The sequence below is a fragment of the Methylomonas sp. genome, assembly GCF_023228165.1.
Taxonomy (GTDB): Bacteria; Pseudomonadota; Gammaproteobacteria; order Methylococcales; family Methylomonadaceae; genus Methylomonas.
Genome location: NZ_JALOBS010000019.1, coordinates 56,508 through 110,007, shown reverse-complemented (window position 1 = coordinate 110,007; position 53,500 = coordinate 56,508). Strand labels below are relative to the sequence as shown.

The 53,500-nt window shown below is 50.7% G+C and carries 51 protein-coding genes and 1 CRISPR repeat array (1 of these 52 running past the window's edge); of the genes, 25 read left to right on the top strand and 26 right to left on the bottom strand.

Annotation, left to right across the window (positions count from 1 at the left end; genetic code table 11):
* Positions 1-136 precede the first annotated feature (136 nt).
* The 12 genes from csm2 (at position 137) to cas2 (M0R33_RS15155) (ending at position 12,018) form a co-directional block, all read left to right on the top strand.
* Positions 137-466, top strand: a complete 330-nt coding sequence (gene csm2 / locus M0R33_RS15210; protein ID WP_292570999.1) for a type III-A CRISPR-associated protein Csm2 — start codon at positions 137-139, stop codon at positions 464-466.
* A gap of 14 nt (positions 467-480) precedes the next feature.
* Entirely contained in the window at positions 481-1,200 is a 720-nt protein-coding gene (csm3, locus tag M0R33_RS15205) for a type III-A CRISPR-associated RAMP protein Csm3 (protein WP_292570989.1), read from the top strand.
* A 14-nt stretch (positions 1,201-1,214) separates the two neighbouring features.
* Complete coding sequence (locus tag M0R33_RS15200; protein ID WP_292570986.1) at positions 1,215-2,222, top strand: CRISPR-associated protein Csm7; 1,008 nt, start codon at positions 1,215-1,217, stop codon at positions 2,220-2,222.
* Between the two features lie 46 nt (positions 2,223-2,268).
* Positions 2,269-3,915 (top strand): RAMP superfamily CRISPR-associated protein, encoded by a 1,647-nt coding sequence (locus M0R33_RS15195; RefSeq protein ID WP_292570982.1) that lies wholly within the window; start codon positions 2,269-2,271, stop codon positions 3,913-3,915.
* Positions 3,916-3,917: 2 nt separating this feature from the next.
* Positions 3,918-5,189 (top strand): TIGR02710 family CRISPR-associated CARF protein, encoded by a 1,272-nt coding sequence (locus M0R33_RS15190; protein WP_292570979.1) that lies wholly within the window; start codon positions 3,918-3,920, stop codon positions 5,187-5,189.
* Entirely contained in the window at positions 5,186-5,758 is a 573-nt protein-coding gene (locus M0R33_RS15185; RefSeq protein ID WP_292570976.1) for a transposase, read from the top strand. The genes M0R33_RS15190 and M0R33_RS15185 overlap by 4 nt, the downstream gene beginning before the upstream one ends.
* A gap of 94 nt (positions 5,759-5,852) precedes the next feature.
* A complete protein-coding gene (locus tag M0R33_RS15180) occupies positions 5,853-6,578 on the top strand; it encodes a hypothetical protein (protein ID WP_292570973.1) in 726 nt (241 codons plus the stop codon).
* Positions 6,569-7,705, top strand: a complete 1,137-nt coding sequence (locus tag M0R33_RS15175; protein ID WP_292570970.1) for a DUF1887 family CARF protein — start codon at positions 6,569-6,571, stop codon at positions 7,703-7,705. The genes M0R33_RS15180 and M0R33_RS15175 overlap by 10 nt, the downstream gene beginning before the upstream one ends.
* Positions 7,706-7,778: 73 nt before the next feature.
* A CRISPR array of direct repeats spans positions 7,779-9,511; the repeat unit is 37 nt; unit sequence ATTTAAATTAAAGACCTTATAAAGAAGGGATTAAGAC.
* A gap of 208 nt (positions 9,512-9,719) precedes the next feature.
* Entirely contained in the window at positions 9,720-10,004 is a 285-nt protein-coding gene (gene cas2 / locus M0R33_RS15170; protein ID WP_292570968.1) for a CRISPR-associated endonuclease Cas2, read from the top strand.
* Between the two features lie 3 nt (positions 10,005-10,007).
* Entirely contained in the window at positions 10,008-10,964 is a 957-nt protein-coding gene (cas1, locus tag M0R33_RS15165; RefSeq protein ID WP_292570966.1) for a CRISPR-associated endonuclease Cas1, read from the top strand.
* Positions 10,964-11,707 (top strand): CRISPR-associated endonuclease Cas1, encoded by a 744-nt coding sequence (locus tag M0R33_RS15160; protein WP_292570963.1) that lies wholly within the window; start codon positions 10,964-10,966, stop codon positions 11,705-11,707. Before cas1 ends, M0R33_RS15160 begins: the two co-directional genes overlap by 1 nt.
* A complete protein-coding gene (gene cas2, locus M0R33_RS15155; RefSeq protein WP_292570960.1) occupies positions 11,707-12,018 on the top strand; it encodes a CRISPR-associated endonuclease Cas2 in 312 nt (103 codons plus the stop codon). Before M0R33_RS15160 ends, cas2 (M0R33_RS15155) begins: the two co-directional genes overlap by 1 nt.
* A gap of 391 nt (positions 12,019-12,409) precedes the next feature.
* Here the strand turns inward: cas2 (M0R33_RS15155) and M0R33_RS15150 are convergent, their stop codons facing one another.
* Positions 12,410-13,012, bottom strand: coding sequence for a peroxiredoxin C (locus M0R33_RS15150; protein WP_292570957.1), 603 nt, complete (start codon positions 13,010-13,012; stop codon positions 12,410-12,412).
* Positions 13,013-13,252: 240 nt separating this feature from the next.
* Between M0R33_RS15150 and M0R33_RS15145 the strand changes: the two genes are divergently transcribed.
* Positions 13,253-13,765, top strand: coding sequence for a hypothetical protein (locus tag M0R33_RS15145; protein ID WP_292570954.1), 513 nt, complete (start codon positions 13,253-13,255; stop codon positions 13,763-13,765).
* A gap of 64 nt (positions 13,766-13,829) precedes the next feature.
* Here M0R33_RS15145 and nadC read toward each other — a convergent pair whose 3' ends face one another.
* Positions 13,830-14,669 carry a carboxylating nicotinate-nucleotide diphosphorylase gene (nadC, locus tag M0R33_RS15140; RefSeq protein ID WP_292570951.1) on the bottom strand — a complete coding sequence of 280 codons (840 nt, stop codon included), beginning with the start codon at positions 14,667-14,669 and terminating at the stop codon, positions 13,830-13,832.
* Positions 14,670-14,786: 117 nt separating this feature from the next.
* On the opposite strand from nadC, the gene ampD reads away from it, so the two are divergent.
* Positions 14,787-15,359 carry a 1,6-anhydro-N-acetylmuramyl-L-alanine amidase AmpD gene (gene ampD / locus M0R33_RS15135; RefSeq protein ID WP_292570948.1) on the top strand — a complete coding sequence of 191 codons (573 nt, stop codon included), beginning with the start codon at positions 14,787-14,789 and terminating at the stop codon, positions 15,357-15,359.
* Here ampD and nudE read toward each other — a convergent pair.
* Positions 15,321-15,881 (bottom strand): ADP compounds hydrolase NudE, encoded by a 561-nt coding sequence (nudE, locus tag M0R33_RS15130; RefSeq protein ID WP_292570945.1) that lies wholly within the window; start codon positions 15,879-15,881, stop codon positions 15,321-15,323. The two genes, ampD and nudE, sit on opposite strands and share 39 nt — an antisense overlap.
* Positions 15,882-15,987: 106 nt before the next feature.
* Here nudE and yrfG point away from each other — a divergent pair, with 106 nt between their 5' ends.
* Positions 15,988-16,656 carry a GMP/IMP nucleotidase gene (gene yrfG, locus M0R33_RS15125; protein WP_292570942.1) on the top strand — a complete coding sequence of 223 codons (669 nt, stop codon included), beginning with the start codon at positions 15,988-15,990 and terminating at the stop codon, positions 16,654-16,656.
* Here yrfG and rhlB read toward each other — a convergent pair.
* The gene (rhlB, locus tag M0R33_RS15120) at positions 16,592-17,923 is read right to left on the bottom strand and encodes an ATP-dependent RNA helicase RhlB (RefSeq protein WP_292570938.1); all 1,332 of its coding nucleotides are present in this window, start codon (positions 17,921-17,923) and stop codon (positions 16,592-16,594) included. The genes yrfG and rhlB overlap by 65 nt on opposite strands.
* Before the next feature lie 101 nt (positions 17,924-18,024).
* Between rhlB and trxA the strand changes: the two genes are divergently transcribed.
* The 5 genes from trxA to M0R33_RS15095 all read left to right on the top strand — a co-directional run bounded on the left by trxA (position 18,025) and on the right by M0R33_RS15095 (position 23,424).
* A complete protein-coding gene (trxA, locus tag M0R33_RS15115) occupies positions 18,025-18,351 on the top strand; it encodes a thioredoxin TrxA (RefSeq protein WP_013820898.1) in 327 nt (108 codons plus the stop codon).
* Positions 18,352-18,528: 177 nt separating this feature from the next.
* Entirely contained in the window at positions 18,529-19,785 is a 1,257-nt protein-coding gene (rho, locus tag M0R33_RS15110; RefSeq protein ID WP_292570936.1) for a transcription termination factor Rho, read from the top strand.
* Positions 19,786-19,961: 176 nt separating this feature from the next.
* On the top strand, positions 19,962-21,662 hold the full coding sequence (locus M0R33_RS15105; RefSeq protein WP_292570933.1) for an ABC transporter ATP-binding protein/permease: 1,701 nt from the start codon (positions 19,962-19,964) through the stop codon (positions 21,660-21,662).
* A gap of 7 nt (positions 21,663-21,669) precedes the next feature.
* Positions 21,670-22,788 carry a glycoside hydrolase family 5 protein gene (locus tag M0R33_RS15100; protein WP_292570930.1) on the top strand — a complete coding sequence of 373 codons (1,119 nt, stop codon included), beginning with the start codon at positions 21,670-21,672 and terminating at the stop codon, positions 22,786-22,788.
* A 108-nt stretch (positions 22,789-22,896) separates the two neighbouring features.
* A complete protein-coding gene (locus tag M0R33_RS15095) occupies positions 22,897-23,424 on the top strand; it encodes an SLATT domain-containing protein (RefSeq protein ID WP_292570927.1) in 528 nt (175 codons plus the stop codon).
* 132 nt (positions 23,425-23,556) lie between these two features.
* On the opposite strand, the gene M0R33_RS15090 is transcribed toward M0R33_RS15095, so the two are convergent.
* The gene (locus M0R33_RS15090) at positions 23,557-24,201 is read right to left on the bottom strand and encodes a response regulator transcription factor (RefSeq protein ID WP_292570924.1); all 645 of its coding nucleotides are present in this window, start codon (positions 24,199-24,201) and stop codon (positions 23,557-23,559) included.
* 824 nt (positions 24,202-25,025) lie between these two features.
* On the opposite strand from M0R33_RS15090, the gene M0R33_RS15085 reads away from it, so the two are divergent.
* Together M0R33_RS15085 and M0R33_RS15080 are read left to right on the top strand one after the other, a co-directional pair.
* Positions 25,026-28,265 carry a response regulator gene (locus M0R33_RS15085; protein WP_292570920.1) on the top strand — a complete coding sequence of 1,080 codons (3,240 nt, stop codon included), beginning with the start codon at positions 25,026-25,028 and terminating at the stop codon, positions 28,263-28,265.
* A gap of 2 nt (positions 28,266-28,267) precedes the next feature.
* A complete protein-coding gene (locus M0R33_RS15080) occupies positions 28,268-29,308 on the top strand; it encodes an HD domain-containing phosphohydrolase (RefSeq protein WP_292570917.1) in 1,041 nt (346 codons plus the stop codon).
* A gap of 35 nt (positions 29,309-29,343) precedes the next feature.
* Here the strand turns inward: M0R33_RS15080 and M0R33_RS15075 are convergent, their stop codons facing one another.
* Positions 29,344-29,586, bottom strand: a complete 243-nt coding sequence (locus M0R33_RS15075) for a hypothetical protein (RefSeq protein ID WP_292570914.1) — start codon at positions 29,584-29,586, stop codon at positions 29,344-29,346.
* A gap of 452 nt (positions 29,587-30,038) precedes the next feature.
* On the opposite strand from M0R33_RS15075, the gene M0R33_RS15070 reads away from it, so the two are divergent.
* Positions 30,039-30,224: a hypothetical protein gene (locus tag M0R33_RS15070; protein ID WP_292570911.1), complete on the top strand. Its 186-nt coding sequence runs from the start codon at positions 30,039-30,041 to the stop codon at positions 30,222-30,224.
* 713 nt (positions 30,225-30,937) lie between these two features.
* Here M0R33_RS15070 and M0R33_RS15065 read toward each other — a convergent pair.
* Entirely contained in the window at positions 30,938-31,234 is a 297-nt protein-coding gene (locus tag M0R33_RS15065; protein WP_292570908.1) for a hypothetical protein, read from the bottom strand.
* Between the two features lie 395 nt (positions 31,235-31,629).
* Positions 31,630-32,109 (bottom strand): CYTH domain-containing protein, encoded by a 480-nt coding sequence (locus M0R33_RS15060; RefSeq protein ID WP_292570905.1) that lies wholly within the window; start codon positions 32,107-32,109, stop codon positions 31,630-31,632.
* A gap of 120 nt (positions 32,110-32,229) precedes the next feature.
* On the opposite strand from M0R33_RS15060, the gene sodB reads away from it, so the two are divergent.
* Positions 32,230-32,811 carry a superoxide dismutase [Fe] gene (gene sodB / locus M0R33_RS15055; RefSeq protein ID WP_292570902.1) on the top strand — a complete coding sequence of 194 codons (582 nt, stop codon included), beginning with the start codon at positions 32,230-32,232 and terminating at the stop codon, positions 32,809-32,811.
* 166 nt (positions 32,812-32,977) lie between these two features.
* Here sodB and M0R33_RS15050 read toward each other — a convergent pair whose 3' ends face one another.
* The 6 genes from M0R33_RS15050 to M0R33_RS15025 all read right to left on the bottom strand — a co-directional run bounded on the left by M0R33_RS15050 (position 32,978) and on the right by M0R33_RS15025 (position 39,801).
* On the bottom strand, positions 32,978-34,153 hold the full coding sequence (locus M0R33_RS15050; RefSeq protein WP_292570899.1) for a GGDEF domain-containing protein: 1,176 nt from the start codon (positions 34,151-34,153) through the stop codon (positions 32,978-32,980).
* A 605-nt stretch (positions 34,154-34,758) separates the two neighbouring features.
* Complete coding sequence (locus M0R33_RS15045; RefSeq protein WP_292570896.1) at positions 34,759-35,268, bottom strand: hydrogenase maturation protease; 510 nt, start codon at positions 35,266-35,268, stop codon at positions 34,759-34,761.
* Between the two features lie 7 nt (positions 35,269-35,275).
* A complete protein-coding gene (locus M0R33_RS15040; protein WP_292570893.1) occupies positions 35,276-36,766 on the bottom strand; it encodes a Ni/Fe hydrogenase subunit alpha in 1,491 nt (496 codons plus the stop codon).
* 12 nt (positions 36,767-36,778) lie between these two features.
* Positions 36,779-37,318 carry an NADP oxidoreductase gene (locus tag M0R33_RS15035; RefSeq protein ID WP_085983704.1) on the bottom strand — a complete coding sequence of 180 codons (540 nt, stop codon included), beginning with the start codon at positions 37,316-37,318 and terminating at the stop codon, positions 36,779-36,781.
* Complete coding sequence (locus M0R33_RS15030) at positions 37,302-38,021, bottom strand: 2Fe-2S iron-sulfur cluster-binding protein (protein WP_292570890.1); 720 nt, start codon at positions 38,019-38,021, stop codon at positions 37,302-37,304. Before M0R33_RS15030 ends, M0R33_RS15035 begins: the two co-directional genes overlap by 17 nt.
* A 1-nt stretch (position 38,022) precedes the next feature.
* Positions 38,023-39,801 carry an NAD(P)H-dependent oxidoreductase subunit E gene (locus tag M0R33_RS15025; protein WP_292570887.1) on the bottom strand — a complete coding sequence of 593 codons (1,779 nt, stop codon included), beginning with the start codon at positions 39,799-39,801 and terminating at the stop codon, positions 38,023-38,025.
* A gap of 37 nt (positions 39,802-39,838) precedes the next feature.
* Here M0R33_RS15025 and M0R33_RS15020 point away from each other — a divergent pair, with 37 nt between their 5' ends.
* The gene (locus M0R33_RS15020; protein WP_292570884.1) at positions 39,839-40,303 is read left to right on the top strand and encodes a DciA family protein; all 465 of its coding nucleotides are present in this window, start codon (positions 39,839-39,841) and stop codon (positions 40,301-40,303) included.
* 46 nt (positions 40,304-40,349) lie between these two features.
* Here the strand turns inward: M0R33_RS15020 and lpxC are convergent, their stop codons facing one another.
* The 12 genes from lpxC to murF form a co-directional block, all read right to left on the bottom strand.
* Complete coding sequence (gene lpxC, locus M0R33_RS15015; RefSeq protein WP_292570881.1) at positions 40,350-41,276, bottom strand: UDP-3-O-acyl-N-acetylglucosamine deacetylase; 927 nt, start codon at positions 41,274-41,276, stop codon at positions 40,350-40,352.
* Positions 41,277-41,359: 83 nt separating this feature from the next.
* Positions 41,360-42,517, bottom strand: coding sequence for a cell division protein FtsZ (ftsZ, locus tag M0R33_RS15010; protein WP_292570878.1), 1,158 nt, complete (start codon positions 42,515-42,517; stop codon positions 41,360-41,362).
* Between the two features lie 24 nt (positions 42,518-42,541).
* Positions 42,542-43,768, bottom strand: coding sequence for a cell division protein FtsA (gene ftsA, locus M0R33_RS15005; protein ID WP_292570876.1), 1,227 nt, complete (start codon positions 43,766-43,768; stop codon positions 42,542-42,544).
* A gap of 51 nt (positions 43,769-43,819) precedes the next feature.
* Positions 43,820-44,578: a cell division protein FtsQ/DivIB gene (locus M0R33_RS15000; protein WP_292570873.1), complete on the bottom strand. Its 759-nt coding sequence runs from the start codon at positions 44,576-44,578 to the stop codon at positions 43,820-43,822.
* A 1-nt stretch (position 44,579) separates the two neighbouring features.
* Complete coding sequence (locus tag M0R33_RS14995; protein WP_292570870.1) at positions 44,580-45,515, bottom strand: D-alanine--D-alanine ligase; 936 nt, start codon at positions 45,513-45,515, stop codon at positions 44,580-44,582.
* Positions 45,512-46,402: a UDP-N-acetylmuramate dehydrogenase gene (gene murB, locus M0R33_RS14990; RefSeq protein WP_292570867.1), complete on the bottom strand. Its 891-nt coding sequence runs from the start codon at positions 46,400-46,402 to the stop codon at positions 45,512-45,514. The genes M0R33_RS14995 and murB overlap by 4 nt, the downstream gene beginning before the upstream one ends.
* Entirely contained in the window at positions 46,399-47,847 is a 1,449-nt protein-coding gene (gene murC / locus M0R33_RS14985; protein WP_292570864.1) for a UDP-N-acetylmuramate--L-alanine ligase, read from the bottom strand. Before murC ends, murB begins: the two co-directional genes overlap by 4 nt.
* Positions 47,844-48,926, bottom strand: coding sequence for an undecaprenyldiphospho-muramoylpentapeptide beta-N-acetylglucosaminyltransferase (murG, locus tag M0R33_RS14980; RefSeq protein WP_292570861.1), 1,083 nt, complete (start codon positions 48,924-48,926; stop codon positions 47,844-47,846). Before murG ends, murC begins: the two co-directional genes overlap by 4 nt.
* A complete protein-coding gene (ftsW, locus tag M0R33_RS14975; RefSeq protein WP_292570858.1) occupies positions 48,923-50,089 on the bottom strand; it encodes a putative lipid II flippase FtsW in 1,167 nt (388 codons plus the stop codon). Before ftsW ends, murG begins: the two co-directional genes overlap by 4 nt.
* The gene (gene murD, locus M0R33_RS14970) at positions 50,089-51,453 is read right to left on the bottom strand and encodes a UDP-N-acetylmuramoyl-L-alanine--D-glutamate ligase (protein WP_292570855.1); all 1,365 of its coding nucleotides are present in this window, start codon (positions 51,451-51,453) and stop codon (positions 50,089-50,091) included. The genes ftsW and murD overlap by 1 nt, the downstream gene beginning before the upstream one ends.
* A 2-nt stretch (positions 51,454-51,455) precedes the next feature.
* Positions 51,456-52,538 (bottom strand): phospho-N-acetylmuramoyl-pentapeptide-transferase, encoded by a 1,083-nt coding sequence (gene mraY / locus M0R33_RS14965; protein WP_292570852.1) that lies wholly within the window; start codon positions 52,536-52,538, stop codon positions 51,456-51,458.
* On the bottom strand, positions 52,538-53,500 hold the 3' portion of the coding sequence (gene murF, locus M0R33_RS14960) for a UDP-N-acetylmuramoyl-tripeptide--D-alanyl-D-alanine ligase (protein WP_292570849.1). 405 nt of this gene lie beyond the right edge of the window; the window shows 963 of its 1,368 coding nt (coding positions 406-1,368); the start codon falls outside the window, past its right edge; it ends in the stop codon at positions 52,538-52,540. Before murF ends, mraY begins: the two co-directional genes overlap by 1 nt.

Here is a 53,500-nt window from a genome sequence, read left to right as displayed (position 1 = left end):
ATGCTTCGCTGGTTTTATCCCGGCTTTAAGCCAAGCTGGGGAACAGATGTTTTTATATCTGCGAGTCATCTTCAATTTGCCCGGACGGTTGGTCGATTGCACAGGCTGATTTGCTGAGCAGACTCTATTTAACAGTATTGCTCAACAAGCCGCAAAACTCATAGCAGGCGATGACTTTAGAAAAAATGACAACAAGCCTACCCAGCTAAGAAAATTTTATGACGAGATCGTACTGTGGGACACCAAAGTCATACAACAACCTGACAAATTCGATGAATACCTGCCGTTTATCCGCATGATCAACGCCAAAGCAGCTTACGCCAAAGGTCGAAAGTTAGTGGACGACAATTTCGTTGAGCTAATCCATAAAGGCTTACAACAAGTTGTTTGTCCGCAAACCTTGCATACCTTCAAATTGTTCATGGAAGCATTCATGGGCTTTTACAAACAAGAACGCCCCAACTAATAGGAGATTTGGCTATGCAATTAACTCACATTCAAAAACTCACCGGCCAAATCGAATTACTCAGCGGTTTACATATTGGCAGCGGTAACACCGAAATTCATATCGGCGGCACCGATAATCCGGTAATTAAAAATCCCATTACCCTGGAACCGTATATTCCCGGTTCCAGCATCAAAGGTAAAATCCGCAGCTTGCTGGAATGGCATTTAGGGGTGGTCGCGCAAACCGATGGACACCCCCTGAGCTTTAAACATCTAAAGAAACTCGACCCAAAACTAGAAAACAAAGCCAAAGACTTGCTCAAACTGTTTGGTGGTGCGCCTGATGGCGATATTGACGAAGCATTGGTAAAAGAAATTGGTCCTAGCCGTTTAGCATTTTGGGATTGTTCGCTAGATTCGGAATGGGCGAAACAAATGAACGACAAAAACCTGCTGCTCACTGAAGTCAAAATGGAGAATACCATAGACCGAATCAGAGGCACTGCGGAACACCCCAGAAACACCGAGCGCGTTCCCGCCACCGCCAAATTCGACTTTAACCTGACCATTCGCGTCCATGACAACGAAGACCTGATCCAAACCGTTTTGGTGGGTTTGAAACTGTTGGAATTGACCGGTCTGGGCGGTTCCGGCTCAAGAGGTTATGGCAAGATAGAATTTCGGGATTTAAAGCTGGATGAACAGGATATTCAAAGCAGATTGCAACTCCTCACTTTAAATGAGGCCGCCTGATGCAAAGCGTTTGCGTGACAATACAACCACTGTCGGCATTCGCAACCGCATTAAAAGGCGATACGCTTTTTGGTCAACTATGCTGGGCAATTCGCAATCGCTTTGGTGAAGAGCGTTTAACCGCATGCTTGAACGGCTATAACCAAAATCAGCCTTTTATAGTTTTGTCCGATGCGTTTCCACAAGGCTATTTGCCACTGCCTAAATTACCCAGCTGCTTTTATCAAACCCAAGCAACGGCTGATCGCAAAGCACTGAAAAAACGTAACTGGTTGCCCATAAGCGATGTGGTAAAACCCATTGATGAATGGCAATTGGCGGCAGTCGATGCAAAAACCATCAGTGCTGGAAACACCAACAACCTCAGCGAAAAGCACCCACAGCCGCACAACACTATCAACCGCCAAACCAACACCACCGGCGAAAACGGCTTTGCACCATATAGCGTCGAACAAGAATGGTTTACTCCGCAGCTTAAGTGGACAATTCATTTACTGCTTGATACCGCAAAACTAAGTCTCGCCGAGTGTCAACAATGCCTGGAAGATATTGGTCAATTTGGTTTCGGTAAAGATGCCAGCATCGGCATGGGTAAATTCAGCATCGATACCTTTGTAGAACAGCCGTTACCCGCCCAAAATCCTGCCAACGCCTGCTTAACTTTGGCACCCTGTGCACCGCAAGGCTTGGGGTTTGATGCTGATGCCAGTTATTACCAATTATTCACCCGCTTTGGCAGACATGGCGACATTGCCGTGCATCAACAAGGCAAGCCGTTTAAAAATCCGATCTTGCTGGCACAAACGGCGGCGGTATTTACTACTCCGCCACCTGCAACCGGCTTTATTGGTCAAGGTATAGGCGGTAATGGCGAGTTATCCAACACCATCAGCGAAACCGTGCATCAAGGCTATGCGCCGGTAATTGCAGTGCATTTATCCAAAGCAACTGCTGGGGAGATTTGTCAAAACGACACCTGTGGGGACGATACTCGTAGGAGCGACGCCCACATCGCGACGTAGGCGTCGCTCCTACGGTGACTTTCACAGTTAAACAAAAAGGCACAATATGACAAACTTTTTTCAACACTACACGCTTAAATATACACCTCTATCACCCGTCAACATTGGTGCGGATGAAAGTTATGAGCCAGGCAATTACGTTATCGATACCGATGCAGGCGCTTTGTATGGTTTCGATAGCCGCGCAGCAATTGCCGGTTTAAGTGTTAGTGAGAAAAAGCGCCTACTGGCTATCGTTAACGGCAGACCCGACGACGATATGCTGACTAAAGTACAGGCATTTTTTCACGACAACCGAGACAACCTGCTTGCATTTGCCAGAGCACCCATTCCAACAGCCCAAGGCGTTAAATCTCTTTATGAAAAACGGATTGGCAAAACGGCGCAACACGAAGGCCAGGGCAAAAGGGTGATTAACAAGCTTGAAATTGACCGAACTTTTTACAACCCGATCGATGGCAATCCGTTATTACCGGGCAGCAGTATTAAAGGCGCTATTCGCACCGCCTTATTGGACCAATGCAATAACGGTAACACCCACAGAGGTCAAAATCTGCGCAATCAACAACTTCAAGAACAATTGTTTCAAGGCAAGTTCGACACCGACCCCATGCGCTTGGTCGCAGTCGGTGATGCAGCCTGGCAAGGTCATGCCGACAAACCGGCTTGCCAAGTGCAATTTGCCGTCAATCGTAAACGTAAACCCGTGGTTGATGAGCGTGGCAATTTGCGCCCAAGCATGGGCGAAAACCTCTACCAGCTTTTAGAATGCATCGCTCCCCATCAGTATCAAAGTTTTCACGGTAGTTTAACCCTGCACACGCCACAGGCATTGCTCAAAAACTCAAACAAATTGCCCAAAATTCACTGGACGATGCAAGATATAGCCAAAGCCTGTAATGCGTTTTATATGGGCTTGTTCTGGCGCGAATTGGCTGAAATCAAAGAACGCAATTACATCAATCCGGATTGGATTCGTCAGATCGAAAACTTGCTGGAAAATGGTTTGTTAAGCCGCCTTAATGCAGGACAAGCATTTCTGCTCAGATTTGGTCGACATAGCGGTTCGGAAGCCTTAACGCTGGATGGTGTCCGCAGCATTCGCATTATGCAGGGAAAAGGACAACCCTCTAAGCAGGAAAAACAACCCAAAACCTGGTGGCTAGCGGCCGATCAAAGTAGCGACAAACAAAGTCTATTACCTTTTGGTTGGGTGCTTGTTGAAATTGATCCAAAGCAAGCGGACAGTGCTGTTCAGCACTGGTTGGAGAATAACAGTGCCCAATTTACGGATTGGCTGCAAACCCAATTGACCAAGCAAAACGCCTTACAACAAAAAGCCCGGCAACGCCTAAAGCAGGAACAAGAAAATCTGCTAAAACAGCAACAAATAGAAGCTGAACAACTGCAAAAACAACAAGCCGAACAGCAACGCCTAGCCAGCCTCAGCCCCATCGAGCAAGAGCTGGAAGCATTTTTAAAACCGATTCAGTCGCAAGAGCACGACACCCGCTTGCTGCAAGAATTGGAAAAAGGCCGCTGGCAAGCTGAAGACGCCAAAATCGTCGCTCAAAAGGTACAAGCATTAATGGAAGTAGCGGGTAAATGGATGCCGGATTTTGCCGGCACCAACGACAAAAAACTCAAACTCAAAGAGCGTAGTCAAAAAGTGTTGAAATACCTACAAGGTTAACCATGACCCAAATCCTCATCTGCACCGTCGGCGGAAGTCACCAGCCCATTGTTAGCGCTATCAACGAATTGCGCCCGGATTTTGTCGTATTCATCTGCACCGACAAAGACCCGGCTACCGGGCGGGCGGGTTCGGTCAGCCAAATTGATGGCAAAGGCAGTTGTATCAAAGCGCAGCCACAAGACGACAAACCCGGTTTGCCTAACATTCCCAGCCAAACCGGGCTGACAGCCGAGCAATATCAAATTGCCATCACCCAGTCGGACGACCTGGATCAGATTTATCTGGACTGTAACCAGGCTATCGAAGCCGCCTTGCTGCGTTTTCCGCAAGCCAAAATTGCCGCCGACTTTACCGGAGGTACCAAATCGATGAGCGCAGGTTTAATCATGGCCGCATTGGAGCGAGCGGATATTGACTTGCAATTGGTGACCGGCAGTCGCGCCGATTTAGTTAAGGTGCAAGACGGCTCGCAATTTACCGCACGGGCCAACAGCGAACAAATCCGCTTCCAGCGCCTTATTGCCCCCTATCGCCAAGCCTGGACCCGTTTTGCCTACAGCGAAGCGGAGGCCGGGTTAAAAAACCTTAGGCCAACGCAGCAAACGGAACTGCGCGCTCAGTACACCCGCTTTCGCGAACTCAGCCGGGCCTTTGCCGAATGGGATAATTTCAATCACAGCCTGGCGCTCAATATTCTGCAACCCTACGCGCCAAATTTACCGCAGGACTTAAAAAACTATATTGGCATCGCGCTGCGTTTGAATGACAACAACCCCAGAAAACAGGACGCCGCAAGACTGTTTGATTTATACCTCAACGCCCAGCGCCGCGCCGCCCAAGGCCGTTATGACGATGCCGTTGCGCGTATATATCGTTTGATTGAATGGACTGCGCAATGGCTATTAAGCAGCAAAGCCAACATCAAAACCGGCCATGTCTTGCCCGAGCAAATCCCCGAAAATCTGATCTTAACCCAAAATCGTGACGGACAATGGCAAGCGGGCCTATACAACGCCTGGCAACTAGTCAAACTTAAGACTGATGGTCCGGCGGCCCGATTTATCACAGAACAGGAGCACACGCTACTCAACCATATCAAAATTCGTAACAGTTCCATCCTGGCGCACGGCTTTGCGCCTATCCAAACACAAGACTGGCTAGCTATCGAGTCCTGGTTGGCGCAACACTTTGTCCCCATGTTGCTGGACGAAGCTAAAACGGTAGGTATCAAAAATCTACCTGAGCAATTGCCGGATAAATTTGAGTTGTGAACTGGGCATCTGGTTTCAATCGCGACGTGGGCGTATTAATTAATCGCGACGTAGGCGTCGCTCCTACTGTAGGAGCGACGCCTACGTCGCGATCAGAGCCGGCGACGCCCACGTCGCGATTAAAAACCCAACTCAACCCACACGCCAAAAACTTGCGCAAAGGTCGCTACTCATCGGCAAATCAAGTTTATCTCATCACCACAGTCACCCAACACCGCGAACCCATTTTCAACGACTTCAACGCGGCCCGCGCTATGGTGAGGCTACTGATGAACGAACAATTACTAGGGCGTGCCGATACGCTGGCCTTTGTTATCATGCCAGACCACTTACACTGGTTAATGACATTAACCGGCCAAATCGGCTTATCGCAGGTGATGCAAAGTCTCAAAACCTTGTCTGCCAAAAAAATCGGCCACCCCGTTTGGCAAGCGGGTTTTCATGACCATGCTTTGCGACAGGAAGAAGATTTACTAGCAACCGCACGTTACATCGTAACCAATCCGTTAAGGGCTGGATTAGTCCAACATATCGGCGATTATCCGCATTGGGATGCCATATGGCTTTAATCGCTGAAATGCAGGCCGGTAGGAGCGACCCCCAGGTCGCGAGTCGAACAGCGCTTTTGCGCTTTAATCGCGACGTGGGCGTCGCTCCTACAAAATGACAACTAACATTCTGCTTTGCACGCTGGGTGTCAGTTTGGCCGTGATTTCAGATGCTTATGCTTTTTTGGCGCCGGAGCGCTTGCAGCTGTATCAAAGCCACCCCGAACAGGAAAAATTACTGGCTTTAAAGGCCAAATATCGCTTAGTTGGTCTGGATTTGGTCGGTGACGAACAAACCACCCAGCCGGAGGTCATGGCCAGTTTGTTTCAACCTGATTTTGCAGAATGTCAGCCCATTATCATCCTTGCCGGCGAAGACGAAAAGGTCGACTCCATTTGGCCAGCAGCCTATCACGTGCATGCCGTCCGCATAGGCCAAGGCTTAAGTCTCAACGAAAACGACAACCTGGCCCAACGCTTTCGCGATCGGAGTATTTGTCTGGAACTTTGCCCTAGCTCTAACCGCGAAGTGGTTGGTTTTTATGATCCCCGTTTCCCACATACACAACAGTATCCAGGCTATCCCCTGCTGGCACTTTGGCAAAAAGGTCTGCCGCTCACAGTGTGTACCGATAACCCCGATATCAGTTGCACCACCCTAGCAGACGAATATCTGACCGCAGCACTGATGACGAGAAACCAACTCAGCCAATGGGACGTTTTGGCCATGATCAAACAAGGCTTTGTCCACCGTTTTCTCAGTGGTCACCATAAAGAAAAATTATTCAAACGTATCGATGCCGATCTTTACCAATTACTCGCCGAGGCCCCATGCACATAAGCACCCATCTGATTTTGGTATCCGCCCAGCCCATACCCAATCTCACCCCGATACTGGACGACAACCTGCGTCCGCAAAAAGTCGTCATGTTAGTCAGCCCGGATATGCACGAACGCAGCCTATCCTTAGAAACCATCTTTAAATCTCGAGCCATTCGAGTCGAGCGCTGTTTTATAGAAAATCCCTGGGATGCCGACTATATTAGTGAAAAAGTGCTTAATTTACTGACCGACTATCCGGATGGTGGCATTGCCTTGAATGCCACCGGCGGCACCAAACTCATGAGCATTGCAGCCTACGACGTGTTTCGTAGTTGTGAGTTAGCGATTTACTATATCCACCCCGAACAAGACCGACTCCTATGGCTTTGGCCTAAACAACCTACGCAAGAATTGGCCGATCGTTTAAAACTCGAAGACTATTTGATGGCCTACGGTGCCGATCAAATTACCCTTGATAGAACCGGTGTGATCGAACCATTACGTCAATTAAGCCAACAGATCATCGCCGACATCGAGCGTTACGCTACCGAACTGGGTACTCTAAATTATTTAGCCTTAAAAGCAGACAATCCGCAACTAAGCGTCGAAATAGAGCAAGGCCCGCAATCCAAACCCAACCTTTGGCAACTGTTAGAGCTGTTTGAACAAGCCGAACTTTGCGTCATCAACGGCTATACCCTGCGCTTTAAAAACGAACAAGCCCGCTTTGCCTGCAATGGCGGCTGGCTGGAAATGCACACCTATGCCCAATGCCTTAATCTAAAAAAGAGCTTAACCATCCAGGATGTTGCCTGCAACATCACGATCAGTCGGCAGCCGGCCGGTAAGGCAGTGGTTAAAAACGAAATGGATGTTGGCCTCATTAAAGCCAATCGCCTGCATTTAATAGAATGTAAAACAAAAAGCTACAAAGACTTTGAACAAGGTGCCGACGTCCTGTATAAATTAGACAGCTTGCGCGATTTGATGGGTGGGCTACAAGGGCGGGCCCTGCTGGTAAGCTTTAAAAGCCTGGACAAAATCAGTCGAGCCCGCGCCAAAGAACTTAACATCAGCATTTGCAGTCACACCGAACTGAAAAATTTACAACAACACCTGCAAAAATGGCTAACGCCAAACAGCTAACTTTTGAAAAATGAAAAACCCTGGCAACTCCCTCTGTAACCTACTGATAATAAAAGGAGAAAACCATCGAGCTATTTAAATTAAAGACCTTATAAAGAAGGGATTAAGACGTCTTACAAATTCCGCGACACTATCAGCGACAATTTAAATTAAAGACCTTATAAAGAAGGGATTAAGACGGCTGATGGTGTGTAATCTGTCGATTAAGGTCATATTTAAATTAAAGACCTTATAAAGAAGGGATTAAGACTTAATGTTTTATACTCTTTAATAAATTCAGCTATTTAAATTAAAGACCTTATAAAGAAGGGATTAAGACGCCAGCGAAGAAAAACACAATGGCAATAGAATATTTAAATTAAAGACCTTATAAAGAAGGGATTAAGACAAATTCTTCACATACTCCAAGCAATCCCCGGAAATTTAAATTAAAGACCTTATAAAGAAGGGATTAAGACATACCTAAGATGTTGAGTAATACTGATTTATATTTAAATTAAAGACCTTATAAAGAAGGGATTAAGACCAAGCGTCGCAGTCGTGTTTGAATTGGGGTTGTATTTAAATTAAAGACCTTATAAAGAAGGGATTAAGACGCTATTTTGGTGATTTATAACGTGTTTTTGGGTATTTAAATTAAAGACCTTATAAAGAAGGGATTAAGACGGTTTTTCTGGCGGGTGTTTGACAAATAGTTGCATTTAAATTAAAGACCTTATAAAGAAGGGATTAAGACTGAAGTCCAGCGACAATCAATGTATTAATGGTATATTTAAATTAAAGACCTTATAAAGAAGGGATTAAGACAGAATGGCGGCATCGTTGTGGGTGCTGAGGGTTTCATTTAAATTAAAGACCTTATAAAGAAGGGATTAAGACTCAATCGAGTCGAAGTATTGCTCGGGATTGTTTTATTTAAATTAAAGACCTTATAAAGAAGGGATTAAGACAGATAGCGTTTGCCACTGTTACTGTTTCTGATTATTTAAATTAAAGACCTTATAAAGAAGGGATTAAGACGGAGTTGCGCCAGTATCGGCAGCAATCAGGTTTTTTATTTAAATTAAAGACCTTATAAAGAAGGGATTAAGACGTACATCTACTATCATTGTGATTGATACTTTCAATTTAAATTAAAGACCTTATAAAGAAGGGATTAAGACCCGTGCTTACGGTATTGAGCGGCGGCGATACGTGCCATTTAAATTAAAGACCTTATAAAGAAGGGATTAAGACATGTCAAAAGGGTCTTCAATGCCGTCAAAATGAATTTAAATTAAAGACCTTATAAAGAAGGGATTAAGACCAAGAATAGTCCATTGTAATTTGGCATTCGTGGTATTTAAATTAAAGACCTTATAAAGAAGGGATTAAGACTTTCAACTAATGCGAGCAGCGCTTCTTCCAGTGATATTTAAATTAAAGACCTTATAAAGAAGGGATTAAGACTTTCAACTAATGCGAGCAGCGCTTCTTCCAGTGATATTTAAATTAAAGACCTTATAAAGAAGGGATTAAGATCGACTGTCAAAGGATCTATGAAAGTTCCAGACAGCATTTAAATTAAAGACCTTATAAAGAAGGGATTAAGACCCGACGGTTTCTTGCATCAGTTGTTTGACGATGGCATTTAAATTAAAGACCTTATAAAGAAGGGATTAAGACTGAAGTCCAATTAACTCTTGGCTTGGATTTAAATTTAAATTAAAGACCTTATAAAGAAGGGATTAAGACTCATAGATTGCCTCAATATTGCCTGACTCCCTGTAATTTAAATTAAAGACCTTATAAAGAAGGGATTAAGATTTGTTATATTGTGAGGGCATAAATTCATCAAGTTTATTTAAGTCGAAGAAAAAATACGATTTCGTTATTCGCGACGTAGGCGTCGCTCCTGCGTGGGTAGGAGCGACGCCTACGTCGCGACTTAAAAATTCAGCCCCGGCTTACGGATTCAATTTCCGACAAGCTTGCCAACACAAACGGTTGGGCTTTTCCGGCTTAAGCTAATGCCATGACTCAACGGCAACTCTATCTGGCGGCTTACGATATTTCCTGCAACCGGCGACTGCGCAAGGCGCTTTATGTATTGCGTGGCTATGCCTCGGGTGGGCAAAAATCGGTGTTCGAATGTTTTTTGACCGACGCTGAAAAACGTAGGCTACTGGAAGACATTGCCGATGTCATAGACCCTGTGGAAGATCGGTTCATTGTGTTGCGTTTGGCGGGTACCAAACACATCCGGACGCTAGGCAAGGCGGTGCCACCACAGGATGGTTCGTTTTACTATGTGGGGTAAAGGATGAGCAGTTTGTATCTGGATCGTAAGAATCTAGGCATCAAGTTGGACGGTCAGGCGCTTGCGCTTTACGAGGATGGTACACGTAAGGGCTCTGTGCCCCTGCACTTACTGGATCGGGTGGTGTTGCGCGGCAATGTACAATTGGAAAGTAGGGTATTGGGTGCATTAAGCGAACGGAATATCGGTTTATTGGTTTTGTCCGGGCGTAATACCGAAGCGACGGCGATGTTGGCCGGAAGGGCGCATAGCGACAGTGCCAGGCGTTTGGGCCAATATGCCATCAGCATGGATCCTGATTTGCGCATGCCTTTAGCGCGTTGGCTGGTTTTGGTCAAGGTACGTTCGCAGCTGCGTTTGTTGAAAGAAGCGATTCACGAGCGGGCCGATTTGCGGCATCCTTTGACCGGCGCCGTACAGACCTTGTCCGGCATCATTGGCAGGTTGCGTGAAGAGCAATTGACCCAGTCCCTGGAAAGTTTGCGAGGCTATGAAGGCGCGGCCGCCGCCGCCTATTTTGGCGGGTTTACCCGCTTATTTGCCCCTTGTTTGAATTTCACCGGTCGCCATAAACGTCCGCCGCCCGACCCAGTTAACGTCTGTCTGTCCTTGGGCTATACCCTGTTGCATTACGATGCCGTGCGGGTATGCCATATCGTCGGACTGGATAGCATGTTGGGGTTTTACCATGACGTGAGTTTCGGCCGTGAATCGCTGGCGTGCGATTTGATGGAGCCATTACGGCCGATAATGGATAATTGGGTGTGGCAAATGTTTCGGGAGCGGGAACTACGTCAGGAGCATTTCAGCGCTGACAATGGTCGCTGCTTGCTAAACAAAACCGGCCGGCAGCGATTTTATGGGTTTTACGAATCACATGCCGGGGCGGCCCGACGATTGTTACGCCGTTACGCGCATGCATTGAATAAACGGTATCAACTGGTTTATGAGGCCCGCTAATGCGACCTCTGTATATTGACGGTTCCCCCGGTTGCAGGGTGGTATTGGACGAGCCGGCACTACGCATTTCGCTGACCGATAAAGCCGATCAACTGTTTCCAATGTCCAGAGTGTCGCGGGTGGTTTGCAAGGGCGTGGTGGAATGGTCAATGTCTGCGTTGCTGGCCTGTGCCGATGCCGGCATTTCGGTATTGTTTCTGGAGAAAAACGGTGATTTGCGCGCCAGATGGCTGGGACGTGCCAGCGATAGACAAGCATTGACCCAGCGCTTGATCGATTTGCTGGCACGCGCTGATGGACCATCGCTATATGAGAATTGGCGGCTGTCCATGGAAAAACTGGCGGCGCGCAGCTTTGCCCGACGTATCGGCTTGCTGGATTGGCGGGAAGTGTCGGTAGTTACATTGCGTCGGCAGTTGTTTGTCAGCTTAGGTAGTGGGGGACGGCAATGTGCGCGTCTATTGCAAAACATATTGCACGCCGAGCTACTGGTTTGGTTGCCGGAGGCCGATTTTGTAAGTGATGATGAAGCCTTACTAGCCAACGATCTAGATTTGGCGGCGTTTGTCAGTCAATTGCTGCTATGGGATTTTTATCCACTCTTGCTTGACGACGATACGGTGTCTAGAGCGGCGCCAATGCAGGCTATGGCAACGCTGTTTCAACAACGCTCTGATCGTTGTTATTTGCTCTTCCGCAGCACAATTAATAAATTGCATCAATTTTTGCTGTCTGTAAGCTAATGGCCGACAGCCAGTTAGGTTTGTATTTGATTGCCTATGATATTGCCAATCCCAGGCGCTTGGGCAAGGTGCATCGGATACTGAAAAAACAGGGCTTGCCGGTGCAATATTCGGTGTTTGCTGTGGTCATAAAGCGGCCAAGGTTGTTGCGTTTGCTGGAACGCATCGAACAACAGATCGAAGAAGTCGAGGACGATGTGCGCTGTTACCGGCTGCCGGCCAACGTCGACACCGTAACCTTGGGTAAACAGTATTTCCCGCAGGATGTGATGCTGTTTACCGGTGGCGTGAACCGGATTCTGAATGATTAAAAACTATTGGCACCTCGGACAACCTGATGTATCAACATTACGGTACGGGTCCGAAATAGCATGGGCACAGGAGGTGACCCTGCCAGCTTGTACTGTATAAATGCCTAAACCAGCACAAGCCGCATTGGCAGTATACCCAGTTTCGGTATGAGTTTTGTGTGATTATCGCGGGTGAACCAGCCGAGAGCTCTCCAGCTATGGGGAGCGGTTTTAAGTTAAAGCGGGCAGGCTGGCAAATTACTTTTGTGTTCAAGCTCATGGAGACGCCTGCCGTGGCCGAAAAAGTCGGCCGGATTTGTCCGGGCTAATATGTTTTGGATAAAGATGCTTTTTAAAAAAGGCGCATTGCCGAAACAATGCGCCTTTTTTTCGTCCGCGGGACAGCTAAAAATTACAGCTTGTCAGCATTTTGGCTCAGATATTCCGCAACACCGGCAGGGCTGGCGTTCATGCCTGAGTCGCCTTTATTCCAGCCGGCCGGGCAAACTTCACCGTGTTCTTCATGGAATTGCAGCGCATCGATCATGCGCAGCATTTCGTCGATATTACGGCCCAGCGGCAGGTCGTTAACCACTTGGTGGCGGACCATGCCGTTTTTGTCAATCAGGAAACTGCCGCGGAATGCGACGCCGATTGAGGATTCAACATCGTAGTCTTTGCAGATGCTGTGGCTGATATCTGCCGCCAGCGTGTAACGGACAGGGCCGATACCGCCCTGATTGACGGGGGTATTGCGCCATGCGTTGTGGGTAAAGTGTGAGTCGATAGAGACACCAATGACTTCCACGCCGCGGCTTTTAAATTCTTCGATACGGTGGTCGAATGCGATCAGTTCGCTTGGGCAGACAAAGGTAAAGTCCAGTGGATAGAAGAAAATTACGGCATATTTTCCACTAGTTGCTTCAGAAAAACTGAACGCGTCAACGATTTGGCCATCGGCCAGGACGGCTGGAACTGTAAAATCAGGTGCTTGCTTACCTACTAAAACGCTCATCGATTCTTCTCCAAAATTACTTATAAAACAAAAGGTTATGAGGGTGTTTGCGCCTATGTAATAGGGCTGGAGGCTATTCTACACTAAAATACTGTGGAATTATGTATCAATCCTAGTAAATTAAACTTGCGCAACTGACAAATTCACGTTAATTTGTAGTCTAACGCTTACATGACTAACGGATGGTATCGGATAAACAGGATCATCTTGTGGGCTTTTGTTGAATGAATGGTTGATGGTATGGCAAAAGTTAAACATATTACAGAACCCGATGCTTTTGGTTTCCAAGTTCGCATCGTCAGACGCGGCAAAGAAAGCAGTCGCTATTTTTCTCATAAACTGTGGGGCAGCAAAACCAAGTCTTTAAAGGCTGCCATCACATGGCGGGATCAAATGCTGGTAGTGCTGAAAGGCAGTAAGACCCGCTTTTTAAAGCCGCCTAAGAATAAAACCACCACCGGAGTGACCGGCGTATCCCGTACGATTAAATTCGATCACCGCAAGGATAAAAGTTATTTATGCTACACGGTGTTTTGGGTGAAAGACGGTAAATCACGGAATAAAACTTTCCAAGTCGGCAACGTGCAAACGGTTACGGCCGATGATGAATTGCATGCATTTCGTACCGCGCGCTTGTTCCGCAGCTGTTATGAGCATGCCATCGATCACGATGCGCACTTCGACGATAGCAAATTTGTAAACTGGAAAAAACTCCGCTTGTACGAGAACGAAAATCTCAACGTGGTTTCCTAAGCAAATGCCGGTCGGTTAGCGAGCGAAGCATTGGCCGGTTTTTATAAAACCAGCCAGTGATTCGCTATGGCTGCGCGGGCAATAATTCGATTCGCATCGATAAGTCGATAGCGTTGATGTGTTTGGTCAATGCGCCGATTGAAATGTAATCGACACCGGTTTCGGCGATGCCGCGTATGGTATTCAGGCTGATATTGCCGGATGCTTCCAGTTCGACTTGACCTTGATTCAGCGCGACTGCCCGTTGCAAATCAGCGGTAGTGAAATTATCCAGCATGATACGGTCGGGTTGCGCCGTTAACGCTTCCTGCAATTCGGCTAGGGATTCCACTTCGATTTCCACCATGACATCGCTAAGTTCCCGGGCTTTGGCTATCGCCGCACTGATGGAGCCGGCGGCGATGATGTGGTTTTCCTTGATTAAAATCGCGTCGAATAAACCGATACGGTGATTGACGCAGCCGCCGCATTGAACGGCGTATTTTTGCGCCAATCTCAAGCCGGGGATGGTTTTGCGGGTATCCAAAACCTTGCAAGCCGTGCCGGCGACTGCTTGTGCATATTTACGCGCAACGCTGGCGGTTGCCGACAGGGTTTGCAAAAGGTTTAACGCGGTGCGTTCGCCGGTCAGTAAGGCTCTGGCGGGGCCGTGAAGTTGACACAGCAGACTGTCGGCGGCAACTTCATGCCCTTCCTGATGAGCCCACTCAATGACGATATGCTTGTCCAGTTGTTGGAATACCGCATCGAACCAGCTCTGGCCGCATAACACCATATTTTCGCGCGTTACCACTCGGGCGCTGGCTTGGGTGGTTTCCGGAATGATGTTGGCGGTCAGGTCGCCGCTGCCCAAATCTTCGGCAAGATAGGCGGCAATGTCTTCCAAGGCAGGCTGCGGTTTCATGGATGTCCAAATTTAATATTAAGATAGCGGCATTATAAACCAAGCCGAAACGCAGCTAGCGTTATTGGCTCATGCCAAGTTGGGGGAACATTTGCCATTTATGAAAAATACAGCCGAATGAACATTCTCGATCATCGCATTGATATTGCGCCTTTTCGGCATTCGCCAAACTGCGATGCCAGGCCTGATGCCGCCGACATATCTCTGTTGGTGATTCACTGTATCAGCTTGCCGCCCGCGCAGTTTGGCGGTGCTTATATCGAGCAATTATTTTGTAATTGCCTGGATCCCAACGCCCACCCGTATTTTCAGGAAATAGCCCAGCTTAGGGTTTCCGCGCATTTATTGATACGTCGGGGAGGCGAGTTGTTGCAATTCGTGCGGTTCGATCAGCGGGCTTGGCATGCGGGTGTCTCGCAATATCGGGGCCGTGAGCGCTGCAATGACTTTTCCATTGGCATTGAGCTGGAGGGTTCGGTGGATCAGCCTTATTGCGAGCCACAGTATCAAAGGCTGATTGAGGTTACTAGACTGCTGCTTAAGTACTATCCTGGGCTGAATCGGGAGCGGATAGTCGGGCATAGCGATATTGCGCCTGGAAGAAAAGACGATCCGGGCGAGGGGTTTGATTGGCGAAAATATCGTGCCGAATTAGCTGTCGATTCGGTCGCGGAGATAGGCCGCGGTTAAAAACAGTGCCGCTATCGAACGTGCTTCGCTGCATTCGCCACTACTCATCAGTTTGTCGATTGCGTGTATGCTCCACGGCACCACTTCCAACTCTTCCGGTTCGTCTCCCGCTAATTTTTCCGGATAAAGCCGTTCGGCGAGAATAATGTCGATGGTATGTTCCAAATAAGCGGGGGCCATGGATACCGTATGCAGGTGCTGTAGCATTCTGGCGCCGTAGCCCACCTCTTCCTTTAATTCCCGGTTGGCGGCGCTTAAGTTATCTTCGCCCGGGTCTATTTTGCCTTTGGGTAGGCCTAATTCGTAGCGATGCAGGCCGGCGGCATATTCCCTGACCAGCAAAACGGTGTCATGGTCTAACATCGGTACCACCAATACCGCACCGTTCGTGCCGCTGCGCGCCAAACGCTCGTATTGGCGGTGTTGGCCGCTGCTAAATTCCAGCTGTAACGACTCGATACGGAACTGGCGGGTTTCGGCAATCACAGCTTTGCTGTGAATAATGGGCATTTTCCGGGACATGGCGAAACCAGCGGTTGTAGACGGGCTAATCGTAACAGAGCCGGGATGACAACGCTCCGGCTTTTTCGCTACCATCACGCACAAACGTAATGGCGGAGAAATAAATATGCTGGAGTGGGCAAAAATCGAAACCGTATTGCTGGATATGGACGGCACTTTATTGGATTTGAATTTCGATAATCATTTCTGGCAGGAGTTTGTACCGCAACGGTTTGCCGAACTGCACGGTTTGCCGCTGGCGGAGGCCAAATATCAATTGCGACCGCGCTTCAAAGCCATGGAGGGGCGTTTGGAATGGTATTGCCTGGATTACTGGAGTGCTGAGTTGCAGCTTAATATTGCCGGTTTGAAGCAGGAGCTTGCCGGGCTGATTGCGGTACATCCGCATGTCACCGAATTTTTGGAAGCGGTACGGGCTAGTGGTCGGAGCCTGTTACTGGTCACAAATGCTCATCGTGACAGTTTGAGCTTGAAGATGGAAAAAACCTGTCTGCAACAGTTTTTCGACAAGATTGTTTCGTCGCACGATTATGGTTTGGCCAAGGAGCAACCGGGTTTTTGGCAGACGTTACAGGCTGATCATATATTTGAAAAACACCGCTGCCTGCTGGTCGATGACAGCTTGCCGGTGTTGCGGGCGGCGCAAAATTTTGGGATTACGCAGTTGGTATCGATCAGCAAACCGGATAGTCTAGCGCCTATTCGGGAGATTACGGAGTTTCCGGCAGTGGAGGATTTTCGGGCGCTGATGAAGGGGCTTCTTCCGTCCGCTTAGGCTTAAATTCTCTAGGTTTCCTATCCTGTCGCGGCCGTTGCGCGCGCTTGTCGTGCGGGACGACGCGCTCGCGCGGCTCTTTTCGCTGCGGTTTGACGACATCTTCCACCAGCAATTCCGGGGTGATCGAGGTGACCGGCACCTTTTCGCCGATATAGTCCTCGATATCCGGCATCGAATACGCATATTCCTCGCAGATAAAGCTAATGGCTTCGCCGCTGGCGCCGAAGCGGGCGGTTCGGCCTATGCGGTGCACATAATCTTCCACGTCCTGCGGCAGGTCGTAATTGAACACATGCGATACGTCGGGGATATGTAAGCCGCGGGCGGCGACGTCGGTGGCTATCAACAGCGTGACTCGGTTTTCCTGAAAATCATTCAACAGGCGTTGGCGCTTTTCTTGCGGTACATCGCCGCTGAGCATGGCAACCTTGTAGCCATTGGCTTCCAAATAGTCGTCGAGCCGTTCCGCGCAACGTTTGGTATTGACGAAAACGATGCTGCGTTGGGGTTGATGGTATTTCAGCAGCCCCAGCAGCAGCGGAATTTTCTGGTCGTTGGCCGGACAGTAGGCAATCTGGTTAATGGCCTTGGAGGTGACTTCTTCCGATTCGATACGGATCAGCACCGGATTATTCATGTGTTCGTAAGCCAGCTCTGTAACTTTATACGACAGCGTGGCAGAAAACAGCAGATTCAGGCGTTTTTCCGGCGGCGGCATGCGGCGCAGCAGGAAGCGGATGTCCTTGATAAAGCCCAGGTCGAACATGCGGTCCGCCTCATCCATGACGGTGACTTGAATATTCTCCAGCGTAAAGGCATTTTGTTTATAAAAGTCGATAATGCGTCCCGGGGTGCCGATAATGATGTCGACATTGGTTTTGAGCTTGTCGAGCTGTTTTTGATAATCGGTACCGCCGTAGATCAAGGCCAGTTTTAAATTCAAATATTTGCCTAATACCAAAGCGTCTTTATGAATCTGGATCGCCAGCTCCCGGGTGGGCGCCAAGATCAGCGCGCGAGGGTTTTTGATCTGTTCGCTTTCGTCGTTGAGCAGGCGCTGAAAAGTCGCCAGCAGGAAGCTGGCGGTCTTGCCGGTGCCGGTTTGAGCCTGGCCGGCGACGTCTTTGTCGCGCAACGCCAACGGTAGCGACTTATCCTGTATCGGCGTGCAGTTGATGAATCCTGCTTCCTTAAGGCCTTTGATGATGGAGTCGGAAAGCTCCAGATTGCTAAAACATGTTTCCGTCAGATGTGCTTTTTTCATAGCCTGATAGCATATCGTAAAATGCCGTTCCGATGAAATCGATTGACAATCAAGGGTAGACATTACTATAGTTTTGGCTTTGTAAACTAGTGGAGAATGGCGTGAGCGACTTAGTCCTTCATGTATCAGATGCTGATTTTAACGATACAGTAATTAAAGCCAACGGTCCGGTGTTAGTAGATTACTGGGCGGAGTGGTGTGGTCCCTGCAAAATGATTGCGCCGGTTCTGGACGAAGTTGCAGCTGAATATCAAGGCAAATTGACCATTGCCAAACTGAATATCGACGAGAACCCCAAAACGCCTCAACATTACGGCGTGCGCGGCATTCCGACGCTGATGCTGTTCAAGGGTGGCGAAGTGGAAGCGACCAAGGTGGGGGCTCTCACCAAATCGCAGTTAACCGCATTTATCGATAGCAATATCTAGCATTACGCCCTCAATTGCCGGACTTTTCGGAAAACGTTTTGAGAAGTCCGGTTATTGCGCTAAAATCGTTCGCGCTTGCTCTTTACGCATCCATAATCTTCATAATTTTTTCCAACAACTACCTCTGCCATAAACGGTTTCATGCCGTTTTGCTTTTCTTCTTTCCCCATAACCCTTATGAATCTTACCGAGTTAAAACTTAAACAAGTCAGTGAAATTATTGCTATCGCCGAATCCTTAGGTCTAGAAAATATCGACAGAGCTCGCAAGCAGGAATTAATTTTCTCCATATTGAAGAAACAGGCAAAAAGTGGGGAAGATATATTTGGGGATGGTGTTTTAGAGATATTGCAAGATGGTTTTGGTTTTTTGCGCACGCCCGGGTGTTCCTATCTGGCCGGACCGGATGATATTTACGTCTCGCCCAGCCAAATCAGACGATTCGGTTTGCGCACCGGCGATACGGTCAGCGGCAAAATCCGTCCTCCCAAGGAAGGCGAACGTTATTTTGCGATGCTAAAAGTCGAAAGCATCAACTTCGAATCCCCCGAACACGCTAAAAACAAAATTTCATTTTCCAATCTGACACCTTTATTTGCCAACAAACGGTTTCGTTTGGAACAAGGCAATGGTACCAGCGAAGATTTGACCGCCCGTATCATCGATCTGGTTGCGCCTATCGGTAAAGGTCAACGTGGATTGATCGTATCCCCACCCAAGGCCGGTAAAACCATGATCATGCAAAGCATTGCCCATGCTATTGCCGAGAAGAATCCTGAATGCTACCTGATCGTGCTGTTGATCGATGAGCGGCCGGAAGAGGTTACGGAAATGGAGCGCTGCGTACGCGGCGAAGTGGTATCCAGTACCTTCGACGAACCGGCTACCCGCCATGTGCAGGTCGCGGATATGGTGATCGAAAAAGCCCGCCGTATGGTCGAACACAAACACGACGTGGTCATCTTGTTAGACTCCATCACCCGTCTGGCGCGTGCCTACAACATGGTAGTGCCGTCGTCGGGTAAACTGTTATCCGGCGGTGTGGATGCCAATGCCCTGGAAAAACCCAAGCGCTTCTTTGGGGCGGCCAGAAACATCGAGGAAGGCGGCAGTTTGACCATTATCGCTACAGCATTGGTGGAAACCGGCTCCCGCATGGACGAGGTGATCTTTGAGGAATTTAAAGGTACCGGCAACATGGAGTTGCATCTGGAACGCAAAATTGCCGAAAAACGTATTTATCCCGCCATCAACATCAACCGCTCCGGTACCCGCCGTGAGGAATATTTGGTCGATCCGGACGAACTGCAAAAAACCTGGATTTTGCGCAAAATTTTGCAACCGATGGACGAGTTGGCTGCTTCCGAATTTTTGCTGGGTAAACTGAAAGACTTTAAAACCAATGCCGAGTTTTTCGACTCCATGAAGCGCTAAGCATTTTTTTAAACGAAAAAAAGCCGGCTCGCAACAAAACCGCAGCCGGCTTTTTTGCGACTTTTATTCCGGTAGCCCGGTTACTGTTCCAAGCGGCGAGTGGGCCCCATCAAACACTTTTGTATTGTTATTAATGTAGCTAATTTGTATATTGCCTGCTCACCTGAGATAGGAGTATGGCATTGCAAACGACCAGCAGATTTTTTATTCAATTTATTCGCTTAGCCGGTCCTTTCTGGAATTCAGAGCATAAAGCGACCATTCGCGGTTTGACCTTGTCTTTGCTGGTTCTGACTGTTCTGCAAATTGCCGTCTCGGTTTACATCACGGTATGGAGCGCCGATTTATTCGATGCATTGGACCAACGTTCGATGTCCAGGTTGTTTACGCAAATCGGTCTGATCGTGCTGATTTTTATCGCCAATATTGCCATCACCGTCGCGCACTTAATGGTTAAACGCCGCATACAACTGGATTGGCGCGGTTGGTTGACGGATAAGTTGATTTGCCAATGGATGAACGATGGTCGGCATTATCTGGTGACGCATATTCCCGGCAAGCACGATAATCCGGATGGGCGGATAGCCGAGGATGTTCGCATCGCCACCGAATATGCCATCGATTTAATTCATAGCTTGTTTTACAGCTCATTGTTGCTGGTGAGCTTTACTCAAATCCTCTGGGATTTGTCGGGTACCGTTATTTTGGATTTGGGCGTTGTCCAAATCCCTGTGTTGGGCCATTTGGTCTGGATTGCCATGATCTATGCGGCCAGCGCCTCCATGCTGGGTTGGTGGATCGGCCGGCCATTGACCAAGGCGACCGACGATCGGCAAACCGTGGAAGCCAATTTCCGTTTTGCCTTGGTGAAAGCCCGCGAAAACTCGTTGGCAATCGCCCTGATTCACGGCGAACGGCACGAGAACCCACATTTTCACCGCTTGTTTGGCGACATCGTCGACGCCTGGAATCAACAAACCAAGGCCTGGGAACAGATCATGCTGTTCAGCTCCGGCTATTCGGTATTGTCGATGGCGTTTCCGATTTTGGTATCGGCGCCCCGCTACATACTCGGCAGTATTTCTCTCGGTGCGCTGATGCAATCGGCGCAATCTTTTCAACATTTGGTGTCGGCATTGTCGTGGCCGGTGGACAATATGGGCAAGGTCGCCGAGTGGCGCGCTTCGGTAGAGCGGGTTTTAGGCTTGGCGGGTGCATTGGAGCAACTGGAAAAAGAAATCGCCAAACCCGATCCGCACCGTATCCATTTGGTAAAAAAAGATCAGTCGGTATTACGCTTCAAAAACCTGTGTTTGTCCCGCTTGGACGGTATCGTTTGCATCGAAGCCTTTAATGACGAAATAAAAGCCGGAGACAGGGTGTTGATTGCAGGTAACGCCTTTACCGGCAATAAACTGTTTAAAGCCATCGCCGGTCTTTGGCCTTGGGGTGAGGGCGTTATCGAATTACCGGATGAAGAACCGATGTTTTTCATGCCGCCGCGACCGTTTTTACCTACCGGCAAACTGCGTTCGGCAATTTGTTACCCATCCAGCAGCAATGACTTCGGTCAGGATGATCTGGAATATGCGTTGAGTTTGGCCGGCGTCAGCGAGTTGATACCGCAACTGGACGATGTCGGCGATTGGGAAAAAAATCTGGAGCGGGAGCAACAACAGCGGTTGGGCTTGGTCAGAGTTTTACTGCAAAAACCCAAGTGGATCATGATGCAGGAAGCCTTCGACTCCCTGGATCCGGAAGGCGAAGTGGATATGATCAAAATCATCAACCGGAAACTGCCGGATTCGGCTATGTTGACGATTACCAAACAACCCACCATTCAAGCGATGCACAAGCGCCGTATCGTCTTGAGCTGAGGTGAACATGCAAAATGAGCTAAGTAAGCACGAGAAAAAACTTCGCGGCGTTAATCTCGGCGGTTGGCTGGTATTGGAAAAATGGATGACGCCGAGTTTGTTTGCCGGCATGGCGGCACGCGACGAGACCAGTTGGTGTGCCGAACTGGGCGACAAAGCCGAGTGGATATTGACTAAACATTGGCGGACCTTTATCAAGCGAGAGGATTTCGCCTGGCTGGCCGAGGTGGGTATCAATGCCGTGCGCATCCCGATCGGGCATTGGTTGTTCGAGGCCGATTATCCTTACCATGCCAGTTATGGCGATAAACCCTATCCCTTTGTGCAAGGCGGTTTGGACATTTTGGACCAGGCCTTCAATTGGGCGCACGAATTCGGCCTGGCGGTGGTGGTGGACTTGCACGCCGCGCCGGGTTGTCAGAACGGCTTCGATAACGGCGGTATCCAGGATGTTTGCGAATGGCATACCCGCCAGGAATATATCGACTATGCCTTAATAACCCTGGAGCGCTTGGCGCGGCGATATGGGAAGCATCCGGCATTATGCGGTATCGAAGTGCTTAATGAGCCGCGCTGGGATATCGACACCGAATTACTCAAACGTTTTACTCAGGCCGGTTATGGGGTTATCCGCCGACATTGCCGGGCGGACGACGTGGCTGTCATCTTTCACGACGGTTTTCGCGGTTTTCGCGACTACGAAGGCTTTATGTCGGGTCCGCAATACCGGAATGTGGTGTTCGACATCCACCGTTACCAATGCTTTATCCGCGAAGATGTGGAGCTGGATGTGTTCGGCCATATGCATAAGGCGGTGGTCGACTGGAAAAACGAGGCGGAGGAAATTATCCGCCATGCCGGCATTCCCACCTATGTCGGCGAATGGAGCCTGGGTCTGGATTTAAAAATGGCCGAAATTTGGGCGGAGGGGGCCTTCGATTATCCGCAATCCGGCATGGACGATTTTCAGTTAAATGTAGCCTATCGCGGTTACGCCGCCGCTCAGTTGGCCTGTTTCGAAAAATACCTGGGTTGGTTCTTCTGGAGCTACAAAACCGAAAACATGCTGCATTGGAGTTTTAGGGATTGCGTGGAAAGAGGCTGGTTGCCGAACCGGTTTGATTGACGGCTGAGCTCGATAGTCTTGGGACTTAAGCGATATTTTGGTATCCGTTAGCCGGCAACGGATATAAAATCGCTCAAGCCCTTTATGATTCGCTTGGAGTCCTCCGGCATGCCGAATTCTTTACCCAAGGTGGAAGCCTTTCTGACCGCGCTTAAAGAACAGCAGTTTTTTAAGGATGAAAACACCCAAGGCAGCGTGCTTTGGTACATCGGTTTTTATCAAACCCGCGCCCCCAATCGGCGTAAGCTGTTTCGAGCCGCTGGCTTTGTGTTGTTGTTTTTGAGTATCAGCCTGCCGTTTATCACCCAGTTATTTCCCGGCGAATTGCAACCGCAAGTAGCGTCCGGGATTGCCTGGCTGATAGCGCTGGTCGCGGCCGCCAATTCTTTTTTCAATTGGCAGAAAGCCTGGCAACTCTATACCCAAACCCAGCTGACCTTGCAGTTTGCGCTTTCGGAATGGGAACTCAGCACCGCCCAAGCCAAAGCAGCGGCCAGCGACGAGGAAGGCGTGGCGTTGCTGCAAGCGGCCTTACAAAAATTAACAAAGTCCGTCAGCGAAGCCGTGGCCAACGAAACCGCCCAATATTTCGAGGGCGTCAAAGTACCCGATGTCAATCCCGGCAAAAAGGGCTGATTTTAGACCGGTGGAACGGACGCTACGGCAGACTTACCGTCTTGCGGTAATTCGCGGCACGATGATAACGGGGCTTCGCGTGAATCAGCGCGGGGATGGGGCTTGCTGGATCCAAGCCGGCAGTGGGGTGGGTCAGCGCTGTGTCAAGCCTAAATTCACCGCAATGTGTGCGAGTTCGGCGGTGGTGTCAACTTGGAGCTTTTTCTTGATTTGGGTGGCGTAATTGGCAACCGTTTTATGGCCCAGGCACAACTGATCGGCAACTTTCTGCGCGGTCAACCCTTCCGCCAATAGTCTGAAGACATCGAATTCGCGCGGCGAAAATTCGGCCAGGACGGCCTGCTGGTCAATGCCGATCGCCGCCTCCCGCGGGTTTTTCAGCAATCCATGTTCTACATAACATTCGCCGCGCAGGATGGCGTCAATGGCCTCGGGCAGAATCTCCGGTGCGCTGTTTTTGGTGATATAGCCTTTGGCTCCGGCATTCAGCGCCCGACTGACGTAGACTTGTTCGTGGTGCACGCTGAATACCAAGATTAAAGCATCGCTATTGCGATGCAAAATCCGCCGTATGGTTTCCAGACCGCCTATGCCCGGCATCGACAAATCCATGACCACCACATCCGGCGAACATTCCTGATAGAGTTGAATGGCCTGTTCGCCTCTCGATGCCTCGCCGACCACTTCGATTTTTTCGCCGGCGGACAATAACATGCGGAAGCCGGCCCTTACTACGGCGTGGTCGTCCACTAATATGGCAGTGATTTTACGGTTCATACGTTAAAGGAATCCTGATGGAAGTCGCGCCTCTGGCCTTCTTTACAGTTAATATTCGCCCAAAACAGCGAACGGCATCGGCCAGTGAAATGGCCTAGACCGCTAGCGCCGTATATTCCCCCCCGGGGCGCTGCTAGCCGGAGTGAAGTCGGCACAATTTTTTCAGTCTTAAACAGCCATCGAACATATCACAGTTGCCCTAGGTAAGTTTCGAGCCCGGAAATTAAGGAAATTTTCCCGATAAGGCGTCGGTGCGCCGATATTTCAATAGCCTAGTAACCATTCTCGCTGGTTGTATAAATTCATAGAGTTCAGGTGTATTATTATCTAGTCGAATCAAATAAATCCGGGGCTGATGCTGCATGAGTTAAGGCACCAAAAAAGTGGGCCGGGCGCTCATTTCGTATTGTCAAGTAATTCCTGTAAATGATGGGGAAACTATTTAGCTGCTTCAGCTAAATGATAAAACGCTCATTCGTTACCGTCTTTCCGGCGTGGATCGCCGGAGTCGTACACCGCGAGGCGAATCCAGGCTTCAGGACGGATCGAAGCTTGCCCTTTCATGGCGCTGGATCGGCTTGCGCCATGATTGCCCTGCCCCTGCGTCCATGCAGCCGCTTCCTTTCACGGCTATGGCGGCCATTTTGCTGTTGCTGAAGCAGCTTTATAATCAGGACTATCTATGAAGGCATATTGGCCGAACACCAAAAAAACGCCAAGCACTATTAGCCGTTCAGACTTTGTCTTTGCTATAGGTTATCCGCATGACAGCCGAGACAGCAAACATGAATTCAGCACCGATTAAGAGGGTCGGCTTTTTTCTAATGCTTTTTTTGCCTGTGCTGGTTTTGATTGGTGCGGGCGGCTATTTCTTCGTCCGCTCCGATATCCGTTTTCAACGGCAACAACTGCGGGCAGCCGATGCGGCCGCCGCAAATATTGCTACCAATGCCTTGCGTCAAAACCTGCACAATTTGACCAACGATATTGATTTTCTGACCAACATGCCTCGCTTCAAGGCGTTGCTGGATCATCCCACGCTTAGCAATTATGAGCTGGCGGCCCGGAATTTCAGCATGTACATGGATACCCACGGCATTTTCGACCAAGTACGTTGGATAGATCAGTCGGGTATGGAACGGTTGCGGCTGAATTTCGTCGACGGAAAGGCGCAGGTTGTGCCCAGCGAATCGTTGCAGGATAAGTCCCATCGGCCTTACTTCCTCAATGCGATTAAAGTGCCCGTCGGAGCCATCTATATTTCTCCTTTTGAATTGAATGTGGAAAACGAGCGAATAGAGCGACCGTTCAAGCCTGTCATCCGCATGGCCATGCCGGTGATGGATTCCCGGCATGGGCGGCAGGGAATTTTGATCGTGAATTATCTGGGTCAACGTTTATTGGATGATTTTTTGGCGTCGGTTGGCGAGAATGGCAGGCGACTGTTTTTATTAAACGGGCAGGGCTACTGGTTGCATGGATTAAAAGCCGAGGATGAATGGGGTTTTGTGCTGGATCAGCCCACCACGCTGGCCACCCAGAAGCCGACGCTCTGGGCCGCCATCCGCGCGGCACCGCAAGGGCAACAATTAGACAGCGGCGGCATTTGGACGTGGAACAGGATAAATCCGTTAGAGGATGTTAACGCTGGGCTATACCGGAGCATCGGGCAGAGGCAAATTCTGGGGCATCACGATTACACGTGGCATATCGGCTTGCTGTTGCCCAGCCAGACCTTACAAAACATGCAGCAGCGCGCCTGGCAAAATGTCTATAAACCCATAGCCTTGTTGATGTTGTTGTTCTGTCTGCTCAGTGCCTGGGTAACCCACGCGCACGCCAAAATTCAGCAGTTGAATCGCGATCTTACGCGCCGCGCAGAACAGGCGCAGGCCGCCAACCAGGCCAAATCGCATTTTTTGGCCAATATGAGTCACGAGATCCGCACGCCAATGAACGCAATTCTCGGTCTTGCTTATTTATTGCAGCAAGCTTCCTTGCCTGGCGATGCCGGCGAATTAGTAGGTAAAATCCGCGCGGCCGGCCGTTCCTTGTTGTCCATTATTAACGATATTTTGGATTTTTCTAAGATCGAGGCCGGGTGTTTCGAAATTGAGCGGGCACCCTTTCAACTTCCCGACCTGTTGGAAAATCTTGCTACCATCATGTCCGCCAGCGCGGGCGAAAAAGATATCGAAATGGTGATCAACCCGCCGCCGACCATGGTGGATCAACTCTTCGGCGACCCATTGCGCCTGGAGCAGGTGCTGATTAATCTGATCGGGAATGCGATCAAGTTTACCGACCAGGGTCAAGTCGATCTTAGCATTACTGTGGTGAATAAGACCGAGCGCCAGGTTACGCTGCGTTTTGCGGTGCGGGATACCGGCATTGGTATCTCGGCGGAAAAACAGGCTGAAATCTTCGCGCCTTTCAGTCAAGCGGATGTCTCCACTACTCGCCGTTTTGGCGGCACGGGACTGGGGTTATCCATCAGTTGCTGGCTGGTGGACAAAATGGGCGGACAAATGGGCATGAGCAGTCAGGTGGGCCGCGGCAGCGAATTCTGGTTTACCCTGGGATTTGATATCGCCGAAAATGGTCCGGTTTCCGCGCCGGAAATGAGCCGCTTGGAGGTGCTGATTGCCGATGATAACCCTATCGCTCGCGACGCATTGGGCAACAGCGTGGTCGCGCTGGGTTGGAAAGCCCAAGTCGTCAATTCCGGTGCGGCCGCCGTGCATTATTTGTTGATGCGGGCCGCCACCTCTGCCAGCCCTCAGTCAGTTATCCTTCTGGACTGGAAGATGCCGGGCATGGACGGTCTGGCCACCGCCAGAGCCATTCGCGACGCCATTAGCGACAATTCCGATCCCATTATTATTATGGCCACGGCACACTCCCGCCAGGCCCTATTGGGCTTGCCTGACAGCAAGTTGGTGGATTCGGTGCTAACCAAGCCGGTCACGCCTTCCAGTCTGTATAACGCTGTGTCCGACGCATTGGCCGCGCGTAGTGCTGACAAAGTGCTAGAAAGGGCTTCCCAAGGTCAAAGGCTGGCCGGGCTTAGGCTGTTGGTGGTGGACGACAGCGATATTAACCGGGAAGTCGCGCAGCGTATCTTTGCGGCTGAAGGTGCGGACGTTACCTTGATCAGCGACGGTCAGCAGGCTTTGGAATGGTTGCGGGCCCATCCCGGATCGGTCGATGCGGTGCTGATGGACGTGCAAATGCCAAAGATGGACGGCTATGAGGCCACCCGCCGCATCCGCAAGCAGCGTGTGCTGGCCCGTCTGCCCGTGATAGCCTTGACGGCCGGTGCCTTCAAGGACCAGGAAGACGCCGCCAAAGCCGCCGGGATGAACGACTTTATTTCCAAACCGTTCGATGTCGATTGTGCCATTTCGCTGATTCAAAAACTCACGGGTTATAGACAGACTCCGCAACATACGGCTGTTTCCCCGCCGGATGTCGGTGGTGCGCCGCTTTCGGAAGCGGATTTGGACGCGGAAAAGGGTTTAGCCATTTGGCAAGACCCGCTGGTTTGTCGGCAATATCTGCGTAGGTTTGTTCAGGAATACGGTAACTGCGCAGCCGAAATCGCCAAGCTCGCCCCTCCGGACGCCGGCGCTTTGGCGCATAAGCTCAACGGTGCGGCGGGTACGTTGGCGCTGAATAAATTATCCCTGTTGGCCGGCGAGGCTGAGCGTCTGTTATGCGCGGGCGAAGACTCGAAACAGGTGTTGGTGCAGTTGAAATCCGCGCTTCATGAGGCGTTGGCCGCAATAGATAGATATGCGCCTCCCGTCGCAATCGGTAGCGCGGACCGAGCGGTCGCGGCGGCGGATCCCGGCCAACTCGGCGCGCTGCTTGTCCGTACCTTGCATGCCTTTAATTCGGATGACACGCTGGTAGTACTGCCGCTATTGGCTGAATTAGACGAGATTTTGCCGGCAGATAGTCTGATTCCTTTACATGTTGCCGTAGAGAACTTTGATTTCAGAGGGGGGGAAACTGCTACACGGTTACTGGCCTTTCAATTCGATATTTCGTTGGAGAACTAGCCATGTCGCATGCGCCTATTCTTATCGTTGATGACGAGGCGGCTAATTTGGCAGCCATGCAGCAAATCCTGGCGCCCCGTTATAAACTGGTCTTTGCGCGAAACGGTGCCGAAACCCTGATGGCGGTTATTAAGCATCAACCATGCCTTATTCTGCTGGACATTCAGATGCCGGATATGAGCGGCTATCAGGTCTGTCGCATCCTGAAAGCGGATCCTCTCACTGAAGCGATACCCGTTATCTTTGTGACCAGCAAGAATGAAGAAATCGACGAAGCGGCAGGTTTCCAGGTTGGCGCGGTCGACTACATTACCAAGCCAGTGTCATCGGTTATCGTCCAGGCCAGAGTGAACACTCATTTGTCGTTGGTGAGAGCGTCGAACATTGAAAAGAGTTACCGGGAAGCAATTTATATGCTGGGCGAGGCGGCGCATTTTAAAGATACCGATACAGGCGCGCATATATGGCGTATGGCGGCTTACGCCGGCGCGCTGGCTAAAGCTGTAGGTTGGGATGAAGAAGCCCGCCGCTTAATTGAACTTGCTGCTCCCATGCACGATACCGGCAAATTATCGATACCGGATGTTATTTTGCGCAAACCCACTCAGCTGGATGCCGAAGAATGGGTCATCATGAAAACACATCCACGGGTGGGTAGTGAAATATTGGCCAAAAGTGATGCCTCGGTGTTTCGGATGGCGGCCGAAATCGCTTTGCGCCACCATGAAAAATGGAACGGCAGTGGTTATCCCGATGGGCTTGTCGGAGACGCCATTCCTGAATCGGCGCGCATTGTGGCGGTAGCGGATGTTTTCGATGCGTTGAGCATGAAGCGCCCTTACAAAGAGCCTTGGCCGCTTGAACGGATCTTAGCAGCCTTGGACGAAGGTAGCGGCAGTCATTTCGAACCGCGCTTGGTAGAGACTTTTAAGTCGATTTTACCGAGCATTCTGGAAATTAAAGTAAGTTGGGATGCGCTGGAAACCAATGACGGTGAGAATATTAAGGTGGAGGTTATAGGGGGTATGGCGAAGTTCAAGTAATTGCCTGCACTCGAATCGAGCCAGCTACCTTCACCTTACCAGTGCCCTAAATTCATGCCCTCATAGAGGCCATAACGATTGAGCATGCTGGTCTCGCTAGTGTCTTCTGCGTCCCCAGCCACCTCGATGGCCCCAGCCGCCGCCGTGACGCCGGCCTCGACCATAACCCCAACCTCGGCCATAACCCCAACCTCCACCCTGCCATCTGCCGCCATATCTGAATGACGGCGCGATGCTAAAGCCGATGGAGGGCGAATAATACCTTGGTGAATAGCCATAATAGGGGTAGCCGTAGGCTGGATAAGGCGAATAAGCAGGATAGACGGCTGATGCGGACAAGTATCGAGGTGGACCATATGCTACGCAGCCTTGCATAAATATTGTCAGACAACTTATTGCCAGGCTATTCAATATTAATTTTTTCATAAAATCACCCCCAAAGCTTCGGGCTTAACATAAACCCTACTGATTAGGGCGTGCTTAAGCCTAAAGTTCAAATCAGCTTCTTTGGCAAATTGGGTGACTGTATTAAGCTAGCTTGGAAGGCTCGTCATTAATGTGTCGCCAGGAAAAGCCGCTTGCGCTCCAGGCTTGGTATAGGCTGATAACCTCTTGGTTAAACCACGGAACGGTTTGTGGCACTGCTAATCTGATCCTAATCAAAGCTTAAGCACGTTTTAAGTGGCCATTTATAGAATTTGCCGCAAGTACACAACTGATGACGTAACTGATGAACAACGCGAATACTTTAGCCTATCAAGATATCGACAAAAACAGAGTCGGTCGCTTTCCGTATGTTGCGGTTGATGGCATCGTGAAATATTGCATAACTGCTCCGTTGCTTGAGCTGCCGATCGATTTCAAGGAATGGTACAACCCCGTGCGCAGCAATTACTCCCAACTGTATCAAATTTAATGTTCTCCGAAACGCCGCCTATTACAGCTATTGATATCTTGTTTTGTATGGGGGAGGATGCTGTACAGTGCTCGGAAGCAGAGGATGCGGCTGTAAACCAGCTTGCGCTTATCTAGAGCGTCCTTGACGGGCTAATCGGATTTTTTGCAAAACAATTCAGTTTCGCCGGATAAGTTTATCACTAGACCGTGACAAACCCGCGGAATGCTCCAACCTACAAAGGGCTGGCTTAGCTTGACTAAATTTTAGTCAAGCTGCTGCCCGCTTAGGTAGGGCTTGCTGCTGAAAACTTTGGGTTCTTATATCGCCGCCGCAAATCAGTGAAAAGTTTGCATTTTAGAACTGCGCCAAGCTTCCTCAGCCATTTCGGTTGGCTTATTGACAAGGAGTCGTATGAGCTGAAAGCCGGCAACCAGTAAAATAGCAATAGAAAAAAGCGAAGTAAGCAGTATTAATAAGACTTTCATGTTGACTCCATCGAACCCATATTGTTGACGATGGAGCATTCTTCCAGTTTCTATTTTAAATTCAAGTCGATACGTAGCAACAACTTGTTGCGTCGTGAAGAGGAATCTCAAAAATTCAAGGCGTTGGCTGACTAAGTTCAGGTTAAATATTTTTTAATTCCCTGATCACCCGCTAACGGCATTGCCGATTAATCGTCCCTATTTCAGGGCGGCCTGGGAGAGCCTCTCCAAATCAGCGCAAACGCATTACAAGAAGTTGCTTACCGCAAAATAAATTACTGTAATTTCGAGCACTATTGGCAGCAAGAAAAAGTAAGGGTGTTGATTATTTACCGCCAGAAGCGATTTTGTGACCCGGCTTTGACTAGACTGAATTGAACGGTTCGGGCAATACGCTGAGTAAGTAGACTCCGATTGCGATGAAGGCGAACTGCTGATGAAGTAATTATCATCATCGAAAATTGAATCAAACAGATCGTCTAGTTTTTTTTGGTTGTCGAATAAACCGCTTAAAGCATTTCTATCAATGGCTGCAGAGTACATGGCACAAACCTCCAATTTCGTTCGCGAGGGAAAAGAGTAACCCTTTATGGGGAAATAAACCGTGAAGAATGTCATGAAGAACAAATCTGCAGGATTAAAAATCGATAGGTAAACGGGCTATGGCTTGCTGAAACAACTCGAAGCCATGGGTGTAGGTCTAGCGCTACGGTTGTTCGAGAAATTGTGCTGTTTCCAGGTGTAATGGTCTAATAGACACAAACACCCGAAGAGCTTGATAGACTGTAGTTATAAAAATAGCGGGTAAAAAATTTCATCGCCGATAGCATGCATGGCCTGCCGGCATTCGATAATGTATTGAATCGCTTGATCAAAGCCGCCGCCGGAGCGATGGCTCGCTCAGTCCGCGGCAGTCATAAGCGCAATCTTGATGTAAATTATTGTTCTTTATGCCAATTCTTATAGGGGTTTTTGGTTAAATTGTTGTTGTAGTAGCGCAAATCGTCCGTTACTTCAGCGCCGATCCAGGCCGGTTTTGCAAATGATTCGCCAATTTGCGATAACTCGACTTCGGCAACAATCAAGCCGGCGTTATCGCCCTTGAATTCATCAATTTCCCAAACATGACCCTGGTGATGCACGAAGTGGCGTATTTTTTCTATCAGTGGCTTGTGGCATAGGTCGTCAAGAATGGTATTCGCGTCAGCCAGTGGTATTTCGTATTCGAATTCTTGCCGGGAAGTGCCTATGGTGGCGCTTTTGATATTTAGCCAGGCGTGGCTGTCGGAAATCCGTACCCTTACTGAACTTAAAGGGCTGCCACTGAGATAGCCTTGTTTGTAATGCACTGCATGATCGGCTTCATCCCGCCAACTGTCGTTCGCCAGCAGAAACTTATGCTCTACTTCTAAAGCCATGGGTTTTTCTCCATTTTGTAGTGATTTGTGATAATTCTTTATTATAATACTGGGTTATTAGTGTTATGGTCTTAGCTCCAAGCGCTAACTCATGCTGTTCACTCAATCTGGAGAAAAAAGATGACTTTCGAATTACCTGCATTACCATACGCAAATGACGCACTGGCGCCGCACATTTCAGCCGAAACCATCGAGTATCACTATGGCAAACATCATCAAACCTATGTCACCAACCTGAATAATCTGGTTCCTGGCACTGAGTTTGAAGGCCTGTCTTTAGAAGATATAATCAAAAAATCCTCCGGCGGTGTTTTCAACAATGCGGCGCAAATTTGGAATCACACTTTCTATTGGAATTGCTTATCTCCAAACGGCGGCGGCGCGCCTACAGGTGGTTTGGCCAATGCAATTGAAAGAACCTTCGGCTCTTTCGACGCATTTAAAGAAGCGTTCACTAAATGCGCGGTAACCACTTTCGGCTCCGGTTGGGCGTGGTTGGTGAAAAATGCCAACGGCAGTCTGGAACTGGTTAGCACCAGCAATGCGGGTTGTCCGCTGACTGCCGGTCAAACACCGATTTTGACTTGCGACGTTTGGGAGCACGCATATTACATCGATTTCCGTAATGCCCGTCCAAAATACCTGGAAGCATTCTGGTCCTTGGTTAACTGGGAATTCGCCAACGCAAATTACGAAGCGTAATTAGGCGGTCACGAATAAAAAGGCCGGCATGATTTTTATCATGTCGGCCTTTTTTGTGGGCACTTGACAGCTGGATATTAGGATGGCTGTTTACCAGTCGATTGGCATCAAACGAGGCTATTTAACCAGAAGTCTTTTTTCAACACGATAGTGCTAAACGGACCGGTTAAGCATAGGCATGGGTTGAATGGCTTATTACCCGATTACGGCCATCCTGTTTGGCGCGGTACATGGCCTTATCCGCGGCGACGATCAGCGAATTGAATTTTAGCTCGGTGTGTACCGAGTCGGCGATACCAATACTGATAGTGCTGCGTAACGCCTCGCCGCCGCATTCGATTGCCGTGCTAGCAAAGATTTGCCGTAGCCGGTCGGCCAATATCCAGGCGTCTTTCTCGAGGCTGGCCGGTAACAAAATGCAAAATTCCTCGCCGCCGTAACGGGCTAGGTAGTCGCCGGTACGAATGGAATTTTCCGCGATAGCGGTCAAATGCCTCAAAACCTGATCTCCCACCAGATGACCATAACGGTCGTTGATGGATTTGAAATGATCCACATCTATCATCATGACGGCAAGCGTTTCCCCGGTGCGGGAACAACGGGCCAGCAAGCGGGTAGCTTCCTGCTCCAGGCTGCGCCTATTCATGATGCCGGTGAGGGCGTCTGTTGATGCCAGTTTTTGATGGCTGGCGGCCTGCCGGTAATTCAACATCAATACGAACCCGAACACAATGGACATTTGCGACATACTGCCTATAAAAAATGTCGCTGGATTGAGCGGTATCTGCGAATACAGCCAATAGCTATTGACGGGTAACAGAAAGACGAGCACTGCTCTGACCAAAAACAGTATGGCGATGATCGCGAACGACGAAGCGGTTAACCAATATGCTGTACGCAACGGTTGCTCTACAGGTACGAACAGGGCGCGAGCGCTGGCGGCATTGATTAAGAAAAACAAAATTGAATTGGCGATAACCCGGGCGTGAATGTCGGGATGAAGAACCGCAAACCAGATGTTCTGATAAAACGCCAGCCCAGCCAGTAACCAGGGGATATAACGATTACATGTTCCGGTCTTGAATACTTGAATGCCGTTGAATTGAAAACCAGTCCCGGTCAGTGTTAAGCAGGCGCCGAATACCAGAGCCCACGGATTAGCCGGAGGTTCAAGTTGGGTATAGGAAAAAGCCAGTCCTAACCCGAAATACAGGCTACCAAGCGTCCACTGCCGCACTCCGCGGCTATCGCCGGCATGAAGTCCCACCAGTGCCAGCAGGCCGGAAAACAACAGGCTCAGCGCGGAGATCATCACCATCATTGTGCGTAGGTCTAGGTTCATTGGGTGAATTGTCCAAGGCAAAAATCTGTGTATATTATTTGGTTCAAGCCGCTAGCTTTCCCTGAATTCTACGCCTAAACCAGCCGTAAGCCGGTAATTTAAACGTAACATCGGCAGCCTGCTGCTGGCGGTTGCTGAAACCTGATTTCAGCTACCCTGTTGTCCACACACTAATCGTGTTTGTACCTGGTGTTATTCATAGAACCTACTTTCGTTGAGTCGCACGCTTATTACTCAAACTGTCAAGTTTTGCTGTCAGGCAATATCAAAGTGGAGTTTTTTGCGCGCCTGGATCGCTATGCCGGTTTTGGATGAGAACATTTCATATGGTCGGCTGAAGGGACAAGCGTTTGCAATTGCGGGCCAAAATTATCGGGCAGCCCCAGTGCGCAAGGCCGGGCAAAACTCGAGGCCGGTGCCTTGCGCCAAGAGCAGGCTAATTTGTTGGTCCAGGGTTTGGGCATGAACGGCGGAGACGGGAAGTAGTGCAAGTTGACAGAGTGAAATGCTAACGCTCACCGAGTATCGCGGTTGATTTTGCGGTGCAAAAGGATTGGTAAACCGGCGGCTCCGGCCCGATTTCGCATCGTATGTCGGCTTATAAGTTAATCATGCCCGACCGAGCTCACCAGACAGGCGGTTGGGAGGACGACGTCGAGCATCTCAACAACAGGCAGTGCAAGCAGGTCTTCAGCGAATCGGCAGGCCTCGTGCAGATTGTTCCGCGCGGTTTCGCTTAGTCCGTCTCCCAATTCAAAGGAGCTGGTTTTGATGCTCAATAAAAAGCTTGGTGGAGATGTTACGCCCGTCACGCTTTCAAACACTTGCAGCAACGCCGCCGGGCTCATGGCGTGGCTGGTGTAGCTATTGTCCCGGCAGGCAGCAAGGCGGCTAAACCCGAACGGGCTATCGCCGCTGACAGCCGCATCGACAAAAATGACCAATTCCCGGTCTTGCAAATCCAAGGCATGCTCGATTTGCAGTTGGAAATCGGTCAATAAGTCAACGCGGCTTAAATCCGCATGCTGCTCCAGGTGGGTCAACAGCAACGGGCCGACGGCGTCGTCGCCGCGGCTGAGATTGCCGTAGCCGAACACCAGAATAGGTTTCTTCATGCCTTGATTAATGTTCGAAACTGCCGTCGCTGTGGCGCACCAGACGATCGATCATATCGCCTTGAGCATCGATCAATTCCAGTTGCAACGGCATTTTGCCGACCGCATGAGTCGCGCAAGACAGGCACGGGTCATAGGCCCGAATCGCCACTTCCAGATTGTTCAGTAGCGGTTCGGTCAATTCCTGGCCGGACAAATATTCCGCCGCCACTTGTCGCACGGACTCGTTCATGCCCATGTTGTTGCTGGTGGTGGAGACGATCAGGTTGGCTTTAGTGACGATGTCGTTGTCGTCGACTTGGTAATGGTGGAACAAGGTGCCGCGCGGGGCTTCGATAACGCCTATGCCCTCGTAACGTTTTTCGCCTTTGGCCACCAAATCGGCGCTCATGATGTCGGGGTCGTGCAGCAAGGTTTTAATGCTTTCCGCGCAATGCAACAATTCGATCAGACGGGCCCAATGGAAAGCCAGCGTACTATGTACCATGGCTTCAGGACTGTGTTGCTTGAAATCGACTCTAGCGGTTTCCGCCAAGGGGGTGTCGATAAGATCGCAATTATTCACCCGTGCCAATGGGCCGACCCGGTACCAGCCATTCGCTTTGCCGATTGAGGTCAGATAAGGGAATTTCATATAGCTCCACGAGCGCACTTCTTCGTGAATCAGATCGTTGTAGTTGCAATAGTCGAAATGATCCACCAGGGTTTCGCCCAGGTCGTTTTTAGCCCGGATGCCACCGTGGTAGAGTTCCAGCGCCCCATTGGGCTTGACCAAGCCGAGATAATTACTGCGTATGGTGGCAAAATCGTCGTAATACGGCAGATTGGCCGTATGGACTTTTTTGATCAAGGCGACCGAAGCGTCCGCCCAGGCGATAATTTGATCGACGTCTTGCAAGAGATAATCGCGTTCTTCCTTGCTTAAAGCTTTGTTCATGCCGCCGGCAATGGCGCCGGTACCGTGCACCCGCTTGCCGGATACCATGCGGATCACTTCCTGGCCGTATTTGCGCAACTTGACGCCTTGCAGGCCGATGTCGGGATAATCACCCAGCACGGCAATGACATTGCGCTTGCTGATGTCGCTCTCGAAGCCGTACAGTAAATCCGGGCTGGAAAGATGGAAAAAGTGCAGCGCGTGTGATTGCAGTACTTGGCCAAAATGCAGTAAGCGTCTTAGCTTGTCCGCGGCCGGTGGCAGGTTTTCAGGGTCGATGCCGACCAATTGGTCGATGGCCTTTGCCGCGGCCAAATGGTGGCTGACCGGGCAAATGCCGCACAAGCGTTGCACCAGTACCGGTAATTCCCAGTAAGGGCGGCCCTGGATGAATTTCTCAAAGCCGCGAAATTCGACGATATGCAGGCGTGCCTGCTGCACTTTGTTGTTTTCGTCCAATAATAAAGTGACTTTGCCGTGGCCTTCGACGCGGGATACCGGGTCGACCACCACCCGCTTCAGGTTGGCGGGGTTTTGAGCGGTTTCCAGATGTTCGTACATAACGGTTCCTTATTAGTCGTAATGGACTAATTCATAAGGGAAAGAGGGTTCGCGTCCTTCCAGTAAAGCGGTCAGAAAAGTCCAGAATACATCGGCGGACGGGGGGCAGCCCGGCAGGAAATAATCGATTTTGACGATTTCGTGGATGGGATGCACCTTGTCCAGCAGCAAGGGTAATTCCGGGTCGCTGGGGATTTGCGCATTTTCCACGCCGATACCGTCGCGGTAGGCTTCCAGCAAACAATCCTCCAAGGAAATGTGATTGCGCATGGCGGGCAGTCCGCCGTTAATGGCGCAGGCGCCAACGGCGACTAGAATTTTGCAGTTTTTGCGAAATTCCCGCAGCACGTGCACGTTTTCGGAATTGCAGACACCGCCTTCGATCAAGCCGATGTCGCAAGGCCCGCAATGTTCGATATCGGTAATCGGCGAGCGGTCGAATTCCGCCACTTCCGCCAGAGCGACCAGTCGTTCGTCCAGATCCAGAAACGACATGTGGCAGCCGAAACAGCCGGCCAGCGAGGTGGTGGCAACTTTAATCTTGGCCATTATCGTTCTCCTGGGCTAATGCCACTTCACTGATGTCTTTGTGATCGTAAATGCGCTGCCCGATGGGTACTTGGTAACCGGTGCGCTTGATCAGAATCGCGCCGGTCGGACAGATATGCGCGGCACAGTCGTTGACGTCGATCTGGCTGTCTTGCAATTGACCGCTGGGCGAATTGACGATCAAACGTTTATTGATGCCGCGTCCGGCGATGCCGAACACATTCTTGCCATCTTTCTCCTGGCTGGCGCGGACGCATAAATTGCAGAAAATGCAGCGGTTGTGGTCGATCAAAATGTCCGGATGCGAGGCATCCATTTCCCGGTTCTCGAAAAAATGCGGGTAATGATTGTCCAGCATGTTCAGATGATAGGCCACGCCCTGCAGTTGGCAGTTGCCGGACTTTTCGCAGGACGGGCAGAAGTGGTTGCCTTCCACGAACAGCATCTGGGTGATGCGGCGCCTATCCAGTTGCTGTTCATCGCTGTTGTTGATAACGGTTTGGCCGTCAGCAGCCGGGAATGTGCATGCGGAGCAATTACGGCCGTTGACTTTGACTGTGCACAATTTGCAGCTGCCGTGCGGGGTGTAACCCGGTTGGTGGCATAAGTGCGGAATATATACCCCGGCCGCGGTGGCGGCTTCGATAATGGTTTGGCCTTCCTCGAACGGAATGTTCTGACCATCTATGTTGATAGTGCCTGTCATGTTAGTCCTCCACTTGTGATAAGTGAGCGCCGGCGTCGTTACGATGCGCCATGCGGCGGGCGATTGCCAGTGCGCCATCCAAATCAAAACCGGGTTCGTAGCTGATTGTTTTCAAACGTTTTGCGTACAAATCCGGATAACGTTGCAGGGTGGTCAGAATCGGATTGGCAGCTGTTTGTCCCAAGCCGCAATGGCTGTGGCTTTTGACCAATTGGCACAAGCTTTCCAGTTCCACGACATCGCCGGAGGAACCGTGCCCGTCTAAAATTTTATCCAGCTGTTTTTTCAGTAATGCAGTGCCGACCCGGCAGGGCGTGCAAAAACCGCAGCTTTCATGGGCGAAAAAGTGCGTGAAATTTTGGACGATTTCCAACACGTTGCGGCTGTTGTTAAAGATGATGAATGAGCCGCCGGTGGCCAAGTCTTCAAAGGCTAGTTGACGTTTAAATTCCTTGTTGGAGATAAAGGTGCCGGAAGGTCCGCCGATTTGCACGCCCAGCACATCGCTAGCGCCGCAGTCTGTCAGAATTTGCTCGATGGTAATGCCGAACGGGTATTCGTAAATGCCGGGATGGGCGCAATCGCCACAGATGCTTAAAATCTTGCTGCCGGCGGATTTTTCGGTGCCGAATCCGGCAAACCAGTCGCCGCCTTGCACGGCAATTAGGGCTGCGGCCAGAAAGGTTTCCACGTTATTGACAACTGTGGGTTGATTCAAGTAACCACTGGTAACCGGATAAGGCGGGCGGTTGCGGGGAATACCGGGTTTTCCTTCCAGCGACTCGATCAAGGCCGACTCCTCGCCGCAAATGTAGGCGCCGGCACCGAGGCAAATTTCGATATCAAAATCCAGGCCGAGGTCAAGAATGTTGTTGCCCAGCAGTCCCGCTGAACGGCGCTGTTGCAGTACCGATTGCAATTTACCGTAAAGATGCAGATATTCGCCGCGTAAGTATAAGAAGCCTTGTTTGGCGCCGATAATGGCGGCAGCCAGCGTCATGCCCTCGAAAACCTGGTTCGCGTGACTGTTCAATAACACCCGGTCTTTAAAAGTACCGGGCTCGCCTTCGTCGGCATTGCACACCACATAATGTTGTTCGGCGGCTTCTTCCGCGCAGAAACGCCATTTGGTAGCGGTTTTAAATCCGGCGCCGCCACGGCCGCGCAAACCCGAACGATCCAATTCTTCCAGGGTGGCCGGTAGGCCACGGCTAAAGGCGGATTTAATGGCCGCGCCTTTTTCAATCGGCGTGTCGAGTAGTAATCCAGCCTTGTGAATGTTGTCGTTAACGGTGAATAAATGGCTCGGCCACTCGGAAACAGGCCGTTGTTGTGCTATCAAAGCCGCGATTTCGTCGATTTTGGGTCTGTCCAGCCGAGTCAGCGGCAAGCCGTTGACCAGTCCCGCCGGTCCCTGGTCGCACATGCCGGTACAGGAGGTGTTGTTCAGGCTCACCAAGCCGTCAGAGCGTACTTCGCCTAGTTTAACTTTGAGCATGCTCGAGAGGTAGCCTAACAGATTTTCCTTGTCCAGCATGTGGTCGGTAATTGAATCGCTGATCAATATGTCGTAGCGCCCCTGTGGCGTTAAATGCAGAAAGCTGTAAAATTCAACAACTGCAATAATTTGTGTTCGCGGAATATGCAGCGCATCGGCCAGTATGTCGATCGCTTCCGCCGGGATGTGTTGATAGTGGGACTGAATTTTTCTAAGTAGGGAGAGTAGTCTAACAGGCTGGTAGTCTGCGTCTGTCAGAATGGTGGTTAGAAATGTTTTCATCGTAATGTTACCGGTTATTTAAGTTGCTTGGACGATTATGAATCACTCAAAAAAACCTTTGTTTAAGTCAGCTATGGACTTTAATGGCCGACCATTGGCAATGTGCCTGGAAAAAATAGCCGAACAAAAGCAATTATTAAACCGAGTGCAAAACAGTTTGCCTGCCGATATTGCCGAACATGCCATTCATTGCGTGCTTAGTAATAGTCGTTTATTAGTGTATACCGATTCCGCGGTTTGGGCATCGCAAATCCGATTTTTTAATCAGGAAATATTGAATAACTTGCTGACGAGCGGGCGGCAAAACATTAGTAGCGTTCAGATCAGGATAATATTGTCCCCAAAACAGAGCGCAAATAAGCGAGGTATGTGTTTGCCATCCGCCGAAACCATTAATGACGTTTTTGGTCGGGTAGATGATAACAGTAGCGATGCCTTGGACTTAGCCTTGGCGAAATTGGGGCATACGCTTAAAAAGCGCTTGGCGGGTAAAACCGCTTGACGTCGGTCAAGCGGTTTTACGGTTGGTTTGCCGAAGAGATTGGTCTTTAACTGGTGACAGGTGCGGACGATGGCGCTGAGCGCATATAAGAAATAGGTGCGTCCTCGGCATTTTCAAAGGTGACCATTTCCCAGGCGTCTTTATTTTCCAGTAAGGTCAGCAATAGTTTGTTATTGAGCGCATGTCCGGATTTAAAGCCCCGATACTCGCCGATCAAACTATGGCCCAGCAGATACAGGTCGCCGATCGCGTCGAGTATTTTGTGTTTTACAAACTCGTCGGCGTAACGCAGGCCGTCTTCGTTCAATACTTTGTCGTCATCGACCACGATGGCGTTGTCCAGACTGCCGCCCAAAGCCAGATTATTTTCCCGCAAGAATTCGATGTCGCGCATAAAGCCGAAGGTGCGGGCGCGGCTGACTTCCTTAACGAAAGTGGTGGAGGAAAAATCCATCACCGCCGTTTTTAAATGTTCTGAAAAGGCCGGATGTTCGAAATCGATAGTAAAGGTGACTTTAAAACCGTCAAACGGCTCGAACGCCGCCCATTTATCGGTATCTTCTACTCGTATCGGACGTTTGATGCGAATGTATTGCTTGGGGGCATCCTGTTCTACCACGCCGGCCGATTGCAGCAAGAATACAAACGGGCCCGCGCTACCGTCCATGATGGGTACCTCCGGAGCGCTGACATCGATAATCGCGTTGTCTATGCCCAGGCCCGCCATGGCGGACAACAGATGTTCCACGGTCGACACTTTGATATTTCCGCGAGTCAGCGTGGTGGAGAGCTTGGTTTCGCCGACATTTTCCGGACGTGCTTCTATGGTGACGGGCGTTTCCAGATCAACGCGTCGAAACCGTATGCCGCTATTGGCTTCGGCGGGATGCAGCGTTAAATAGACTTTGTCGCCTGTGTGCAAGCCAACACCAGTGGCCCGAATGGTGTTTTTGAGAGTGCGTTGTTTGATCATGAAATGCCGGCAAATATATAAAACAAAGCAGGGAAGTCTATCATAATTTGTATGATAGCTCCCCTATAAGCTTAGATGGGCTTTTAGTCCGCCTGACGTCTCAGAAATGCCGGTACGTCCAGGTATTCCAAATCGGCATCGGTTCTTGGCTGAGCGCCGAAACGGGTTTCGCGGGTCGCATCCGGTCTTTGTTGGCGAATCACGGTCGGTTTATCCAATTGATCGTAACTCACTTCACCCGCCGCAACTTTAGGCACCAATTTAATCGGCGAGCTGGCTTTGACTTTTTCGCCCATACCGGTTGCAACCACAGTAACTTTGACCTCGTTGCCCATGGTTGAATTGACTGCCATACCGATTTTGATGTCGGCATCTTCGGAAGCGAAGGCATGCATGATGCTGCCAATTTCGTCGAACTCGTTAAGACCCAGATCGCCGTTTGAAGTAACGTTAACCAGAATACCGCGCGCACCTTGCAGGTTGATATCCTCCAGCAGAGGGCAGGCAATGGCTTTTTCAGCGGCCAAACGGGCTCGGTTTTCGCCATTGGCCACACCGGTGCCCATAATAGCGCTGCCCATGTTGGACATCACGGTACGAACGTCGGCAAAGTCAACGTTCATCAAGCCGGGGTGAGTGATTAACTCGGTGATGCCTTGTACCGCATCCAGCAATACATCATTGGCAACCCGGAACGAATCCACCAGGGAACGGTTGTTACCCAAGGTTGGTAACAGTTTTTGGTTTGGAATAATGATCAAGGAATCGACCAGTTTTTCCAATTCACGCAGGCCGTTGTCGGCCACGGCTTTTTTCTTGGAGCCTTCGAAATCGAACGGTTTGGAAACCACCGCAACGGTCAGTACGCCCATTTCCTTGGCTTCTTCGGCAAATACGGTGATCGCACCGGTACCGGTACCGCCACCCATGCCGGCAGTCAAAAACACCATGTCGGCGCCTTCGATGACTTCGCGGATACGCTCGCGGTTTTCTTCCGCCGCAGCACGTCCCACTTCAGGACGGGTACCGGCACCCAGGCCTTTAGTTAATTCCACACCCAGTTGTACGATGCTGTCGACATTCATTTGTCGCAGTGCCTGCGCATCCGTGTTGGCGCAAATAAATTGCACACCGTCGATGCCGGTTTCTATCATATGATTGACCGCGTTGCCGCCGCCGCCGCCAACACCGATGACTTTAATAACGGCATTCCCACTATTGTCCATTAATTCATATTTCATTTTCACACCCTCCAGACGCACAAATTAAAAATTACCTTGAAACCAGTTTTTGATTGTCGACCACAGATTATCTCCGTCATCGTTCAAACCCAATGCTCTACCATGGTGGTCTTTGCCGTAAATCAGCAAACCCACCGCGGTGGAGTAAATCGGGTTTTGCGCTACATCGGTCAGTCCGGACACATGCAGCGGTGTCCCCATCCGAACCGGCATATGGAATATCTCCTCCGCCAGTTCAGTTAATCCTCTTACCTGTGAACTGCCGCCGGTAATGACCATACCGGCGGCAATCAGATCTTCATACCCGCTGCGTCTTAACTCGGCCTGTACTAGCAGCATTAGCTCCTCGTAACGCGGTTCGACAATTTCCGCCAGATTCTGCACGGAAATTTTGCGAGGCTCCCGGTCGCCGATACTCGGCACATCGATCATGTGTTGAGGGTCGGCCATATCCGTCAACGCGCAGGCATGTTGACGTTTGATCTCCTCGGCGTTTTTGGTCGGTGTTCTCAATGCCACGGCGATATCGTTAGTGACTTGATCGCCGGCAATGGGAATCACCGCGGTATGTTTGATGGCGCCCTCGGAAAAGATGGCGATATCTGTGGTACCGCCGCCGATGTCGATCAAACATACGCCCAAATCCTTTTCATCGTCCGTTAACACCGCGGAACAGGAGGCCAGTTGTTCCAGCACAATATCGTCGACATCCAGCCCGCAACGGCGGATGCATTTGACGATGTTTTGCTCGGCGCTGACGCTGCTGGTCACCATGTGTACCTTGGCTTCCAGGCGGATGCCCGACATGCCGATAGGCTCCTTGATACCTTCCTGTTGGTCGATCACAAACTCCTGCGGCAAAATATGCAGGATTTTCTGATCGGCCGGAATCGCCACCGCCCGTGCTGAATCGATCACGCGATCGATGTCATGCTGCGTGACTTCCTTTTCCCTGATCGCCACGATGCCGTGCGAATTCAAGCTTTTAATGTGGCTGCCGGCGATACCGGCAAACACGGATTTGATTTGGCAGCCGGCCATCAACTCGGCTTCCTCAATGGCGCGCTGTATGGAATGCACGGTCGATTCCAGATTGACGACGATGCCTTTTTTCAAGCCTTTGGACGGTGCGGTACCAATGCCGATCACTTCTATTTCATCACCGCCACGAAACTCGCCGACTATGGCCGCCACTTTCGACGTACCTATATCCAGCCCCACTAATAAATTTCGATCTGTCTTTTTGGCCATTTTTTTGCTCGATAAGCGTTTAAATCAGGTTTCAATTAACTGGGCGGCGCATTAAATCCGCCGCTCCTTTACTAAATTCTTGTAATTTTCAGCAATAGCTTTCCAATCGATTTCAGGGGCATCCGGTTTCCAGCTCACCGCGTAACCATTCGGATAACGGGTATCCACACTGGCCATCATGGCTATTTGTTCTTCGCCCAATAAATCCATGGTTTTCAAAAACCGTTGCATATTTTCCAGCGGGGCCTTTCTGCCCAACTGCATTTCCAAACCGTTGGCCAATTTAAGCCGCCACGCCCGGCGGTCATTGACATGAAATTCGGCCAACTGCATCGATTTGTCCTTTAACACGATGTATACGCCTTTCATGATTTCCAACAATTTCTTTTCCTGTCCCTCCGGGCCGGTGATCAGCGGCAAGTTTTTAAATTCGTTGATATCGTCCGGTATCAACACATCGCCCTGTTTATTCAATACCGCCTTGTCGCCCCAGCGCACAATCGGCTTTTGCTCGGTGATCTTGATATGCACCGCATCCGGCCATACCCGTTTTACATCCACTTCCGCCACTAGCGGCAAATGGCTGATTAACTGATGAATGGCATCCATATCCGCGTGGTAAAAACCGCGTTTCATTTCCGGCGTCAGTACCTGCTTCAGCTTCTCCTTGCTGGTGTACTGAAACGCACCTTCTATCTTTACGTAGCGTATCGGCTTACTGGTGGCGTCCTGGCTGTGCAGCTGCTTCCAGCCGTACCAGCTGCCGGCCAATACCAAAAAGACAAATACAATAAATTTCAATCCCGACACCTTAATCCGCCATGCTGGTTTCCAGAATTCGCCAGACCAGTTGCTTGAAATCCACCCCCGCTACCTTGGCCGCCATGGGCACCAGACTATGATCGGTCATGCCGGGTACGGTGTTCACTTCAATCAATTGCGCGCAATCGTCGGTGTCGATAAATACATCCACCCTCGCCCAGCCGTTTACCGCCAAGCCGTCGCATGCTCGCAGCGCCAAGGCTTGTAACCGTTGCTCCCGGTCGGCGGACAATCCGCATGGGCAATGGTATTGGGTGGTATTGGCACGGTATTTGGCTTCAAAATCGTAAAATACGTTGGGTGTTTCCAAGCGGATCACGGGCAGTGCTTCGCCGGCCAGTACGCCCACGGTATATTCCTTGCCTTGCACCCATTGTTCGGCATAAACATCGCATTGATATTGTTGAGCCACGCGCAGTGCTTCGACTAATTCCGGGCGGCTATTAGCTTTGCTCATGCCGATACTGGAACCTTCCTGGGCCGGTTTCACGATCACCGGAAAGCCGAGTGCGTCGATACAGGCATCAATATCTTGCAGGTTTTGCAGCACAAACCATTTTGGGGTACGAAGCCCCATGCCTTGCCAACACAGTTTGGTGCGCAGCTTGTCCATGCTGAGCGCAGAAGCCATTACGCCTGAACCGGTATAGGGCAGGCCCAATACTTCCAATACCGCTTGCAGTACGCCGTCTTCGCCGCCCCTGCCATGCATGATGTTGAATACTCTATCGATTTGCAGGCCGGCCAGAGCCTCAATCGGGCTAGCGGTGACATCTACGGCCAGCGCATCGATGCCGGATTCCTTGAGGGCATTGAAAACCGCATTACCGCTGTTTAGGGAAATTTCCCTTTCGGCGGCAGTGCCTCCCATCAGGACCGCGACTTTGCCGAATTCGGCAGGATCAGTAATCGTTAACGGCTTCATGCTTTTTCACCTATTCGGCAAACCTCGGTTTGTAACGCTACCCCGAACTGATTGAGTACCTGATGTTGAATATGCTCGATCAAGGCTTCGATATCCACTGCGGTGGCGTTACCGCAGTTTTCGATAAAATTGGCGTGTTTTTCGGATACCATCGCGCCGCCGATCGCATAGCCTTTTAAATCGCAGGCTTCAATCAAGCGCGCCGCGAAATCGCCGGGCGGATTTTTAAACACTGAACCGCAAGTCGGTTTATTGGTCGGCTGGCTGGTGTTGCGTTTTTCCAGCAGAGCCTTGATATGTTGTTGGCTGACTTCGCTGTTGCCTTTTTGCAATTGCAATTGAGCGGACAAGAACCATTCGTTATCCAGGCCTTTTACGGAACGGTAGGCCACTTCAAACTCATGTTTGCCGCGTTGCGTCACCCTGCCTCGTCCATCGACCATTTCGACTTGGTCGACAATGCGCCAGGTTTCGCCGCCAAAGGCGCCTGCGTTCATTTTCAGCGCGCCGCCCATGGTGCCGGGAATCCCTGCCAAAAATTCGGCGCCGGTTAGTCCTAAGTCGCTGCAAAACCGTGCTACATGGGCGCAAGGTACGCCTGCTTCGACATAAACGCGCTCGGAATCGATCAAAAGCATGTCTTTCAAGCGCCCGCGGGTATTGATCACCGTGCCGCGAATGCCGCCGTCCCGGATCAACAAATTGCTGCCCATACCGATCCAAACTAAGGGTTCACCCTCGGGCAGGCCGGCAATAAAAGCTATCAAATCGGCTTTGTCTTCCGGCAGGTACATCGTTTGCGCAGGGCCTCCGACTCGCCAGCTGGTATATTTGGCAAGCGGTTCGTTGCTGAGTATGGTGCCTCTATATGCCAGCTCCGCCATCATTCCGATACCCTCTGAGGCGCTAGCGCCTCTTGTAGTTTTTGCGGAAGCTCGGCGGCAATTTGGCCGACATTGCCGGCACCCATGGTCAGAATCACATCATCGGCTTGAACGATACCCGCCAAAATGGTGGATAAATCATCGCGGTTTTGCACGAACACCGGGTCCACCTGTCCACGGACGCGGATCGAACGGCTCAGGGCCTTGCCGTCGGCGCCGTTAATCGGTGCTTCTCCGGCCGAGTACACATCCAATAAAATCAACACATCGATACTGGACAGCACTTCAACGAAGTCTTCGAACAGATCGCGGGTGCGGGTATAACGGTGGGGTTGAAATATCACCACCTTACGCCGTTCCGGCCAGGCTTGGCGCAGGGCCTCCAGCGTGGCGGCCAGTTCGCGCGGATGGTGGCCGTAATCGTCGACCAAGGTTAGTTTGCCGCCGTCGAACTCAAGATCGCCGTTGATCTGAAAGCGGCGGCCCACGCCGTTGAATTCGGCCAGACTTTTAATGATGGCTGCATCGTCCACACCCAGGCTGGTGGCGATGGTAATGGCGGCCAGCGAGTTGAGCATGTTGTGCCAACCGGGCAGATTCAAGGTCACCTGAATTGGCGCCAAGCCGTCCCAGCGCATTACGCTGAAATGGGTTTGCAGGCCGTCTTGATGGATGTCTACCGCCCGCACATCGGCGGATTCCGCCACGCCATACGTTTTCACCGGTTTGGAAATCTGCGGCAAAATCTCTTTAACACCCGGATCGTCAATACACAACACCGCCAAACCGTAAAACGGCAGTTGGTGCAGGAATTTGACAAAGGTGTCTTTCAGGCGGTTGTAGCTGCCGCCGTAGGTTTCCATATGATCCTGGTCGATGTTGGTAACGACTGCCATCATCGGTTGCAGATACAGAAACGAGGCATCGCTTTCATCGGCTTCCGCGACCAGATATTTGCCCAGGCCCAGTTTGGCGTTACTGCCGGCGCTGTTTAATCGGCCGCCGATCACAAAGGTTGGATCCAGGCCGCCTTCAGCCAGCATCATGGTGGTCAGACTGGTGGTCGTGGTTTTGCCGTGCGTGCCGGCCACGGCGATACCAAAGCGGAAGCGCATCAATTCGGCCAGCATTTCGGCGCGTGGAATCACCGGTATCCGGTTGGCATAGGCGGTGGTGATTTCCGGATTTTTGCGGTCTACCGCCGTGGAGGTCACCACCACGTCCACATCCGCTACATTGGCGGCCGTGTGTTCGAAATAGACTTTTACGCCCATGCCTTGCAGCCGTTCGGTCACCGGGGAGGCTTTGATATCCGAACCGGAAACGCTATAGCCCAGGTTGGATAAAACTTCGGCAATACCGCTCATGCCGGTGCCGCCGATACCGACAAAATGGATTTTATCGATGCTGCCCAAGGCTTGGGCGGGGTGAATATTCGGCCGATTCATAGCACGGCCTCCACTCGCTGGGGTGCAAGCGTTACGCAGATATCCGCAACGGTTTGAGTGGCGTGGAGTCTGGCCTGACTTTTAGCGGCTAGGCTCATAGAAGGTAAAGATGTCATGGCTTGATTAATGAGTTTGCGCAAATTAGCGGCGTTCAATTCGGGTTGCGGTAACAGCAATGCAGCGCCGGTTTCAGTCAGAAAGCGGGCGTTGGCGGTCTGGTGATCGTCTATGGCATGCATCAAGGGTACAAATATTGCCGGTAGACCGCAGGCAGCGACTTCGCTGACCGTCATGGCACCGGCACGGCAAATGATTAAATCCGCCCATTGGTAAACCGCGGCCATATCGTCGATAAACGCAGACACTTCCGCATTGATGCTCAAATTTTGATAACGATCGTTCACTTCGCTCCGCATGGCTGTGCCGGTCTGGTGCTTGATATCCAAATTCGGCAGGCCCGCTAAGGCCACTGGTAAGTTTTCGTTCAAGACCTTCGCCCCCTGGCTGCCACCCAAGACTAAAATTTTTAAATGCCGGGAGGCTTGCGGCGTCCATGCGGATTTTTCGGCAATGTTTTGAAAAGCCTTACGTAGGGGATTACCGGTGCAAACCGCACCGACCTCGGCCGGGAAGCTTTCCGGAAAGGCTTCCAGCACTTTATTGGCCGCCAGCTTGACCAGCCAGCGGTTGGTGGTGCCGGGTACGCGATTTTGTTCGTGTACCACTAAAGGTATGCCGAGCCATTTGGCCATCAGTCCGCCAGGGCCGGCGACGAAACCGCCCATGCCCAATACCACATCGGGCTGGCGTTGCCGCAAAATCCGTCGGGCCTGGAGGCAGGCTTGCAGCAAGCGAAACACCGACAGCAGTTTCGATAACAGTCCCTTGCCGCGCATGCCTGCCACGCATAGCCAGTCGATATCGATGCCATGGGCCGGTACCACCCGGCTTTCCAGACCTTTTTGAGTGCCCAGCCAACTCACCTGCCAGCCGCGAGCGCGCATTTCCTCGGCTACGGCTAGTGCCGGAAATACATGTCCGCCGGTGCCTCCGGCCATTATGACAATCCGCCCGTTCATCGCGATTTGCCCTTGACATTGCTTTTGCGCAGCTCCGTCACTTCATAATGGATACGAAACAATACGGCTATGGCGCCGCACATGATGATCATACTGCCGCCGCCGTAACTCATCAGCGGCAGGGTCAAGCCCTTGGTGGGCAGAATCCCCATGTTCACGCCCATGTTCACGAAGGCTTGAAAGCCGAACCAGATCACCAAGCCATAAGCCACCAGCGCGGAAAAGCGTTCTCCGGCGGCCTCAGCTTGTTCGCCGATGCTGAAACCGCGCACCACCAGGGTAGTAAACAAGGCAATCACCAGCGTAACGCCGACTAGTCCCAGTTCTTCGCCCAGTACGGAGAATAGAAAGTCGGTATGTGCTTCCGGCAGATAAAACAGTTTTTGTAGGCCGTTGCCCAAGCCCACCCCGGACACTTCTCCGCGCCCAAAAGAAATCAGGGCCTGGGTCAATTGGTAGCCGCTATCCCTGGCGTGTTCCCAAGGGTTGATAAAGCCGGTAATGCGTTTTAATCGGTATGGCGAGGTGTAGGCCAATATCGCCGCCGAGGATGAAACCAAACCGACCAGCGCCACAAACGGTGACAGGCGGGCGCCGCCCAAAAACATCATGCCCATGGCGATGATCAATATCACCACGGCGGAGCCGAAATCCGGTTCCAGCAGTAGTAAAATACTGGCCACGGACAGCAGCATCAACGGGCGCAGCAGACCGAATATGGAATGGCGCACGTGGTCATTATGACGGGTGATGTAGCCGGCCATATAGACCACGGAAATGAATTTCATGACTTCCGAAACCTGTATCCGCAAGCCCATCAGCGACAACCAACGCGTGCTACCGTTCACTTTAACGCCGACACCGGGAATCAATACCACTAGCAACAATACCAGCCCGGCAATAAATAACGGCTGGCCGATTCTTTGCCAATATTTCATGGGGATGGCCAAAATTGCCGCGGCAAACATCAGGCCGAGGATAATGTGGACCAATTGTTTAAAAGGATAATACGACACGTCGTCAGCCATTTTGACGCCGAGGTGCATTGATGACGAGGCGACCATCACAAAGCCAATGCCCAGCAAGCACAGGCAAACCGTCAGCAAGGTTTGATCGATATGAAAGCGTTGGACCTGGCGGGGCTTGGGGGTTGCTACACTCATTACGGCAGCTCCAGTACGGCTTGGGCGAATTGGTTGCCGCGGTCGGCATAACTTTTATACTGATCCAGGCTGGCGCAGGCTGGGGACAGTAGTACGCTGTCGCCGGTTTCCGCCAAGCTGGCGGCAATACTTACCGCCTCGCGCATGTTGGCGGCAAATCGGACCGGCACGCAGTTATTCAAGGCTTGGTCGATCAGAGCCGCATCTTTACCCATCAATACCACGGCTTTGGTTTTTTCCCTTACGATCGGTTTCAGTTCTGCCATGTCGGCGCCTTTGCCGTCGCCGCCGGCAATCAGGATGACTTTGCGGTCATAGCCTTGCAGCGCGGCAATACAGGCGCCTATATTGGTGGCTTTGGAATCGTTTACCCAGCGTACGCCGCGTATTTCGGCGACTCTTTGCATGCGGTGCGGCAAACCCTTGAATTTTCGCAGTGCCCTGCACATGGCGTTTATATCCATGCCGACGGCATGTCCCAGAGCCAGTGCCGCCAGCGCGTTGGCGATGTTATGACTGCCTTCCAGATTTAAATCATCGGCATTCATTAATACTGCGTCACCGAACATTAATTGGATCACGTCGCCGCGTTTTAGATAAAAGTCGGCGGGTTGCCGCACCGAAAAACTAAAGTGGCTGCGGTCGCGGTCCAGCATGGCCATGACCATGGGGTCGTCGGAATTTAAAATCATGGCGCCATTGCCACGGAAAATACGTTGCTTTTCCTGTGCGTAGCCGGACATGCCGTCGTGCCTGTCCAGATGGTCGGCACTGAGATTTAAGACGGTTGCGGCTTTAGCGTTTAGGGCCGAGGTGCGCTCCAATTGAAAGCTGGACAGTTCCAATACATATAGATCGGCGTCTTGTTGCAGTAAATCCAGGGCCGGGGTACCTAAATTACCGCCGATAGCTGTTTTCAGTCCGGCGGCGTTTCCCATGTCGCCCAACATGGTGGTGACGGTACTTTTACCATTGGACCCGGTGATGGCAATGATGGGCTTGTCAGTGGCGCAGGCAAATAAGTCGATGTCGCTTATTATCGTGACACCTGCCCGCATGGCTTTGGATATGGCTTTTTCATTCAACGAAACGCCAGGGCTAATCAGCAGATGAGTAGCCACTTCAAAGGCTGATTGGTCGAAACCGCCTGAAAAAACCGGTACATCCGGCATTTGTTCCCGCAAACTGTCGATTTGCGGCGGATTGCTGCGGCTATCGATCACTGCAAATTTAATCGGCGTTTGCTGTAAAAATTGCGCGGCCGAATAGCCAGTTGCGCCCAGGCCGACGATCAACAGCCGGGCATCGGCCGGATCCAGCTTGAAATGGGTGTTCACTGCACTGAGGAAGGCGTCGCTATTCATGCTTATCTCAGTTTCAGAGTGGCCAGGCCGATCAGTACTAAAATCACCGAAATGATCCAGAAGCGTACGATAATGCGCGGTTCCGGCCAGCCTTTCAGTTCGTAATGATGATGGATAGGGGCCATTAAAAACACCCGCTTTTTTCGGGTCTTGTAGGAGCCGACCTGAATGATCACGGAAATGGTTTCCACCACAAAGATGCCGCCCATGATCACCAGTACCACTTCTTGTCTGACCAGCACGGCCACGATGCCGAGCGCGGCACCCAGAGCCAGCGCGCCGACATCGCCCATGAAGACCATGGCCGGATACGCGTTAAACCATAAAAAACCCAGGCCGGAGCCGACCAGGGCCGCGCAAAAAACCACCAATTCGCCGGCTTTAGGGATGTGCGGAATAGCGAGGTATTGCGAAAAATTAACATGTCCGGACAGATAGGCGAAGATGGCCAGCGCCGCTGCAATCATTACCGTTGGCATGATGGCCAGTCCATCCAGACCGTCGGTTAAGTTGACGGCGTTGCTGGAACCGACGATTACAAAGTAGGTCAGCACCACATAACCCCAGCCCATGTTCAAGGTGATGCTTTTGAAAAACGGCACGATAAATTGAGTTTCGGCTGCTACTTGCGCCGTGTTGTAGAGATAAACCGCCGCGCCCAAGGCAACCACCGACTGTGCTAAATATTTGGCTTTGGCCGACAAGCCGTCGCTGTTGCCGAGTAGGACTTTCTTGTAGTCGTCGATAAAACCGATCACGCCATGAGCCAGGGTTACCAGCAACACCACCCAGATGTAGCGATTGCTTAAATCGGCGCACAATAAAGTGCTAATAGCCACCGAAAGCAAAATCATGGTGCCGCCCATGGTCGGGGTGCCGGATTTGGAAAAGTGACTTTGCGGGCCGTCGTTACGCACGCTTTGACCAATTTTTCTGCGGGTGAGTTTTTCGATCATGATCGGGCCGATAATGAAGGAAATAGTCAAGGCGGTCAGTACGCCCAAAATGGCGCGAAAGGTCAGATAGTGTAAGACTCTGAAGCCGCTATCAAAATTAGTTAAATAATCTGCGAGTAGAAGTAACATTATGCCGCTCTAAAATTGTCTACCAATGCCGCTACCACATGTTCCATTTTTTGTGCGCGCGAGCCTTTTATTAATATGGTTTCCCTGCCGGTAATAGCTTGGTTCAAGGTATCGATGAGTGCTGCTTGGCTTTCGAAAAATTGGCCGCCATCACCAAATGTGTCGACGGTGTGTTTGGCCAGTTCGCCGGTTGCAAATAGCTGCGTTACAGGACTGGCCTTTATCATTGCTCCCAGTTCGGCATGAATCGCCGGGCTGTTCGCACCGAGTTCTCCAAATGCGCCCAAAGCCAGCCAGAGCGGTTGTTGGCTTTGGCCGACCGCATCCAACGCGGCTTTCAACGACGCTGGATTGGCGTTATAAGTGTCGTCGATGACGATATTGCCTTTACGGCCGACTATCGGTTGCATGCGGCCGGTGACCGGTTGCATTTGCTCCAGTCCGCGCTTGATGGCCAGCAAGTCGATGCCGAATTGCAGGGCAACGGCTGCGGCAGCCAACGCGTTTTTGACGTTGTGTTCACCGGCCAGATTTAATTGCATGGTTTGCCGGGTTGATTCGGTTACCAAATCGAATCGGGTGGTAAAGCCCTGTACATCCAGACGCGATTGAATATTTTCAGCGCGTACATCGGCTGCCGCGGCTAAACCGAAACTGACGCTCTTGCGCTTGCCGACTTTTTCCCGCAACCAGAAATCATAAAAGTTGTCGTCGCGATTCAATACCGCTACACCTTGCGGAGCCAGGTTTTCAAAAATCTCGGCTTTGGTGTTGGCAACGCCGTTGATATCACCGAAACCTTCAATATGGGCCGGGCCGACATTGGTAATAACGCTGACATCGGCTTGCGCGTAATGGCTGGTAAAGGCAATTTCGCCAGGATGATTGGCGCCCATTTCGATAACGGCATAGCGATAGGCTTCATTCAGACGCAATAGGGTCAGCGGTACGCCGATGTCGTT

Coding starts and splice junctions, on each gene's coding strand:
- csm3 (WP_292570989.1), top strand. CDS start 481: ATGCAATTAACTCACATTCAAAAACTCACCGGCCAAATCGAATTACTC.
- M0R33_RS15100 (WP_292570930.1), top strand. CDS start 21,670: ATGCAAAATGAGCTAAGTAAGCACGAGAAAAAACTTCGCGGCGTTAAT.
- M0R33_RS15075 (WP_292570914.1), bottom strand. CDS start 29,586: ATGGCTATTCACCAAGGTATTATTCGCCCTCCATCGGCTTTAGCATCG.
- rhlB (WP_292570938.1), bottom strand. CDS start 17,923: ATGAAAAAAGCACATCTGACGGAAACATGTTTTAGCAATCTGGAGCTT.
- ampD (WP_292570948.1), top strand. CDS start 14,787: ATGAACATTCTCGATCATCGCATTGATATTGCGCCTTTTCGGCATTCG.
- M0R33_RS15160 (WP_292570963.1), top strand. CDS start 10,964: ATGCGACCTCTGTATATTGACGGTTCCCCCGGTTGCAGGGTGGTATTG.
- rho (WP_292570936.1), top strand. CDS start 18,529: ATGAATCTTACCGAGTTAAAACTTAAACAAGTCAGTGAAATTATTGCT.
- M0R33_RS15145 (WP_292570954.1), top strand. CDS start 13,253: ATGGCAAAAGTTAAACATATTACAGAACCCGATGCTTTTGGTTTCCAA.
- M0R33_RS15085 (WP_292570920.1), top strand. CDS start 25,026: ATGCTTTTTTTGCCTGTGCTGGTTTTGATTGGTGCGGGCGGCTATTTC.
- M0R33_RS15095 (WP_292570927.1), top strand. CDS start 22,897: ATGCCGAATTCTTTACCCAAGGTGGAAGCCTTTCTGACCGCGCTTAAA.
- yrfG (WP_292570942.1), top strand. CDS start 15,988: ATGCTGGAGTGGGCAAAAATCGAAACCGTATTGCTGGATATGGACGGC.
- mraY (WP_292570852.1), bottom strand. CDS start 52,538: ATGTTACTTCTACTCGCAGATTATTTAACTAATTTTGATAGCGGCTTC.
- M0R33_RS15060 (WP_292570905.1), bottom strand. CDS start 32,109: ATGGCTTTAGAAGTAGAGCATAAGTTTCTGCTGGCGAACGACAGTTGG.
- M0R33_RS15025 (WP_292570887.1), bottom strand. CDS start 39,801: ATGAAAACATTTCTAACCACCATTCTGACAGACGCAGACTACCAGCCT.
- M0R33_RS15020 (WP_292570884.1), top strand. CDS start 39,839: ATGAATCACTCAAAAAAACCTTTGTTTAAGTCAGCTATGGACTTTAAT.
- M0R33_RS15090 (WP_292570924.1), bottom strand. CDS start 24,201: ATGAACCGTAAAATCACTGCCATATTAGTGGACGACCACGCCGTAGTA.
- M0R33_RS15190 (WP_292570979.1), top strand. CDS start 3,918: ATGACCCAAATCCTCATCTGCACCGTCGGCGGAAGTCACCAGCCCATT.
- M0R33_RS15105 (WP_292570933.1), top strand. CDS start 19,962: ATGGCATTGCAAACGACCAGCAGATTTTTTATTCAATTTATTCGCTTA.
- M0R33_RS15065 (WP_292570908.1), bottom strand. CDS start 31,234: ATGTACTCTGCAGCCATTGATAGAAATGCTTTAAGCGGTTTATTCGAC.
- M0R33_RS15080 (WP_292570917.1), top strand. CDS start 28,268: ATGTCGCATGCGCCTATTCTTATCGTTGATGACGAGGCGGCTAATTTG.
- murD (WP_292570855.1), bottom strand. CDS start 51,453: ATGAATAGCGACGCCTTCCTCAGTGCAGTGAACACCCATTTCAAGCTG.
- cas2 (WP_292570960.1), top strand. CDS start 11,707: ATGGCCGACAGCCAGTTAGGTTTGTATTTGATTGCCTATGATATTGCC.
- murC (WP_292570864.1), bottom strand. CDS start 47,847: ATGAATCGGCCGAATATTCACCCCGCCCAAGCCTTGGGCAGCATCGAT.
- murG (WP_292570861.1), bottom strand. CDS start 48,926: ATGAACGGGCGGATTGTCATAATGGCCGGAGGCACCGGCGGACATGTA.
- M0R33_RS15050 (WP_292570899.1), bottom strand. CDS start 34,153: ATGAACCTAGACCTACGCACAATGATGGTGATGATCTCCGCGCTGAGC.
- lpxC (WP_292570881.1), bottom strand. CDS start 41,276: ATGATCAAACAACGCACTCTCAAAAACACCATTCGGGCCACTGGTGTT.
- cas2 (WP_292570968.1), top strand. CDS start 9,720: ATGACTCAACGGCAACTCTATCTGGCGGCTTACGATATTTCCTGCAAC.
- M0R33_RS15150 (WP_292570957.1), bottom strand. CDS start 13,012: ATGAGCGTTTTAGTAGGTAAGCAAGCACCTGATTTTACAGTTCCAGCC.
- murB (WP_292570867.1), bottom strand. CDS start 46,402: ATGATGGCGGAGCTGGCATATAGAGGCACCATACTCAGCAACGAACCG.
- M0R33_RS15030 (WP_292570890.1), bottom strand. CDS start 38,021: ATGACAGGCACTATCAACATAGATGGTCAGAACATTCCGTTCGAGGAA.
- M0R33_RS15195 (WP_292570982.1), top strand. CDS start 2,269: ATGACAAACTTTTTTCAACACTACACGCTTAAATATACACCTCTATCA.
- ftsW (WP_292570858.1), bottom strand. CDS start 50,089: ATGAGTGTAGCAACCCCCAAGCCCCGCCAGGTCCAACGCTTTCATATC.
- M0R33_RS15175 (WP_292570970.1), top strand. CDS start 6,569: ATGCACATAAGCACCCATCTGATTTTGGTATCCGCCCAGCCCATACCC.
- M0R33_RS15070 (WP_292570911.1), top strand. CDS start 30,039: ATGAACAACGCGAATACTTTAGCCTATCAAGATATCGACAAAAACAGA.
- nadC (WP_292570951.1), bottom strand. CDS start 14,669: ATGAAACCGCAGCCTGCCTTGGAAGACATTGCCGCCTATCTTGCCGAA.
- ftsA (WP_292570876.1), bottom strand. CDS start 43,768: ATGGCCAAAAAGACAGATCGAAATTTATTAGTGGGGCTGGATATAGGT.
- M0R33_RS15045 (WP_292570896.1), bottom strand. CDS start 35,268: ATGAAGAAACCTATTCTGGTGTTCGGCTACGGCAATCTCAGCCGCGGC.
- M0R33_RS15180 (WP_292570973.1), top strand. CDS start 5,853: ATGACAACTAACATTCTGCTTTGCACGCTGGGTGTCAGTTTGGCCGTG.
- sodB (WP_292570902.1), top strand. CDS start 32,230: ATGACTTTCGAATTACCTGCATTACCATACGCAAATGACGCACTGGCG.
- M0R33_RS15040 (WP_292570893.1), bottom strand. CDS start 36,766: ATGTACGAACATCTGGAAACCGCTCAAAACCCCGCCAACCTGAAGCGG.
- ftsZ (WP_292570878.1), bottom strand. CDS start 42,517: ATGAAATATGAATTAATGGACAATAGTGGGAATGCCGTTATTAAAGTC.
- cas1 (WP_292570966.1), top strand. CDS start 10,008: ATGAGCAGTTTGTATCTGGATCGTAAGAATCTAGGCATCAAGTTGGAC.
- nudE (WP_292570945.1), bottom strand. CDS start 15,881: ATGTCCCGGAAAATGCCCATTATTCACAGCAAAGCTGTGATTGCCGAA.
- M0R33_RS14995 (WP_292570870.1), bottom strand. CDS start 45,515: ATGAAGCCGTTAACGATTACTGATCCTGCCGAATTCGGCAAAGTCGCG.